Origin of the sequence: Nocardioides ginsengisoli (assembly GCF_039537225.1) — a bacterium.
In the GTDB taxonomy this organism is placed as follows: domain Bacteria; phylum Actinomycetota; class Actinomycetes; order Propionibacteriales; family Nocardioidaceae; genus Nocardioides; species Nocardioides ginsengisoli.
The window spans coordinates 199221-255445 of the sequence record NZ_BAABAC010000023.1; the positions used below are offsets into that span (position 1 = coordinate 199221).

General features: G+C 70.9%; 55 protein-coding genes (2 of these 55 cut by a window edge). 24 read left to right on the forward strand and 31 right to left on the reverse strand.

All coding sequences use genetic code 11. From position 1 onward, the window contains the following. Positions 1 to 437 carry the 5' portion of a phosphoenolpyruvate carboxykinase (GTP) gene (locus AB4880_RS12495; protein ID WP_367919536.1) on the reverse strand. The gene continues 1387 nt to the left of window position 1, outside the view, so only the first 437 of its 1824 coding nucleotides appear in the window; it begins with the start codon at positions 435 to 437; its stop codon lies off the left edge, out of view. 454 nt (positions 438 to 891) lie between these two features. Between AB4880_RS12495 and AB4880_RS12500 the strand changes: the two genes are divergently transcribed. Both AB4880_RS12500 and AB4880_RS12505 read left to right on the forward strand, forming a co-directional pair. Beyond that, a complete protein-coding gene (locus AB4880_RS12500; protein ID WP_367919537.1) occupies positions 892 to 1470 on the forward strand; it encodes a TMEM165/GDT1 family protein in 579 nt (192 codons plus the stop codon). A 170-nt stretch (positions 1471 to 1640) separates the two neighbouring features. Continuing rightward, positions 1641 to 1907, forward strand: a complete 267-nt coding sequence (locus AB4880_RS12505; protein WP_367919538.1) for a hypothetical protein — start codon at positions 1641 to 1643, stop codon at positions 1905 to 1907. Here the strand turns inward: AB4880_RS12505 and AB4880_RS12510 are convergent, their stop codons facing one another. Further along, positions 1908 to 2411, reverse strand: a complete 504-nt coding sequence (locus tag AB4880_RS12510) for an Lrp/AsnC family transcriptional regulator (RefSeq protein WP_367919539.1) — start codon at positions 2409 to 2411, stop codon at positions 1908 to 1910. Positions 2412 to 2530: 119 nt separating this feature from the next. On the opposite strand from AB4880_RS12510, the gene hppD reads away from it, so the two are divergent. Genes hppD through AB4880_RS12535 form a run of 5 tightly spaced genes read left to right on the forward strand, consistent with a single transcriptional unit; the run spans position 2531 to position 8166 of the window. After that, a complete protein-coding gene (gene hppD, locus AB4880_RS12515) occupies positions 2531 to 3736 on the forward strand; it encodes a 4-hydroxyphenylpyruvate dioxygenase (RefSeq protein WP_367919540.1) in 1206 nt (401 codons plus the stop codon). Next, positions 3736 to 4974 (forward strand): homogentisate 1,2-dioxygenase, encoded by a 1239-nt coding sequence (locus AB4880_RS12520; RefSeq protein ID WP_367919541.1) that lies wholly within the window; start codon positions 3736 to 3738, stop codon positions 4972 to 4974. Before hppD ends, AB4880_RS12520 begins: the two co-directional genes overlap by 1 nt. Further along, positions 4971 to 5786 (forward strand): hypothetical protein, encoded by an 816-nt coding sequence (locus tag AB4880_RS12525; protein WP_367919542.1) that lies wholly within the window; start codon positions 4971 to 4973, stop codon positions 5784 to 5786. The genes AB4880_RS12520 and AB4880_RS12525 overlap by 4 nt, the downstream gene beginning before the upstream one ends. Beyond that, positions 5783 to 6901, forward strand: a complete 1119-nt coding sequence (gene fahA, locus AB4880_RS12530; RefSeq protein ID WP_367919543.1) for a fumarylacetoacetase — start codon at positions 5783 to 5785, stop codon at positions 6899 to 6901. Before AB4880_RS12525 ends, fahA begins: the two co-directional genes overlap by 4 nt. Positions 6902 to 6927: 26 nt before the next feature. After that, on the forward strand, positions 6928 to 8166 hold the full coding sequence (locus AB4880_RS12535) for a Glu/Leu/Phe/Val dehydrogenase dimerization domain-containing protein (RefSeq protein WP_367919544.1): 1239 nt from the start codon (positions 6928 to 6930) through the stop codon (positions 8164 to 8166). Positions 8167 to 8238: 72 nt separating this feature from the next. On the opposite strand, the gene AB4880_RS12540 is transcribed toward AB4880_RS12535, so the two are convergent. Together AB4880_RS12540 and AB4880_RS12545 are read right to left on the reverse strand one after the other, a co-directional pair. Further along, positions 8239 to 9612, reverse strand: a complete 1374-nt coding sequence (locus AB4880_RS12540) for an MFS transporter (protein WP_367919545.1) — start codon at positions 9610 to 9612, stop codon at positions 8239 to 8241. Next, complete coding sequence (locus AB4880_RS12545) at positions 9609 to 10421, reverse strand: MaoC/PaaZ C-terminal domain-containing protein (protein ID WP_367919546.1); 813 nt, start codon at positions 10419 to 10421, stop codon at positions 9609 to 9611. Before AB4880_RS12545 ends, AB4880_RS12540 begins: the two co-directional genes overlap by 4 nt. A 55-nt stretch (positions 10422 to 10476) precedes the next feature. Between AB4880_RS12545 and AB4880_RS12550 the strand changes: the two genes are divergently transcribed. Continuing rightward, positions 10477 to 11379: an enoyl-CoA hydratase gene (locus AB4880_RS12550; RefSeq protein WP_367919547.1), complete on the forward strand. Its 903-nt coding sequence runs from the start codon at positions 10477 to 10479 to the stop codon at positions 11377 to 11379. A gap of 198 nt (positions 11380 to 11577) precedes the next feature. Next, on the forward strand, positions 11578 to 12168 hold the full coding sequence (locus AB4880_RS12555; RefSeq protein ID WP_367919548.1) for a dihydrofolate reductase family protein: 591 nt from the start codon (positions 11578 to 11580) through the stop codon (positions 12166 to 12168). Between the two features lie 6 nt (positions 12169 to 12174). Here AB4880_RS12555 and AB4880_RS12560 read toward each other — a convergent pair whose 3' ends face one another. The 3 genes from AB4880_RS12560 to AB4880_RS12570 are packed head-to-tail and all read right to left on the reverse strand — an operon-like array spanning position 12175 to position 14123. Beyond that, a complete protein-coding gene (locus AB4880_RS12560; RefSeq protein ID WP_367919549.1) occupies positions 12175 to 12732 on the reverse strand; it encodes a hotdog domain-containing protein in 558 nt (185 codons plus the stop codon). After that, complete coding sequence (locus AB4880_RS12565; RefSeq protein ID WP_367919550.1) at positions 12729 to 13349, reverse strand: gamma carbonic anhydrase family protein; 621 nt, start codon at positions 13347 to 13349, stop codon at positions 12729 to 12731. The genes AB4880_RS12560 and AB4880_RS12565 overlap by 4 nt, the downstream gene beginning before the upstream one ends. Positions 13350 to 13352: 3 nt before the next feature. Then, positions 13353 to 14123 (reverse strand): SDR family NAD(P)-dependent oxidoreductase, encoded by a 771-nt coding sequence (locus AB4880_RS12570; RefSeq protein ID WP_367919551.1) that lies wholly within the window; start codon positions 14121 to 14123, stop codon positions 13353 to 13355. 44 nt (positions 14124 to 14167) lie between these two features. On the opposite strand from AB4880_RS12570, the gene AB4880_RS12575 reads away from it, so the two are divergent. After that, a complete protein-coding gene (locus AB4880_RS12575; protein ID WP_367919552.1) occupies positions 14168 to 14611 on the forward strand; it encodes a VOC family protein in 444 nt (147 codons plus the stop codon). Here the strand turns inward: AB4880_RS12575 and AB4880_RS12580 are convergent. Both AB4880_RS12580 and AB4880_RS12585 read right to left on the reverse strand, forming a co-directional pair. Then, complete coding sequence (locus AB4880_RS12580; RefSeq protein ID WP_367919553.1) at positions 14602 to 15486, reverse strand: aldo/keto reductase; 885 nt, start codon at positions 15484 to 15486, stop codon at positions 14602 to 14604. The two genes, AB4880_RS12575 and AB4880_RS12580, sit on opposite strands and share 10 nt — an antisense overlap. Beyond that, complete coding sequence (locus AB4880_RS12585) at positions 15483 to 16196, reverse strand: SDR family NAD(P)-dependent oxidoreductase (protein ID WP_367919554.1); 714 nt, start codon at positions 16194 to 16196, stop codon at positions 15483 to 15485. The genes AB4880_RS12580 and AB4880_RS12585 overlap by 4 nt, the downstream gene beginning before the upstream one ends. Positions 16197 to 16442: 246 nt before the next feature. Here AB4880_RS12585 and AB4880_RS12590 point away from each other — a divergent pair, with 246 nt between their 5' ends. Both AB4880_RS12590 and AB4880_RS12595 read left to right on the forward strand, forming a co-directional pair. Then, the gene (locus AB4880_RS12590; protein WP_367919555.1) at positions 16443 to 17261 is read left to right on the forward strand and encodes a CoA transferase subunit A; all 819 of its coding nucleotides are present in this window, start codon (positions 16443 to 16445) and stop codon (positions 17259 to 17261) included. Beyond that, positions 17258 to 18016: a CoA-transferase subunit beta gene (locus AB4880_RS12595; RefSeq protein WP_367919556.1), complete on the forward strand. Its 759-nt coding sequence runs from the start codon at positions 17258 to 17260 to the stop codon at positions 18014 to 18016. Before AB4880_RS12590 ends, AB4880_RS12595 begins: the two co-directional genes overlap by 4 nt. Positions 18017 to 18045: 29 nt before the next feature. On the opposite strand, the gene AB4880_RS12600 is transcribed toward AB4880_RS12595, so the two are convergent. Beyond that, on the reverse strand, positions 18046 to 18678 hold the full coding sequence (locus tag AB4880_RS12600) for a TetR/AcrR family transcriptional regulator (protein WP_367919557.1): 633 nt from the start codon (positions 18676 to 18678) through the stop codon (positions 18046 to 18048). 119 nt (positions 18679 to 18797) lie between these two features. On the opposite strand from AB4880_RS12600, the gene AB4880_RS12605 reads away from it, so the two are divergent. Continuing rightward, on the forward strand, positions 18798 to 20354 hold the full coding sequence (locus AB4880_RS12605; protein WP_367919558.1) for a FadD3 family acyl-CoA ligase: 1557 nt from the start codon (positions 18798 to 18800) through the stop codon (positions 20352 to 20354). Positions 20355 to 20450: 96 nt separating this feature from the next. Here the strand turns inward: AB4880_RS12605 and AB4880_RS12610 are convergent, their stop codons facing one another. Next, entirely contained in the window at positions 20451 to 21668 is a 1218-nt protein-coding gene (locus tag AB4880_RS12610; protein ID WP_367919559.1) for an acetyl-CoA C-acetyltransferase, read from the reverse strand. 46 nt (positions 21669 to 21714) lie between these two features. Here AB4880_RS12610 and AB4880_RS12615 point away from each other — a divergent pair, with 46 nt between their 5' ends. From AB4880_RS12615 to AB4880_RS12625, 3 genes are read left to right on the forward strand one after another with little or no spacing between them, the layout of a single operon-like run. Continuing rightward, positions 21715 to 22197, forward strand: a complete 483-nt coding sequence (locus AB4880_RS12615; protein WP_367919560.1) for an acyl-CoA thioesterase — start codon at positions 21715 to 21717, stop codon at positions 22195 to 22197. Next, a complete protein-coding gene (locus AB4880_RS12620) occupies positions 22194 to 22937 on the forward strand; it encodes an SDR family NAD(P)-dependent oxidoreductase (protein WP_367919561.1) in 744 nt (247 codons plus the stop codon). Before AB4880_RS12615 ends, AB4880_RS12620 begins: the two co-directional genes overlap by 4 nt. Before the next feature lie 8 nt (positions 22938 to 22945). After that, positions 22946 to 23680: an SDR family NAD(P)-dependent oxidoreductase gene (locus AB4880_RS12625; protein ID WP_367919562.1), complete on the forward strand. Its 735-nt coding sequence runs from the start codon at positions 22946 to 22948 to the stop codon at positions 23678 to 23680. A gap of 32 nt (positions 23681 to 23712) precedes the next feature. Here the strand turns inward: AB4880_RS12625 and AB4880_RS12630 are convergent, their stop codons facing one another. Further along, on the reverse strand, positions 23713 to 24564 hold the full coding sequence (locus tag AB4880_RS12630) for an SDR family NAD(P)-dependent oxidoreductase (RefSeq protein WP_367919563.1): 852 nt from the start codon (positions 24562 to 24564) through the stop codon (positions 23713 to 23715). Next, the gene (locus AB4880_RS12635; RefSeq protein WP_367919564.1) at positions 24564 to 26042 is read right to left on the reverse strand and encodes a class I adenylate-forming enzyme family protein; all 1479 of its coding nucleotides are present in this window, start codon (positions 26040 to 26042) and stop codon (positions 24564 to 24566) included. Before AB4880_RS12635 ends, AB4880_RS12630 begins: the two co-directional genes overlap by 1 nt. A gap of 133 nt (positions 26043 to 26175) precedes the next feature. Here AB4880_RS12635 and AB4880_RS12640 point away from each other — a divergent pair, with 133 nt between their 5' ends. After that, entirely contained in the window at positions 26176 to 26832 is a 657-nt protein-coding gene (locus AB4880_RS12640; protein ID WP_367919565.1) for a helix-turn-helix transcriptional regulator, read from the forward strand. 8 nt (positions 26833 to 26840) lie between these two features. Then, the gene (locus AB4880_RS12645) at positions 26841 to 27623 is read left to right on the forward strand and encodes an IclR family transcriptional regulator (RefSeq protein ID WP_367919566.1); all 783 of its coding nucleotides are present in this window, start codon (positions 26841 to 26843) and stop codon (positions 27621 to 27623) included. Between the two features lie 72 nt (positions 27624 to 27695). On the opposite strand, the gene AB4880_RS12650 is transcribed toward AB4880_RS12645, so the two are convergent. The 6 genes from AB4880_RS12650 to AB4880_RS12675 all read right to left on the reverse strand — a co-directional run bounded on the left by AB4880_RS12650 (position 27696) and on the right by AB4880_RS12675 (position 35531). Further along, positions 27696 to 28445 (reverse strand): ABC transporter ATP-binding protein, encoded by a 750-nt coding sequence (locus AB4880_RS12650; RefSeq protein ID WP_367919567.1) that lies wholly within the window; start codon positions 28443 to 28445, stop codon positions 27696 to 27698. Then, positions 28442 to 30304, reverse strand: coding sequence for a branched-chain amino acid ABC transporter ATP-binding protein/permease (locus AB4880_RS12655; protein ID WP_367919568.1), 1863 nt, complete (start codon positions 30302 to 30304; stop codon positions 28442 to 28444). Before AB4880_RS12655 ends, AB4880_RS12650 begins: the two co-directional genes overlap by 4 nt. Positions 30305 to 30306: 2 nt before the next feature. Continuing rightward, positions 30307 to 31164, reverse strand: a complete 858-nt coding sequence (locus AB4880_RS12660) for a branched-chain amino acid ABC transporter permease (RefSeq protein WP_367919569.1) — start codon at positions 31162 to 31164, stop codon at positions 30307 to 30309. A gap of 76 nt (positions 31165 to 31240) precedes the next feature. Then, positions 31241 to 32431: an ABC transporter substrate-binding protein gene (locus AB4880_RS12665; protein WP_367919570.1), complete on the reverse strand. Its 1191-nt coding sequence runs from the start codon at positions 32429 to 32431 to the stop codon at positions 31241 to 31243. A gap of 344 nt (positions 32432 to 32775) precedes the next feature. Beyond that, complete coding sequence (locus AB4880_RS12670; protein WP_367919571.1) at positions 32776 to 34131, reverse strand: flavin monoamine oxidase family protein; 1356 nt, start codon at positions 34129 to 34131, stop codon at positions 32776 to 32778. Beyond that, a complete protein-coding gene (locus tag AB4880_RS12675; RefSeq protein WP_367919572.1) occupies positions 34128 to 35531 on the reverse strand; it encodes an APC family permease in 1404 nt (467 codons plus the stop codon). The genes AB4880_RS12670 and AB4880_RS12675 overlap by 4 nt, the downstream gene beginning before the upstream one ends. A 149-nt stretch (positions 35532 to 35680) precedes the next feature. Between AB4880_RS12675 and AB4880_RS12680 the strand changes: the two genes are divergently transcribed. After that, positions 35681 to 36268 carry a TetR/AcrR family transcriptional regulator gene (locus tag AB4880_RS12680; RefSeq protein ID WP_367919573.1) on the forward strand — a complete coding sequence of 196 codons (588 nt, stop codon included), beginning with the start codon at positions 35681 to 35683 and terminating at the stop codon, positions 36266 to 36268. 118 nt (positions 36269 to 36386) lie between these two features. After that, complete coding sequence (locus AB4880_RS12685; RefSeq protein ID WP_367919574.1) at positions 36387 to 36608, forward strand: hypothetical protein; 222 nt, start codon at positions 36387 to 36389, stop codon at positions 36606 to 36608. A gap of 190 nt (positions 36609 to 36798) precedes the next feature. Here the strand turns inward: AB4880_RS12685 and AB4880_RS12690 are convergent, their stop codons facing one another. Beyond that, a complete protein-coding gene (locus AB4880_RS12690) occupies positions 36799 to 40710 on the reverse strand; it encodes a hypothetical protein (protein ID WP_367919575.1) in 3912 nt (1303 codons plus the stop codon). Between the two features lie 156 nt (positions 40711 to 40866). Beyond that, complete coding sequence (locus AB4880_RS12695; RefSeq protein ID WP_367919576.1) at positions 40867 to 41427, reverse strand: hypothetical protein; 561 nt, start codon at positions 41425 to 41427, stop codon at positions 40867 to 40869. 159 nt (positions 41428 to 41586) lie between these two features. Here AB4880_RS12695 and AB4880_RS12700 point away from each other — a divergent pair, with 159 nt between their 5' ends. Next, complete coding sequence (locus AB4880_RS12700; protein ID WP_367919577.1) at positions 41587 to 41946, forward strand: alpha/beta fold hydrolase; 360 nt, start codon at positions 41587 to 41589, stop codon at positions 41944 to 41946. Positions 41947 to 42355: 409 nt separating this feature from the next. Here AB4880_RS12700 and AB4880_RS12705 read toward each other — a convergent pair whose 3' ends face one another. The 7 genes from AB4880_RS12705 to AB4880_RS12735 all read right to left on the reverse strand — a co-directional run bounded on the left by AB4880_RS12705 (position 42356) and on the right by AB4880_RS12735 (position 51193). Further along, positions 42356 to 43942, reverse strand: a complete 1587-nt coding sequence (locus AB4880_RS12705; RefSeq protein ID WP_367919578.1) for an ABC transporter substrate-binding protein — start codon at positions 43940 to 43942, stop codon at positions 42356 to 42358. An 80-nt stretch (positions 43943 to 44022) separates the two neighbouring features. After that, a complete protein-coding gene (locus AB4880_RS12710) occupies positions 44023 to 45561 on the reverse strand; it encodes an N-acyl-D-amino-acid deacylase family protein (RefSeq protein WP_367919579.1) in 1539 nt (512 codons plus the stop codon). Next, positions 45552 to 47066, reverse strand: coding sequence for a hypothetical protein (locus tag AB4880_RS12715; protein WP_367919580.1), 1515 nt, complete (start codon positions 47064 to 47066; stop codon positions 45552 to 45554). Before AB4880_RS12715 ends, AB4880_RS12710 begins: the two co-directional genes overlap by 10 nt. Beyond that, positions 47063 to 48586 carry an aldehyde dehydrogenase family protein gene (locus AB4880_RS12720; protein WP_367919581.1) on the reverse strand — a complete coding sequence of 508 codons (1524 nt, stop codon included), beginning with the start codon at positions 48584 to 48586 and terminating at the stop codon, positions 47063 to 47065. Before AB4880_RS12720 ends, AB4880_RS12715 begins: the two co-directional genes overlap by 4 nt. Then, positions 48583 to 49434, reverse strand: a complete 852-nt coding sequence (locus tag AB4880_RS12725; protein ID WP_367919582.1) for an SMP-30/gluconolactonase/LRE family protein — start codon at positions 49432 to 49434, stop codon at positions 48583 to 48585. Before AB4880_RS12725 ends, AB4880_RS12720 begins: the two co-directional genes overlap by 4 nt. A gap of 41 nt (positions 49435 to 49475) precedes the next feature. Further along, entirely contained in the window at positions 49476 to 50441 is a 966-nt protein-coding gene (locus AB4880_RS12730; protein ID WP_367919583.1) for a U32 family peptidase, read from the reverse strand. After that, entirely contained in the window at positions 50438 to 51193 is a 756-nt protein-coding gene (locus AB4880_RS12735; protein ID WP_367919584.1) for an SDR family NAD(P)-dependent oxidoreductase, read from the reverse strand. The genes AB4880_RS12730 and AB4880_RS12735 overlap by 4 nt, the downstream gene beginning before the upstream one ends. Before the next feature lie 216 nt (positions 51194 to 51409). Between AB4880_RS12735 and AB4880_RS12740 the strand changes: the two genes are divergently transcribed. From AB4880_RS12740 to AB4880_RS12750, 3 genes are read left to right on the forward strand one after another with little or no spacing between them, the layout of a single operon-like run. Continuing rightward, positions 51410 to 52582: an alanine racemase gene (locus AB4880_RS12740; RefSeq protein ID WP_367919585.1), complete on the forward strand. Its 1173-nt coding sequence runs from the start codon at positions 51410 to 51412 to the stop codon at positions 52580 to 52582. 10 nt (positions 52583 to 52592) lie between these two features. Next, positions 52593 to 53015, forward strand: a complete 423-nt coding sequence (locus tag AB4880_RS12745; protein WP_367919586.1) for a RidA family protein — start codon at positions 52593 to 52595, stop codon at positions 53013 to 53015. Beyond that, positions 53012 to 53758, forward strand: coding sequence for an SDR family NAD(P)-dependent oxidoreductase (locus tag AB4880_RS12750; RefSeq protein WP_367919587.1), 747 nt, complete (start codon positions 53012 to 53014; stop codon positions 53756 to 53758). The genes AB4880_RS12745 and AB4880_RS12750 overlap by 4 nt, the downstream gene beginning before the upstream one ends. 129 nt (positions 53759 to 53887) lie before the next feature. On the opposite strand, the gene AB4880_RS12755 is transcribed toward AB4880_RS12750, so the two are convergent. The 3 genes from AB4880_RS12755 to AB4880_RS12765 all read right to left on the reverse strand — a co-directional run. After that, a complete protein-coding gene (locus AB4880_RS12755; protein ID WP_367919588.1) occupies positions 53888 to 54691 on the reverse strand; it encodes a FadR/GntR family transcriptional regulator in 804 nt (267 codons plus the stop codon). 120 nt (positions 54692 to 54811) lie between these two features. Continuing rightward, a complete protein-coding gene (locus tag AB4880_RS12760; RefSeq protein WP_367919589.1) occupies positions 54812 to 55597 on the reverse strand; it encodes an ABC transporter ATP-binding protein in 786 nt (261 codons plus the stop codon). Then, positions 55590 to 56225, reverse strand: partial view of an ABC transporter ATP-binding protein gene (locus AB4880_RS12765; RefSeq protein ID WP_367919590.1) — the 3' portion only. 408 nt of this gene lie beyond the right edge of the window; only the last 636 of its 1044 coding nucleotides appear in the window; its start codon lies off the right edge, out of view; its stop codon occupies positions 55590 to 55592. Before AB4880_RS12765 ends, AB4880_RS12760 begins: the two co-directional genes overlap by 8 nt.

A 56225-nucleotide genomic window follows, 5' to 3' on the forward strand; every position in this document is an offset into this window, starting at 1 on the left:
TTGCGGTTGTCGGTCAGCTCGACGCCGGCGGCGAACTTCTCGACCGGCGAGCCCTTCGGCGACATGAGGTAGGGGATGACGTACATCGTCTTGCCCACCGAGGCGCCGGTCATCAGCTCGACGAGCTTCGGCTTCATCTCGGCGGCGGGCTTCCAGTTGTTGTAGATGCCCTTGTCGGCCTCGTTGGAGGTCGCAACGATGGTGCGCTCCTCGGCGCGCGCGGTGTCCTTGTAGTAGGACCGCGAGTAGTAGCGACCCTCGCCGGCGGGGAGGAGCTCGCCCGCGTCCAGTGCCTCCTGGATCAGTCGGGCGTCGTCGGCCGCGGACACGACCTCGATGCGCTCCGCACCCGTGATGTTGGCCCAGTGTGCGACGTACTCACGAACGTGGGGGTTGGTGAGACCCGCCTCGTCGAGCGTCCGCTCCACATCAACCATTTGCCTTCGCCAGCCTTTCGGTCCTTGTCAAGGTGTGGGCACGCTACCCCACAGCCCACCCGGTTTCTTCCGGGGTTCGAATCGTGCGATCCGGGGACACCGTCGTCCGCGTGACAGTCACCATGACACCCGTTTTGCGCTGACGCACATCGGCGCCGACCCCGTCCGTTCACCTGTCAGTACCCGGTTTCGCTTTTGATCGATCGAATCGGGAGACGAACCCCGGCCGCCCCCGCCGATTCGGCCGGTCGCGGGGACGCCACGTACAGTGCTGACCGAAGGGGAGTAGTCCTCAACGGACGCGTCGACACACTGGCCATCGGCCCGGCGCGTCAGGCCACGCGAGTGGCGGACGAGACCTTCGACCAGATCCACGACCGTTTTTTGGACGTGCTGGTCGAAGGCGTCCATCTGCGATGGGGCTCCTCCGGCCGGCGCCGGAGAGGGACCACCGATGTACGCCTTCCTGCTCAGCACCGCCGTCATCTTCATCGCGGAGCTCGGCGACAAGAGCCAGCTCATGGCGATGACCTTCGCCACGCGCTACCGCGCCCGCGACGTCATCATCGGCCTGACCGCCGCCACCGCCGTCGTCCACCTGGCCTCGGTCGGGATCGGCTATCTGATCGGCGACGCCTTCTCGTCGTACCGGGGCACGATCGAGGTCGTCGCCGGCATCGCCTTCCTCGGCTTCGCCGCCTGGACCCTGCGCGGCGACGAGCTCACCGAGGACGACACCGCCAAGGCCAACGCCGCCACCGGCCGCGCCATCCTCGTCGTCGCCGTCTTCTTCTTCCTCGCCGAGCTCGGCGACAAGACCATGCTCGCCACCATCACCCTGGCCACCCAGGAGGGCTGGTTCGGCACCTGGCTCGGCTCCACCGTCGGCATGGTCGCCGCCGACGCGCTCGCCATCGCCCTCGGCGCGATCGTCGGGCGCCAGCTGCCCGAGAAGGTCGTCAAGTACGGCGCCGCGAGCCTCTTCGCGATCTTCGGCGCCCTGCTCATCGCGGGCGGCGCCGGCTGGCTCTGACGTCGGCGCGGGCCCGCCGACGTCGTTGAAACTTTTACTCCGGAACCGGATGACAACCGGCTGAGGCCCATGCCAAGATGGCGTTCGCCGCCGCAGGTGACCCGAGACGCCTGCGGCGGCTTCCAGTTTTTTGGGCCCCTCCGACGGCGCTCGGCCGCTAGCCTCGTGCCATGGGGGAGACCGAGAACGACGACCGCCCGGGGTCGCCCGAGACGCTGCGTGAGCTGTACGACGTGGTGCCGGCGACCGAGGACTACGACGCCCCGCCCACACCGGGCCAGGCCCAGGGCATGGTCGAGCACCTGCTCGACGGTGAGGTCGTCGACGACGACCCGGACCAGCTCGAAGACGAGGCCGAGGACGAATCCGACGACGAGCCCGACGACGAGGCCGAGGACGAATCCGACGACGAGCCCGACGACGAGCCCGAGGCCTGATCAGCCCTTCCGGTACGCCGGTGCCCGCCGGCTCGGCGCCGTCTCGCCGCTCGCCAGCAGCGGCAGCACCCGCGGCGGCACCAGCACCGAGAGCACCATCACGCTCGTCGAGCGGACCACCGACGACGACTGGTCGATGCGCACCAGCGTCGCCTGCAGCTCGGGGTGCGAGCGGGTCGCGACCCGGCACAGCACGTCGAACGAGCCGGTGGTGACATAGGCCTCCAGCACCTGCGGGATCGCCTCGAGGTCGCGGGAGACCTCGTCGAGCGCGCCCTGCGCGATCTCGAGGGTCACATAGGCCTGGACCTCGAAGCCGGCCGCGGCGACGTCGAGCGTCGGGTCCCAGTCGGCGATGACGCCGGCCTCGGCCATCCGCCGCAGCCGGCTCTGCACGGTGGCCCGGGCGACCTGGGTCAGGCGGGACAGCTCGAGGTCGCCGGCGCGCGGGTGCTCGGTCAGCGCGGTGAGCAGGGCGATGTCGATCTGGTCCAGGGTCAGCACGGGCCCAAACTAGTCAATCTGCCTATCTCCAACCAAGAGGAGCCGACAGAAGCAACCACTCTGCCTACCTCGAGATGAGCAGGTTGTGCGGCCCCCGGCCGACCTGTTGTGCTCCTCACATGTCCCTCCAGGAGACCCTGACCAACGAGGAGCGGCTCGCCGAGCTCGACCTCGACACGCTCAAGCAGCTCGTCGGCCTCGTCGAGTACGACGACCACGCCGACCCCTTCCCCGTGACCGGCTGGGATGCCGCCGTCTGGGTCGTCGGCAACGCCACCCAGTCCGCCCACTTCTTCATCTCGGCGTTCGGCATGGAGCTCGTCGCCTACGCCGGCCCCGAGACCGGCAACCGCGACCACGTCGCCTTCGTGCTCAAGAGCGGCGCGGTCCGCTTCGTCATCAAGGGCGGCGTCGACCCCCGCAGCAGCCTGCTCGACCACCACCGCAAGCACGGCGACGGCATCGTCGACATCGCGCTCGAGGTCCCCGACGTCGACAAGTGCATCGCCCACGCCCGCTCGGTCGGCGCCACCGTCGTCGAGGAGCCCCACGACATCACCGACGAGCACGGCACCGTCCGGCTCGCCGCCATCGCGACGTACGGCGACACCCGCCACACGCTCGTCGACCGCAGCAAGTACGACGGCCCCTACCTCCCCGGATACGTCGCCCGCACGTCCGGCTTCCAGAAGCGCGAGGGCGCCCCGAAGCGCCTCTTCCAGGCGCTCGACCACATCGTCGGCAACGTCGAGCTCGGCAAGATGGACGACTGGGTCGAGTTCTACCGCAAGGTCATGGGCTTCACGAACATGGCCGAGTTCATCGGCGACGACATCGCCACCGACTACTCCGCGCTCATGTCCAAGGTCGTCGCCAACGGCAACCACCGGGTGAAGTTCCCGCTCAACGAGCCGGCCATCGCGAAGAAGAAGTCGCAGATCGACGAGTACCTCGAGTTCTACGACGGCCCCGGCGCCCAGCACCTGGCGCTGGCCACCAACGACATCCTGCGCACCGTCGACCAGCTGCGCGCCGAGGGCATCGAGTTCCTCAACACGCCGGACTCCTACTACGAGGACCCCGAGCTGCGCGCCCGCATCGGCGAGGTCCGCGTCCCGGTCGAGGAGCTGCAGAAGCGCGGCATCCTCGTCGACCGCGACGAGGACGGCTATCTGCTGCAGATCTTCACCAAGCCGCTCGGCGACCGTCCGACGGTCTTCTTCGAGTTCATCGAGCGGCACGGCTCGCTCGGCTTCGGCAAGGGCAACTTCAAGGCGCTCTTCGAGGCGATCGAGCGCGAGCAGGAGCGGCGAGGCAACTTCTGATGGCGCACTACCAGCGGATCGGGAACGTGCCGCACAAGCGGCACACCCAGCACCGCTCCCCCGACGGAGCGCTCTACTTCGAGGAGCTCATGGGCGAGGAGGGCTTCTCGTCCGACTCCTCGCTGCTCTACCACCGGCACATCCCGTCGGCGGTCGTCGAGGCGCGGGTGTGGGAGCTGCCCGACCAGTCCACCACGCCCAACCACCCGCTGATCCCCCGCCACCTCAAGCTGCACGACCTGTTCGGCGAGCAGGCGGACGGCGGCTGGCAGGAGGTCGACGCGGTGACCGGACGGCGGCTGGTGCTCGGCAACGCCGACGTCCGGATCTCGTACGCCGTGTGCGGTGCGCCGTCGCCCTACTATCGCAACGGCATCGGAGACGAGTGCGTCTACGTCGAGTCGGGCACCGCGGTCGTCGAGACCGTGTTCGGCACGCTCGAGGTCGGTCAGGGCGACTACGTCATCCTGCCGCGGGCGACCACCCACCGGTGGGTGCCGACCGGCCGCGAGCCGCTGCGGCTCTACGCGATCGAGGCCAACAGCCACATCACGCCGCCGAAACGCTACCTGTCGCGCTACGGGCAGCTGCTCGAGCACGCGCCCTACTGCGAGCGCGACCTGCGCACGCCGTCCGAGGTGCTGCTCGCCGCGCCCGATGGTGACGACGTCGACGGACCGACCGAGGTCTACGTCAAGCACCGCGGCCCGGGCGCGGGTGGCCTCGCCGGCTCGATCCACGTGCTGCCGCACCACCCGTTCGACGTGGTCGGCTGGGACGGCTGCCTCTACCCGTACGTCTTCAACATCGCCGACTTCGAGCCGATCACCGGCCGCGTGCACCAGCCGCCGCCGGTGCACCAGGTCTTCGAGGGCAACAACTTCGTGATCTGCAACTTCGTGCCCCGCAAGGTCGACTACCACCCGCTGTCGATCCCGGTGCCCTACTACCACTCGAACGTCGACTCCGACGAGGTCATGTTCTACGTCGCCGGCGACTACGAGGCCCGCAAGGGATCGGGCATCGCCGAGGGCTCGATCAGCCTCCACCCCGGCGGCCACCCCCACGGCCCGCAGCCCGGCGCCTACGAGAAGTCGATCGGCGTGGAGTACTTCGACGAGCTCGCCGTCATGGTCGACACCTTCCGGCCGCTCGAGCTCGGCGAGGGCGGCATCGCGGTCGACGACGGCGTCTACGTGACCTCGTGGGTCCGCAACGAGAGCGAGGGGCAGTCGTGACCTTCGCCCTGCTGCTGGACGACGCCGCGATCTTCCCGCCGGGCAACCTGCCGCTCGACGAGGCGGTGGCCGCGCACCACGCCCACCTCCGGGCGCCGTACGCCGGGCTGGTCGGTCCGCTGGTCGTCTCGGCCGCCGCACTGCCCGGACTGGCCGGGCTGCCCGGACTGCCCGGGCTGGCCGGGCTGGCCGGGCTGGCCGGCGCCGGCCCGATCGAGATCGCCGTCGTGGCGCCGGACGCGGAGGCGGCCGCGGCCGCCCTCGCCGGCGCTCCGGACGGTGCTCCCGGGGGTGTCCGCGTGGTCGCGCTCGAGGTCACCGACGGCACCGATCTCCGGACCGTCCTCGGCGACCCGGCCGGCGTGACGGTGTTCGTCGAGGTCCCCCGCGACGAGCGGCGCGACGCGGTCATCGCCGAGCTGGTCGGCACGCCGTACCGCGCCAAGCTGCGCACCGGCGGCGTCCGCGCCGACCTCTATCCCGACGAGGCCGAACTGGCCGCCGCGGTCGTCGCCCTCACCCGGGCCGGCGTGCCGTTCAAGGCCACCGCCGGGCTGCACCACGCGCTGCGCAACACCGACCCCGACACCGGGTTCGAGCAGCACGGCTTCCTCAACCTCCTGGCCGCGACCGATGCCGCCGAGCGCGGCGCGGACGTCGACGAGGTCGCCGCGATCCTCGCCGTCCGCGACCACCGGCAGCTGCCGGCACTCCCGACCGGCGCGCTGCTCGGCTCGATCGGCACCTGCTCCATCACCGACCCCGTCGACGAGCTGTCCGCTCTCGGCCTGCTCCCGGAAGGCGTTCGATGAACGAGCTGTTCGGCCTGACCAACCTGCCGTACGGCGTCTACTCCGTCGACGGCTCGACGCCCCGCGTCGCGACCCGCTACGGCGACCACGTCGTCGACCTGGCGACGCTGCTCGGGGACGACACCTTCGACGCCCCGACGCTCAACCCGTTCATGGCGCAGGGCAAGGCGCGCTGGGACGAGGTCCGCACGGCGATCGTCGCGGCCCTGAGCGACGGCCTGCCGACCGAGGGCGTGCACCCGGTCGCGGACGTCGTCCTGCACCTGCCGTTCGAGGTCGCCGACTACGTCGACTTCTACGCCTCGGAGCACCACGCCTCCAACCTGGGCCGGCTGTTCCGCCCCGACAACCCCGACCCGCTGCTGCCCAACTGGCGGCACCTGCCGGTCAGCTACACCGGCCGGGCGTCGTCGGTCGTCGTCTCCGGCACCGACATCGTGCGCCCGTGCGGGCAGCGCAAGCCGGTCGACGCGGACGTCCCGGTGTTCGGCCCTTCGGTGCGGCTCGACATCGAGGCCGAGCTCGGCTTCGTGGTGGGCGTCGGCAACGCGATGGGGACGCCGATCGCGGTCGAGGACGCCGAGCAGCACCTGTTCGGCGCCATCCTGTTCAACGACTGGTCAGCCCGTGACATCCAGGCCTGGGAGTACGTGCCGCTCGGCCCGCACCTGGGCAAGTCGTTCGCATCGACCATCTCGCCCTGGGTGGTGCCGATGGCCGCGCTGGAGGCGGCACGCGTCGACACCCCGACCCAGGACCCGGCGGTGCTGCCCTACCTCGCGCTCGAGCGGCCGTGGGGGCTGGACATCGACCTGGAGGTGGAGTGGAACGGCGAGGTCGTCAGCCGCCCGCCGTACGCCTCGATGTACTGGTCCCCCGCCCAGATGCTCGCCCACCTCACCGTCAACGGCGCCCCGACCCGTACCGGCGACCTCTTCGCCTCGGGCACCATCTCCGGCCCCGAGCCGGACCAGGTCGGCTCGTTCATCGAGCGCGGCCAGGGCTTCCTCGAGGACGACGACGTGGTCGTCCTCCGCGCCACCGCCCCCGGGGCGAACGACACCCGCATCGGCTTCGGCGAGGCCCGCGGCCGGATCACGAAGGCACGCTCATGACTCTCACCACGACCCAAGGAACCGACATGAAGAACCTCCTCGAGCGCTTCGAGGCCAAGGCCCCCGAGATCGTCTTCGAGTGGCACGACGCCGAGACCGAGGCCAAGGGCTGGGTGGTCATCAACTCGCTGCGCGGCGGTGCCGCCGGCGGCGGCACGCGGATGCGCGCGGGCCTCGACCGCAACGAGGTCGAGTCGCTGGCGAAGACGATGGAGGTGAAGTTCACCGTCTCCGGTCCCGCCATCGGCGGCGCCAAGTCGGGCATCGACTTCGACCCGTCCGACCCGCGTCGCGAGGGCGTCCTGGAGCGCTGGTTCAAGGCGGTCTCGCCGCTGCTGAAGACCTACTACGGCACCGGCGGCGACCTCAACGTCGACGAGCTGCACGACGTCATCCCGCTGACCGAGCGCTTCGGCCTGTGGCACCCGCAGCAGGGCATCGTCAGCGGCCACTTCGCTGCCGACGAGCGCGAGCTGGTGCAACGCGTCGGCATGCTGCGCCTCGGCGTCTCGAAGGTCGTCGAGGACCCGCGGTTCACCCCCGAGCGCGACCGCAAGTACACGATCGCCGACCTGGTCACCGGCTGGGGCGTCGCCGAGTCCGTCGTCCACTACTACGGCACCTACGGCGCCGCGCAGGGCCAGGACCTCGCCGGCAAGCGCGTGATCGTCCAGGGCTGGGGCAATGTCGGCTCGGCTGCGGCGTACTACCTCGCGCAGGCGGGCGCCTCGATCGTCGGCATCATCGACCGCAACGGCGGCCTGATGAAGCCCGAGGGCTTCACCGCCGAGGAGGTGCACGAGCTCTTCGTCACCAAGGAGGGCAACGCGCTGCGCTCCGAGGGCCTGATCCCGTTCGCCGAGCTGGACGAGCAGGTCTGGGACATGGGCGCCGAGATCTTCCTGCCCTGCGCCGCCTCGCGCCTGGTCACCGTCGAGCACGTCAAGCGGCTCATCTCCGGCGGCCTCGAGCTGATCTCGGCCGGCGCCAACGTCCCGTTCGCGGACCCGGAGATCTTCTACGGCCCGACCTACGAGTTCGCCGACCAGCACGTCGCGGTGATCCCGGACTTCATCGCCAACTGCGGCATGGCGCGCACCTTCACCCTGCTCATGGAGGGCATCAGCGAGGTCTCCGACGACGTCATCCTCGGTGACGTCTCGCGCACCATCCGCACCGCGCTGGAGAAGTGCCACGCGCGCTCCCCGCACCCGACCTCGGTGGCGGCGACGGCGTTCGAGATCGCGCTCGACCAGCTGGTCTGACCCGGGTCGGGTGGGTGAGCGTGACGCATAGGTCACGCTCACCCACCCGACTGCGTCGCGGCCGCACCACGGCTACAGCGACCTCGGCAGGCGGACGGCGAGCACGCCGCCGGCGGCCGCGGCCACGGCTCCCCACCCGTAGGCGAGCGCATAGCCCAGGGCGCTGCCGGCCGACGCCGCCAGCAGCGCGCCGATCACGGCGCTCGACACCGACGCGCCGATCATCCGCATCAGCGTGTTGAGGCCGTTGGCCGCGCCGACCGCCTCCGGCGCGGTGAGCCGGACGACGAGGAACGGCAGGGTCGCGAAGGACATGCCGATCCCGACGCCGATCAGCAGCGAGGCGACGACGACCGCCGGGGGCCAGCGGACGGCCGCGGCGGAGGCGGCATAGCCGGCGGAGCTGCAGAACAGGCCGACCGCGAGCGCCCGGCGCGCGCCGCTGCGGGCGACCAGCCACGAGCCGAGCGGGGCGGCGAGCATCATCGCGAGGCCGGCGGGTACCAGGCACAGCCCGGCGACGAGGACCGACACCGCCGCGCCGTCGACCGGGTGCTGCAGCAGCACCGGCAGGACCAGCACGTGGGTGAACATCGCGACGCCGGCCAGCACGGAGGCGAGCTGGACGAGGGCCATCCGCGGCTCGATGGCGGAGTCGAGGTCGACGAGCGGGTCCGTCGTACGACGCTCCCAGCGCCACCAGCCGACCAGGACGACGAGTCCGCCGAGCGCGCTGCCGCGCGTCGCCGCACTCGCCCACCCCCATCGGCTGCCGTTGGTGACCGCGAGGAGGGTGGTCGTCAGGCCGATCGACAGCAGCACGCAGCCGACGCCGTCGAAGCGCGCCCGAGGCCGCTCGGTGGCGGCGGCGGCCGGCACCACGACGACGACCGCGACGGTGACGAGCGCGGTCAGCGCGGCGGCGAACCAGAAGACGACGGTCCAGTCGGCGACCGCCGCGATCAGTCCGGAGATCGCGACCCCGCCCGCCGTACCGATGCCCATCGTGGCGCTGATCAGCGCCGCCCCCCGCTGGAGGCGGATGCCGGACGCCACCTCCGCGAGCACACTGATGCCGAGCGGGATCACCGCGCTCGACGTCCCCTGCAGGGCGCGGCCGGCGAGCATCAGCGGGTACAGGCCGCCGCTCGCGCACAGCACGCTGCCGACGGTCGTCGCGACCAGGCAGCCGACGAGGACCCGCTTGCGGCCGATCAGGTCGGCCAGCCGGCCGCTCACCGGCGTCGCGACGGCGGCCGCGACCAGGCAGATGGTCATCGCCCACGACGCCGCCTCGCCACTGACGTCCAGCCGCGCGGGCAGGTCGCCGAGCAGCGGGATGAGCAGCGCCTGGGACAGGATGCCGGCCAGCCCGGCCGCCGCGAGTACGACGACGACCGGACGCAGCCGGAGCCGCGCCGGCGCCGCCGTACTCGCCGCCGTCACGCGAACAGCGCCCGGGCGCCGTCGATCGCCGCGCCGCGCTCGGTGTCGACGCGGAAGGAGCCGTCGGCCCACACGGGGACCTGCAGCGACTCCCCGGGGAAGACGGTGCTGCTGAACCGGCCCTCGAGCAGGGTCAGGTCGGCCGCCGACGCGTCCTGCACCTCGGCGGTCGCGAGGACGGCGGCCGAGAGCGTGGCGAGGCCGTGCAGGATCGGGCGCGGCTGGCCGATCCGCTCCGCGGCGACCGGGTCGATGTGGATGTGGTGGCGGTCGCCGGTGAGCCGGTAGAGCGCCGCGGCGTTGGCGGCGACGTCCAGGCCGACGGTAGCGATCGGGTCGCCCTCGGGGCCCGCCGCGCGGCCGGGGCCGCGCTCGCCGCCGAAGCCGCCGCGGCCCGGAGCGAAGATCGACCAGGTGGCGCGGACGTAGGCGCACTCGACGACAACCTCGAAGACGGCGGCCGCGCCCTTGTCCCACACGTTGCCGACGCGCGCCGACATGAGCGTCGTACCGGTGGCGGGCATGCGGTCGAGGACCTCCAGCTTCTGCGAGCCGTGCAGTGCGGTGCCGACGTCCCAGGCGCCGGCGGAGCCGAGGACGTCGGGCGCCCACTGCGCCAGCGTCAGCGCGAAGGTCGGCAGCACCTGCAGGTCGCGCTCGAAGACCAGGTCGAGCTGGTCGGCGCGGGCGCCGACTGCGAGCGCGAAGAGGATCGCGTCACGCTCGTCCCAGCTCACCTCGCGCTCGCCGAGGGGCCGTCCGGCCCAGTCCGCGGTGTCGGTCACATCCAGTTCGGGTCGGGTCGTCATCCTGCTAGGCTACCAAGCAAACGCTAGGTTTGTACGACGACCCACGGGGAGCACCATGAGCACCGAGACCACCCAGACGGAGCCCGTCGAGCCCCTGGAGCCACTGGAGCCCGTGGTGACCTACGACGTCCGCGACGGCGTCGCCTACGTGACGCTCAACCGCCCGGAGTACGCCAACGCGCAGAACTCCAAGGTCACCTACGCCCTCGACCAGGCGTTCACCGACGCCGTCAACGACGACGCGGTCAAGGTGATCGTGCTCGGCGGCAACGGCAAGCACTTCTGCGGCGGCCACGACATCGGCACGCCCGGGCGCGACATCCACGAGTCCTTCGAGCGCAAGGCCGTCATCTGGTGGGACCACATCGGCGCCCAGGGCGTCGACGCGCGCTTCGCCCGCGAGTCGGAGGTCTACCTCGGGATGTGCCGCCGGTGGCGCGAGATCCCCAAGCCGGTCATCGCGAAGGTCCAGGGCGCCTGCATCGCCGGCGGCCTGATGCTCGCCTGGGTCTGCGACTTCATCATCGCCTCCGAGGACGCCTTCTTCCAAGACCCGGTCGTCAAGATGGGCATCCCCGGTGTCGAGTACTTCGCGCACCCGTGGGTGATGAACCCCCGCGCCGCCAAGGAGTTCCTCTACACCGGGGGCCGCTTCGACGCCCGCCGCGCCCACGACCTCGGCATGGTCAACCACGTCGTCCCCCGCGCCGAGCTCGACGTCGCCGTCGACGAGATGGCCCACCGGATCGCCGCCATGCCCCGCCTCGGCCTCGCCCTCACCAAGAAGGCGATCAACCAGGCCGAGGACCTGATGGGCCAGCGCGCCGGCATGGACTCCGTCTTCGGGCTCCACCACGCCGCTCACTCCCACAACGCCGAGGTCACCGTCGACTCGCTCGCCGGGCTGGACGCCGCCGCCATGGCGGAGTCGAACAAGCGCGACGCCGGCGAGCTCTGACCCACGCGACCGCCCGCCGGCCCGCATGTAACTCGGTGTTCGTAGATCCACCACAGGGTCATGACCGGTCATGACCCTGTGGTGGCTGACGTTGCGCCCTCGTGGGTGACCGAACACCGAGTTACATGAGCGCCCGCCCACGCCTACCCACGCTCCCGGCGCCGATGAGTCCGGCGCCGGGGCCCGGTCAGTAGTCGCATGACCGCGACCTACACCTTCGACATCTTCACCAGCCTCGACGGCAACGCGTCCTACGGGCCGCCGGGCGACTGGGGCGGCTACTGGGGCAAGCACGGCCCCGAGTTCCTCGAGCACCGCCGAGCGGCCTACGACGGCGAACAGCGGATGGCCTTCGGCGCCCACACCTTCGGGCTGTTCCTGCAGATGCTGCCGCCCGACCCGGCCGAGCGCGACGCCTGGATGAACCGGATGATCGCGTGCCCCACGACGATCGTCTCGTCGCGCCTGCACGGCCCGTTCGACTGGCCCGACGCGACCGTCGTCAGCGGCGACGGGGTCGAGATCGTGCGGCGGATGAAGGAGGAGTCGGACGTGCCGATCCGCTCGCACGGCAGTCTCACCCTCAACCGCGCCCTCCTGGCCGCCGGGCTCGTCGACCGGATCCAGATCACCGTCTTCCCGGTGATCTCCGCGCAGACGGGCGACACCCCGGTCTTCGCCGGCGCGGGCGACTACGACCTCGAGCTGCTGGAGACCCGCACCCTCGACGGTCGCACGCAGGAGCTGGTCTACCGCCCCACCCTGCGCACCTGGCCGACCGAGATGTGATGGTCGTCAGCGGAGCTCGATGAAGAGCCCGCGCGCCTCGACGGTCTTCACCTCCCCGCACCACAGCGCGCCGACGGTCTCGACCTTGCGGCCGATGCGGCCGACGATCTCGCCGGTGATCCGCAGCGGCGCGTCGAGGGCCGTCGCGGCGCGGTAGTCGAGGGTGAGCGAGGCGGTCACGGCGGGGACGCCGTGATGTTGGACCAGGCTCGACAGGACGACGTCGAGGAGCAGCGCGCCGACGCCGCCGTGCAGCTTGCCCGGCGGACCGGCGTACGGCGTGCCGAGGCCCGCCGGCATCTCGGCCAGCGCGCGGCCGTCCTCGAACACCATCGACAGGCCCGGCAGCGCCGGGTTGTCGAGGTGCCAGCTGTAGTCGCGGGCACCCACCGCCTCGTCGTACGGCGTGCGCGGGACGTCGTCCAGCCGCCGCTCGCGCAGCGTCCCGGTGAGCGCCCGCACGGCCGCAGCAGCGCGCTCCATCACCGGCTCGGCGACGTCCGTGACGGCCATCGCGGCGGCGAGCTCGCGCACCGCGACGGCCAGGCTGCGGCGGTGGCTCACCGCGCCTCCCGCTCCGCCCGCACCTCGTGGAGCGGACGGCTCACCGACGCGTCGGTGCTGACCCGCGGCCGGTCCGCCTCCTCGGCACTCAGGGGCGTCACCGGCCGCATCGTGGCGAGCGAGCGCTCGGCCAGCTGACGGTAGACGCCGGGGCCGTTGGCCTTCCAGGCGAGCTGCGCGTCATCGAGCTCGCGTACGACGCGCGCCGGGCTGCCGATCACCAGCGACCGGGCCGGCGCGGAGAACCCCGCCGCGACCACGCTGCCCGCGCCGACGAGGGAGTCCTCGCCGATCCGGGCACCGTCCATCACGACCGAGTTCATGCCGACCAGCACCCGCGGCTCGAGCACGCAGCCGTGCAGGATCGCGCCGTGACCGACGTGGCTGCCCTCGCCGAGGACGCAGTCGGCGCCCGGGTAGACGTGGACGGTGCAGGAGTCCTGCACGTTCGAGCCGGCCTCGATCCGGATCCGGCCGAAGTCGCCGCGCAGGCTGGCCGACGGGCCGATGTAGCAGCCGGGCCCGATGATCACATCGCCGATGACGTCGGCCGACGGGTGCACGTACGACGTGGGGTCGCAGACCGGCACCACGCCGTCGATCTCGTAGAAGGGCACGGCTCAGGCCTTCATTCCGCCGTCGACGACGAAGTCCTGGCCGGTGCAGTAGCTCGCCGCGTCGCTGAGCAGGAAGGCCACCATCGCGCTGATCTCGTGCGGCCGCGCGGCACGCGGCACGGGCAGCGTCGCGACGACGCCGCCGCCCTGGCGCGAGGCTTCGGACAGCATCGCGGTGTCGGCCGCGCCGGGCAGGACGCAGTTGACCCGGATCCCGCGCTCGCCGCCCAGGTCGTGGGCCGCGGCCCGGCTGACGCCGCGCAGCGCGAACTTCGAGGCGCCGTAGGCGCTGGAGCCCGGCCACGCCGCGAGGCCGGCGACGGAGGCGATGTTGACGATCGAGCTGCCCGGCGGCATGTGCGGCGCGAGCGCCTGCATCCCGTGGACCGCGCCCATGACGTTGACCTGGAAGTGGCCCTCGAACATCTCGACCGAGGTCTGCAGGAAGTGCGCGTACTCGCAGCGGCCGGCGTTGTTGACCAGGCCGTCGACGCGGCCGTACCGCTCGACGACCGTCGCGGTCAGCGCGGCCCACGCCTGCGCGGAGGTCACGTCGAGCGCGGCCGACGCGTGCTGCTCTCCCAGCTCGGCCGCGAGCTCGGCGACGCCCTCGGCCGCCAGGTCGGTCAGGACGACGGTCGCGCCGGCGGTGGCCAGGGTGCGCGCGTGCGCGGCGCCGAGGCCGCGGCTGGCACCCGTCACGACGACGACCTTGTCGCTCAGGTCGACCAGGGGGTGGGGGGCGGCGTCCATCTTGTTCTCCTCGGTAGTCATCTTGAGGCTTTCATCTTAACCAAGCGCTTGCTAGGTTAGGCGACATGACGTCGATCCACCACGTGGGCATCACGGTCAGCGACATGGCACGCTCCCTCGCGTTCTACGAGGACCTCCTCGGCGGCGAGCGGCTCGGCCCCTACGAGCGCAGCGGACCGCGCATCGACGCGGTCACCGGCTACCCGGGCGTCGTCGTGCGCCAGGCGTTCGTCCGCGCCCAGGAGGGGACCACGGTCGTCGAGCTGCTCCAGTACGACGGCGGCTCGGACGTCGTCCTCGACCCCGACAACGGCAACGTCGGCGCCGCGCACGTCGCGATCACGGTGACCGACCTCGACAGGACGCTCGAGCGGCTGCGCGCCCGCGGCACGACCGTCCTGTCGGAGCCGATCGTGGCGAGCGAGCCGATGGCCGGCCATCGGGTCGTGTACGTGCTCGACCCCGACCGGGTCCGCGTCGAGCTGGTCGAGCCGCCCGCTCACGACTGATCCACCCCGGCGAGGTGCGCGAGCTCGTCCGCGGTCAGGACGAGCGTCGCCGCCTGCACCGAGTCGAGCACCGACTCGGGACGGCTGGCGCCCGGGATCGGGACGATCCACGGCGAGCGCGCCAGCTGCCACGCGAGCGCGACCTGCTGGGCGCTCACCCCGCGCGCCGCGGCGACCTCGGCGAAGGGCGCGAAGGACGACCCGAACGCCTTCGCCTCCCGCATCCCGCCGAACGGCCCCCACGACAGGAAGGTCAGCCCGAGCTCGGCGCACAGGTCGATCTCGGCCTCGCTGCCGCGAGCGGCCGGCGAGTACTCGTTCTGCACCGACACCAGCGCCGGCCCGATGATCTCCGCGGCGAGCCGGATCTGCTCGACGGTGGCGTTCGACAGCCCGATCCGCGCGGCGATGCCGTCGTCGACCAGGCTGCGCAGCGCCTCCAGGGACGCACGGTACGGACGGCGCGGGTCGGGCCGGTGGTGCTGGTAGAGCGGCAGGACGTCGAGCCCGAGCCGCTCGCGCGAGGCCTCCGCGGCCGCGCGCAGGTGCTCGCGGCTGCCGTCGATCCACCAGGTCAGGCCGTCGCGCGTGTGACCGCCCTTGGTCGCGATCACGACGTCGTCCAGCGAGCCGCCCCAGGAGCCGAGCGCCTTCGCCAGCGCGAGCTCGTTGACGCCATACCCGCCCGGGGTGTCGAACCCCGTCGGCCCGTAGACGTCGGCGGTGTCGAAGAAGGTGACCCCGGCCTCGAGCGCCGCGTGCACCGCGCGCGTCCCGCGCTCGACGTCGCTGTCCGGCGTCTGGGTCAGCGTCATCGCGCCGAACCCGATCGCGGAGATCTCCAGGTCCCCCAGCCGGCGCTGCGGCAGGCTCACTTGCCGACCGCCGTCCAGCCGCCGTCGACGGGGACGCAGACCCCGGTCGTGTACGACGCGTCGAGCAGCAGGTGCACGATCTCGCGGGCCATCTCGACGGGCGTGCACAGGCGACCGAGCGGGGTCCGTTCCTCGACCGGGCCGACGTCGTAGCCCTTGTCGATCATGCCCTGCACCATCGGCGTCAGCGTGTGCCCGGGCGCGACCGCGTTGACCCGGACGCCGAGCCCGGCCCACTCGACGGCGAGGTTCTCGGTGAGCTGACGGACGGCAGCCTTGGCGACGCCGTAGTCGGACTGGTTGGCCCAGCCGCGGTAGGCCGTCGTCGAGGCCAGGTTGACGATCGAGCCGCCCTCGCCGACGTCGCGCAGCCGGCGCACGACCGCGGTGGCCGTGAGCAGCGTGCCGAGCACGTGGACGTCGAGCACCCGCCGTACGGCGTCGGGCTCGAGGTCGAGCGCCGGGACGAAGGCGCCGCGGATGCCGTGGCTGGTCACCAGGTGCCGGATCACGCCCTGCGCGGCCTCGGCGTCCCGGACCGCGGCGGCGACCGCGTCGGCGTCGGTCACGTCGAGCGCGGTGTGCCGGACGTCGTCGCGTCCCGGAGGCGCGAGGTCCCAGACCGTGACCGCGTGGTCGCGCCCGCGGAGCAGCTCGACCACCGCCGCACCGATCCCGCTCGAACCGCCCGTCACCACGACGTGGGCCATCAGATCCTCCTTGATCGAACCAAGCGTTTGCTTGGTCAAGGCAAGCACCGACGCCCGGCGTCCGCAAGGGTGCTGCCGCCCAGCGGCACCGCGCGACCGGCGCGCCGCCCGGCGTACGCCGACAGCCTGCCGCCACCGGACGTCCTCGCGGGGCGGGTGGTCCACCCAGTGGCACCGCGACCGGGGCCGGGGTAGAGTCCCCACGTCACCAAGCAAGCGCTAGGTTTCGAAGTTCGGAGGACTGCAGTGACGGACAAGACCATGCAGCTGGCCGACGTGGGGAGCCACGTCCGCTCGGGCATGACCATCGGCATCGGCGGATGGGGCTCGCGGCGCAAGCCGATGGCCCTGGTCCGCGAGCTGCTGCGCAGCGACGCGACGGACCTGACGGTCGTCACGTTCGGCGGCCCCGACGTGGGCCTGCTCTGCGCGGCCGGGAAGGTGAAGCGGCTCGTCTACGGGTTCGTGTCGCTCGACAGCATCCCGCTCGACCCGCACTTCCGCGCCGCGCGCGAGGCGGGCACCGTCGACACGACCGAGTACGACGAGGGCATGTTCGTCGCCGCCCTGCGCGCGGGCGCGAGCCGGCTGAGCTTCCTGCCCACGCGGGCGGGCCTGGCCTCCGACGTGCTCACCATGAACCCGGAGCTGAAGACCGTCGCGTCGCCGTACGACGACGAGGTCTACGTCGCCGTCCCCGGCGTCCGGATGGACCTGGCACTGATCCACCTCAACCGCGCCGACGCGGCGGGCAACGGCCAGTACCTGGGCCCGGACCCCTACTTCGACGACCTCTTCGCGATGGCCGCCGACCGGACCATCATGAGCGTCGAGCAGATCGTCCCGACCGCCGAGCTGACCGCCACCGCGGCGCCGCAGTCGCTGCTCGTGAGCCGGATGTACGTGTCCGGCGTCGTCGAGGCGCCGAAGGGCGCCCACTTCACCAGCTGCGAGCCGGACTACGGCCGCGACGAGGCCTTCCAGCGTGAGTACGCCGAGGCCGCCCGCGACCCGGAGGCCTGGGCCGCGTTCGAGAAGCGCTACCTCGAGGAGGACGCCCGATGAGTGACATCACCCGCGCCGAGGTCTGCGTCGTCGCCTGCGCCGAGGCGTGGCGCGGATCCGGCGAGATCCTGGCGCACGCGGTCGGCATCGTGCCGAGCATCAGCGCCCGGCTGGCCAAGCTGACCTTCGAGCCCGACCTGGTGCTCACCGACGGCGAGTGCTTCCTGATGAGCGAGCCGCCGCCGCTGGGCCGCAACGCCGCCGCCGGCGGGACGATCGAGTCGTGGGCGCCGTTCCGACGGGTCTTCGACATCCTCGCCACCGGCCGCCGGCACAGCATGATGGGCGCCAGCCAGGTCGACCGCTACGGCAACCAGAACATCTCTTCGATCGGCGACTGGCGCAAGCCGACCCGGCAGCTGATCGGCGTCCGCGGCGCGCCCGGCAACACGGTCAACCACCGCACGGACTACTGGGTGAGCAACCACAGCGCCCGGGTGTTCGTCGAGTCAGTCGACGTCGTCTCCGGCGTCGGCAACGACCGCGCGCGGGCGCACGAGGGCAGCGCACTGCGCTTCCACGACCTCGGCATCGTGGTGAGCGACCTCGCCGTCCTCGACTACGACGCCGAGGGCCGGCTCAAGGTCCGCTCGCTGCACCCGGGCGTCACCGCCGACGAGGTCGTCGCGCAGACCGGCTTCGCGATCGACGTCAGCGGCGCGGAGACGACCCGGCTGCCCACGGACGAGGAGCTCGAGCTGATCCGGACGGTCATCGACCCGTCGGGCCTGCGCGACAAGGAGGTACGGCGCTGAGCGCGTCGTACCTCCCCGGCGGGCCTGCGTCAGGTGAGCAGGCCGCCGTGCAGCATCTCGAGGTACTGCTCGGCCAGCGCGCGGTGCTGCAGGCGCCCGCGCGGGTTGTACCAGCGCACGGTCGACCAGATCGCGTCGCGGATGAAGCGGTACGTCGTACCGGGGTCGAGGTCGGCGCGGAAGTCGCCGGCCTTGGCCCCGGCCTTGAGCACGCCGAGCCAGACCTTCTCGACGTCGAGGCTGGACTTCGTCACGAAGGCGAACTCCGGCGTCGTGGTCAGCAGGGCCGACTCGTTCTGGTAGAGCGCGACCGCGAACGGCACCCGGTGGATGGTCTCGAACGAGTTGAAGATCAGCCCGTCGAGCGCCGCACGGGGGCTGGACTCGGCCTCGGCGATGTCGGTGATCTCCTGCAGGAGGTTGCCCATGAACTCCCGGAGGATCTCGGTGAGCATCGCCTCCTTGGAGTCGAAGTGGTGATAGAGGCTGCCCGACAGGATGCCCGCCTCGTCGGCGATGTCACGCACCGTCGTCTGGGAGTAGCCGCGGGTCGCGAACATCTCCGCTGCGATCGCCAGCAGCTGGGCCCGCCTCGCGGAACCGCCGCCGTTCGCTCGCCGACGACCGCCGCGCGCCGTAGCCTCGTTGTTGCTGCTCGCCATGACCTGATCCTTTCCCACCGGCGGCACCGGGCCGCCTCCGCCCTCCGAACGCTCGCTCCGGCAGGTGCGGACAGGGCTACAGTACCTAACAAGCACTTGTTCACGAGGAGTCTCGCCTGATGGCAGCACGGACCATTCCCGCTCTCCTGGCCCAGGGGGCCGCCACCCACGGCAGCCACCCGGCCGTCGTCGACGGTGACACCACTCTCTCCTATGAGGGTCTGCGCGACCTCGCGGTGGCCGTCGCCCGCTCCTACCGCGCGCTCGGCGTCGAGCCCGGCGACCGGGTCGCGATCTGGGCGCCGAACCGGTACGAGTTCATCGTGGCGATGCTCGGTGCGCAGTACATCGGCGCGTCCGTCGTACCGCTCAACACGCGCTATCGCGGCCAGGAGGCCCACGTCATCCTGGACCGCTCGCGCGCCGTCGTCCTGGTGCTCTGCGACAGCTTCCTGAGCACCGACTACTCGACGATGCTGGCCGAGGCCGACGGCGAGCTCCCCCACCTGCGCACCAAGGTCGACATGGCGTCGGCCGGGCGCCCGGGCACGCTCGGCTGGGACGACTTCCTCGCCCTGGGCGAGCAGACCCCGCTCGACGAGGTCGAGAAGCTCGCCGGCGAGGTCACCCCCGACACGGTCTGCGACATGCTCTTCACGTCGGGCACGACCGGCATCCCCAAGGGCGTGATGAGCACCCACGCGCAGACGATCGGCGTGGCCGACGTCTGGGCGGACGGCGCGTCGCTGACCGCGGCCGACCGCTACGCGATCGTCAACCCGTTCTTCCACGGCTTCGGCTACAAGGCGGGCGTGATCACGTCGCTGACCGCCGGCACGACGATCTACCCGGTCGTCACCTTCGACCCGGTCGCGCTCATGCAGCTCGTCCAGGACGAGCGGATCACCGTCCTCCCGGGCGCGCCGACCATCTTCATCACGCTCATCAACCACCCCCGGCGCACCGACTTCGACCTGTCGTCGCTGCGCTTCGCGATCGCCGGCGCGACGTCCGTGCCGGAGACCCTGTTCGAGCAGATGCTCGACATCCTCGGCTTCGACCAGGTCGCCCAGGCCTACGGCCTCACCGAGTGCGTCGTCGCCACGGTCTCCCGCCGCAACGAGGACCCGCGCCACATCGCCGAGACCACCGGCCCCGGCGTCCCCGGCATCGAGGTGCGGGTGGTCGCCGGCGACGGCACCGACGCTCCGGTCGGCTCGGACGGCGAGGTCTGGCTGCGCGGCGCCAACGTGATGCTCGGCTACTTCGAGGACCCGGACGCCACCGCCGCCGCCATCGACCCCGACGGGTGGTTCCACACCGGCGACATCGGCCGCCTCGACGAGCACGGCTGCCTGAAGATCACCGACCGGATCAAGGACATGTTCATCGTCGGCGGCTTCAACGTCTACCCCGCCGAGGTCGAGAACGTCCTCGCCGCCCACCCCGCCGTCATGGAGTGCGCCGTCATCGGCGTCCCGGACGAGCGGATGGGCTCGGTCGGCGCCGCGCACGTCGTCCTGCGCCCGGGCACCACGGCCTCGCCGGAGGAGCTGATCGCCTGGGTGCGCGCCCGGCTCGCGAACTTCAAGGTGCCGCGCGACGTCGTCCTGGAGGAGTCGCTGCCGCGCAACGCGAGCGGCAAGGTGCTGAAGACCGACCTGCGCCGCGGCTGAGCCGACCCGGCACAAAAGTGCGCGAAAAATGCGCTGACCCGGCAGAAACTTCTGCCGGGTCAGCGCAATTTGTGAGCACTTTTGTGCCGGGTCGGCTCAGGACAGGCGCTCGAGCACGAGCGACATCCCCTGCCCGCCCGCCGCACACATCGTCTCCACACCGATCTCCAGGTCCTTCTCCTGAAGGGCGTGGATGAGCGTCGTCGCCATCCGCGCACCGGTCGAGCCGAACGGGTGACCGAGGGCGATCGCGCCGCCGTTGACGTTGACCCGGTCGAGCGAGACACCGAGCTGGTCGACGCACGGAAGCACCTGCGCGGCGAAGGCCTCGTTCATCTCGACGAGGTCGACGTCGGCCACGCCCATGCCCGCGCGCGAGAGCGCCTGGCGGGTGGCCTCGACGGGGCCGAGGCCCATGATCTCGGGCGAGAGGGCGGAGACGCCGGTGGACACGATCCGCGCCAGCGGCTGGAGGCCCAGCTCCCGCGCCCGCACGTCGCTCATCACGACGACCGCTGCGGCGCCGTCGTTGAGCGGGCAGCAGTTGGCGGCGGTGACGGTGCCGGTGGGCCGGAAGACCGGGTCCATCGCGGCGACCTTCTCCAGGGTGACGCCGCGGCGCGGGCCGTCGTCGGTCGCGACGACGGTGCCGTCGGGGAGGGTGACCGGGGTGATGTCCTTCTCCCAGAAGCCGCGGTCGGCGGCGGCCTCGGCGAGGTTCTGCGAGCGGACGGCGTACTCGTCCTGGCGCGCACGCGAGACGCCGCACAGGTCGGCGACGTTCTCGGCGGTCTCGCCCATCGCGATGTAGATGTCGGGCAGCTCACCGGACTCGCGCGGGTCGACCCACGGCTTGCCGGCGGCGGCGCGGGCGGCGCCGCGCTCGGCGGCCTCGGCGTACGCCGGGTCCTTGGTGTCGGGCATGCCGTCGGCCTTGCCGAGGGCGAAGCGGGAGACGGTCTCGACGCCGGCGGCGACGAAGGCGTGTCCCTCGCCGGCGCGGATGGCGTGCATCGACATCCGGATCGCCTGGAGCGACGACGCGCAGTAGCGGTGGACGGTCGCGCCCGGCAGGCCGTCGTAGCCCAGCTGGAGCGCGGTCATCCGGCCGATGTTGTAGCCCTGCTCCCCGGCGGGCTGGGCGCAGCCCATGATCAGGTCGTCGAGCTCGCGCGGGTCGAGCTCGGGTACGGCGTCGAGGGCGGCGCGCACCATCTGGGCGGCGAGGTGGTCGGGGCGCATGTCCTTGAGCGAGCCCTTGTAGGCACGGCCGATGGGAGAGCGGGCGACGGAGACGATGACGGCTTCAGGCACGGGTTCATCCTAGGCGAGGAACCAAGCAAGTGCTAGGTTAAATGGCATGGCGAGTGACACACGCGTCGCGGACGGCGGGACCGGCCCGGCGCTCCATTCGACGACCTTCCGGCTCAGCTATGCCGACACCGACCCGGCCGGGATCCTCTACTACGGCGCATGGTTCCCCTGGATGGAACGCATGCAGAGCGAGTGGTTCTGGCTCAACGACCTGCGTCAGGACCAGCTCAAGGCGCGCTACGGCTTCTGGACGGTTACCGCGCACACCGCCTGCGACTACCTGCAGGCCGTCGGCCTGTTCGACGAGATCCGGATCGAGCTGCGGCTCGGCGAGGTCGGGCGGCGCTCGTTCGAGATGCTGCACCGGATGGTCCGCACCAGCGACGGCGAGGTCGTCGCCCGCGCGCGCATCAAGATCGTCGCCGTCTCCCCCGAGCAGACCTCGGTGGGCATCCCCGACCTGCTTCGCCACCACCTCGACGCCTGGGCGCAGGGCGCCCGGCTCACCCCCACGGAGGCCCTCTCATGAGCTACGGAACCACCCTCGTCACCGGCGCGACCGGCGGACTCGGCGCGGAGATCTGCCGCCGCCTCGCCAAGGACGGCGCCGAGCTGCTCCTGCTGCACCGCCGTACGGCGCCCGACACGCTGGTCGCCGAGCTCGGCGACAGCGTCCGCGGCGCCGCGGCCTGCGACCTGGCGGACGCCGCGAGCGTCGCGGCCGCGGTCGCCGAGCTCGAGGCAGCACACGGCCGGATCCGCACCGTCGTCCACGCGGCCGGTCCGCACGTCCCGATGGTCCACCTCTCCCGCGTCACCCCGGAGCAGTTCGCGACCCAGATCGACCAGGACGTCGTGGCCTTCTTCAACCTCGCCCACGCCGTCCTCCCGTCGCTGCGCGCGACCGAGGGCTCGCTGACCGCGGTCACCACCGCGGCGACGGTCCGCTACCCGGTCCGCGACGGCCTCTCCTCCTCCCCCAAGGCCGCGGTCGAGGCGCTCGCGCGCGGGCTCGCCGCCGAGGAGGGCCGCTACGGCGTCCGGGTCAACTGCGTCGGCCCCGGCATGCTCACCGACGGCATGGCCGAACGGCTGATCTCCAACGGCGACCTCGACGACCGCGCGCTCGACGTGGCACGCGCCAACATCCCCCTGCGCACGTTCGGCACGGCGGTCGACATCGCCGAGGCCGTCGCCTTCCTCGCCAGTGACCGGGCCGGCTTCATCACCGGCCAGAAGCTGGACGTCGACGGCGGCTACGGAGTCTGAGGAGCGTCATGAGCAACGACCCGATCACTCTCGGCTTCACCCCCGGTGACGCCGTCATCGTCACCGGCGCGGGCAGCGGCATCGGCCGCGCGGTCGCGCTCGGCGCGCTCGACGCGGGCCTGCGCGTCAGCGCCTGGGACCTGCGCCCCGACGGCCTCACCGAGCTCGCCGGCCGGGGCATCCACACCGCGGTCTGCGACGTCGCCGACGCTCCCGCCCGCGCGGCCGCGCTCGCCGTGACGACGGACGCGCTCGGCGGCGTACCGCGCTATCTGGTCAACAACGCCGGCCCGTCCTCCCAGGTCCCCCTCGACTTCGAGGAGGCGGTCCGGATCAGCGTCGGCAGCGTCCGCGGGCTCACCCAGGACTGGCTCGACGCCGGTACGCCGCCCGACGCCGCGATGGTCGTCACCGCGTCCGTCGCGGGCAACAAGGTCGGCACCGAGAGCGACTGGTACTCCGCGTCGAAGGCCGCGGTGATGGGCTACGTCCGCCACCTCGCCGCCCACCACGCCGACCGGATCCGCGCCAACGGCATCGGCCCCGGCATGACCGACACGCCCCGCCTCACCGGCTTCGCCGAGTCCGAGATGGGTCACCGGATCCTCGGCCGGGTGCCGCTCAAGCGGATGGGTCGGCCCGACGAGATGGCCTGGCCGATCCTGTTCCTGCTGTCGCCGCTGGCGTCGTACGTCAACGGCGTCTTCCTGCCGGTCGACGGCGGCTGGACCGTCACGCAGTAGCGCGCGGCCCGCCGCCGGCTCACCGCCCCGACTCAGGCGGTGAGCCAGCCCGGCCGCGCCGGGAGCCGCAGGTCGAGCAGGGTCCGCGCCCGCTCCTCGAAGAGCTGCGCGGTCCGCTCGGGGTCGGTGAAGCACCAGAACTCCCCGCGGGCGACCGCGCCGAGCAGCAGGGCCGCGGCGCGCTCGGGCGCCATTCCCTGCTCCTGGATGGACTCCGCCATCCGCTCGAAGGTGGCGCGGGCGTCGGCGTGGACCGGCTCCCCGGCCCGCCGTACGTCGTCGAAGATCCGCGTGCGGACCCAGTTCGGCAGCAGTGCCGACACCTGCACCGGCGTCTCCGCGGCCTTGAGCTCGAGATCGAGGCACTGGGCCAGGGCGAGAGCGGCGTGCTTGCTGGCGACGTACGCCGACTGGTACGGCAACGAGGTCACGGCGCCGGTCGACGCGACGATCGCCAGCACACCCGGACGCTCCTGGTCGGCCATCCGCGGGACGGCGGAGCGCGCGCAGTGGAAGGCGCCGTCGGTGTTGACCGCCATCACCTTGCGCCACTGCGCGGGCGTCATGTCGCAGACCCGGTCGCCGGACTCGATGCCGGCGTTGCTGACGACGAGGTCGACGTCGCCGTGCCGCGCCCACAGGGCGGCGAAGAGCGCGTCGACCTGGTCGCCGTCCGCGACGTCGAGGTGATGCGCCTCGGCGCTGCCGCCGGCCGCGACGCACGCGCTGGCGACGGCGGTGGCCCGCTCGCGGTCGACGTCGGTGACGACGACGTGGACGCCGTGGGCGGCGAGGTGCTCGACCATCGCCTCGCCGAGACCCGCACCCGCTCCGGTCACCAGGGCGACGCCGCCTCCGAACCGGTCGGCCACCACTGCGCTCATCATGCCTCCTGGACGTGCTCCTGATCGGTCAGGTGCTCGGCCAGCAGCCCGCGCACGGCGGCGCGGGAGAGCTTGCCCGTGGTGGTGTGCGGCAGCGCGTCCACCCAGACCACGGTCCTGGGCACCTCGTACCCCGTCAGTACAGCCCGCGCGTCCGCCAGCACCGCGGCCTCGTTCCGCCCAGCGGCATCGACCCCGTCGGCCGGGACGACGACCGCGACCAGTCGATGTCCGCTGCGCGGGTCCGGCACGCCCACCACCGCCGCGCGCGCGACGAGCGGCGAGCGCTCGAGCGCGAGCTCGACGCGGACCGGGTCGACGTTGAACCCCGACACCACGAGCTGGTCGTCGACCCGCCCGGTCACGCAGAGCGAGCCGTCGGGGTGGAGATGTCCCTCGTCGCCGGTGACGAACCAGCCGTCGTCCCCCACCGGTACGGCGACGTGGTATCCGCGTGTCAGCACCCGCCCTCGCGTCCCCGGCGGCACCGGCCGCCCGACCGCGTCGAGCACCGCCACCTCGACGCCGGGCAGGACGGTCATCGGGACGTGCGCGCCGTCGCTGGCCTGCGCGATATTCGGGCAGAGCGCGACGGTGCCGCACGTCTGGGTGAGCCCGTAGCCCGCCGAGACCCGCGGGATCCCGACCTCCGCCGCCAGCGGCAGCAGCGCGCTCGGCCGGATCTCGGTCGCCCCGGTCATGAACAGCCGCACCTGCGGCCCCAGCGACTCCCCGGCCCGTACGGCGGCCGCCAGGTCGTGCAGCAGGGCCGGCGGCCCGGCCACGATCGTCGCGGCCGACTCCCGCACCAGCCCGGCCAGCGCGTCGCGGTCGCGATCGGGGACCAGCCGCAGCGACGCGCCGCTGAGCAGTGCCAGCACCAGCAGTCCGTTGAACCCGAACGAGTGGGCCAGCGGCACGATGCCCAGCAGCCGGTCGCCGCTCGCCATGTCGAGCAGCCCGGCCACGTCGTCGTACATCCGGATGAGGACGGCGTGCTCCATCGCCACCCACTGCCGGTGGCCCGCCGTCCCCGACGTCGCCAGCACCACCGCGACTGCCGACGCCGCAGGGTTCGCCCGCCGAGGTGGCAGGGTGCCTGCGTCGAGGTCGCCGGGCTGCACCGCCGAGAGCGCGAGCTCGCCGGCAGCCGGATGCTCGGCGACGACCGCCCGCGCCCCCACCCGGACGGCGTACTCCTGACGCGCGGCCGCCGGTTCCTCACTGCCCAGCGGCGCCAGGGCCGCCCCCAGCAGGTGGACGGCGCCCGCCGTGACGACCCACTCGACCGTGTTGCGCCCCTGCAGGACGACGACGTCGCCCGCGCCGACACCGGCTGTGGCGAGGCGCTCCGCGGCGCCGTCGGCGAGCCGCAGCAGCTCGCCCCAGGACACCCGGCGGGTGCCGTCGTCGGCGGCGAGATCGTCGGCCTGCGTGCGGGCGCGGTCGAACCAGAGGTCGGCGAGGGTCGCGGGCACGTGCCCAGCCTGCCCGTCGCTCGTTGTCAGGTCATCATCCTGACCACACTGTGGCCTACCAAGCGCATGTTTGGTGACCAATATATGCCGGTTAGGCATAGTTCTATCCGTTAGTACACGGTAGAATCCCCTCGTGCCAGCCAAGGGACCCGACGTGCCGTCGGACGACGCCATCCCCTCCCTGCCCCCCACCGGGTGGGCGGTGCTCGGCCTGCTCTCCTTCGGCGAGGAGCTCTCCGGCTACGACCTCAAGCGCTGGGCCGACTGGAGCCTGCGCTTCTTCTACTGGTCCCCGTCCTTCTCCCAGATCTACAGCGAGCTGCGGCGGCTCGAGAGCAACGGCCTCGCCGCCTCCCGCATCGAGACCCGCGACGACGTCCGCGGCAAGCGGATGTACCACATCACCGACGAGGGTCAGCGTGCCCTCGCGGCCTGGACCGCCACCGAGCACGTCGACCCCGTCGTCCTCAAGCACGGCGTGATGCTGCGGCTCTGGCTGGGCCACGTGTCCGAGCCCGAGCACCTGCGCGCCATCCTCACCGAGCACCGCGACCAGTCCGAGCGGATGCGCGTGCGCGCCGAGGTCGACCGCGAGGGTGCCAGCGTCGAGCCCGGCTGGGCCTACACCGAGCTGGTGCTGCGCTGGGCCGAGCGCTACTACGCCGACGAACGCGACCGCGCCGAGCTGATGCTGTCCGAGCTCGACGAGACGACGCGCCTGTTCCAGACCTCGCCCGCGGCCGACTCCGCACGTCGTACGGCGGAGGAGCTGCGGCAACACCGCGCCTGAGGAACCCGATGACCCAGGCACCAGAGCGACCCTCCCGACCCGGCGTACTCGAGCGCGCCACGATGATCCTCGACGCCTTCGAGGACGCGCCCGGGCCGCTCGGCCTCGACGAGATCGCCGAGATCACCGAGCTGCCGCGCACCACCGTCTTCCGGCTGCTCAGCACGCTCAAGGAGCTCGGCTGGGTCCACCACGACCGGCGCGGCTACGCGCCCGGCCGGCGGCTGACCCCCCACGGCGGCGACTCCGAGCACCTCGACATCCGCGCCGCCGCGTCGGTCGCGCTCAACGAGCTGCAGCTCGCCACCGACGCCGTCGTCCACCTCTCGGTGCTCGACGGGCCGATCGTCCACTACCTCGACAAGGTGGGCGGCGCCCGCGCCACCACCATCCCCTCCCGCGTCGGCGGCCGGATCATCGCCACCGACTCGGTGAGCGGCCTGGCCATGCTGGCGGTGCTCACCCCCGAGAAGGTCGACGCGCTCGTCGGCCACCTCGACCGGACGCCGGGCGGGCTCGAGTCCGTGCACCACGAGCTGGCCGCCGTACGGCGTCGCAAGGGGATCGCGATCCTCGACGGCCTCCCCGGCACCGGCATCAGCTCGATGGCGACCGCCGTACCGGGGCCGCGCGGGCAGCGTCCGCTGGCCGCGATCTCCGTCGTACGGCGGGGACACCTGCCGCTGCCGGTCGTCGGGCCGCTGCTCCTCGCCGCCGCGCGCACGACGAGCCGCACGCTCTACCCGGACTGGGCGCCTCCGAAGCGCACCACCGCCCTCCGGTTGGCCTGAAACGCGTCGTACCGGACGAACTGGTCGTGTTTTCGCCCGTTGGGCGACCAGAACGTCCGGTACGACGGTGGATCAGGAAGCGACCGACTTGCCGAAGTAGGCGTCCTGCAGGAGCGTCATGTCGCTGACCTCGCTGGCCGGCGACGAGAGCATGGTGCGGCCCATGTCGAGCACGGTCACGTGGTCGGCGATCGCGAACGACGCCTCGACGGCCTGCTCGACCAGCAGGATCCCGATGCCGGTCTCCTTGAGTTGGTGCACCCGCTCCATCACCTCGTTGACGATGACCGGCGCGAGACCGCCGGACGGCTCGTCGAGCATGAGCAGGCTCGGCTGCGACATCAGCGCCTGGCCGATGGCGAGCATCTGCTGCTGGCCGCCGGACATGCTGGACGCCGGCAGCGCGCGCTTCTCGGCGAGGATCGGGAAGAGCTCGTAGATCCGCTCGACCTCCTGCCGCAGCTCGGCCCGCTTGAGCTTGCGCGGGTAGCCGCCGAGCAGCAGGTTCTGCTCGATCGTCTGGGAGTGGAAGACGCGCTTGCCCTCCTGGACGTAGGCGATCCCCTGCCGGACCCGCTGGTGCGCGGGCACCTTGGCGAGCGACTCGCCGCGGTAGGTCACCTCGCCGGCGACGATCTTGTTGAGACCGCTGATCGCGCGGATCGTGGTGGTCTTGCCCGCGCCGTTGCGGCCGAGCAGGACCGTGATCTCGCCCGCCCGTACGTCGAACGACACGTCCCACACGACCCGCAGGTCGCCGTAGCCGGTGCCGAGGCCGCGGACCTCGAGCAGCGGGGCCTCGGTCATCGCGTGCTTGCTCATCGCTCGGCTCCCTCGGGGGTGTGCGGGGCGACGTCCGCCAGGACGACGTGCGGCGCCTCCGGGGCGTCCGGGTCGATGCCGAGGTACTCGCTCATCACCCGCTCGTTGTTCTGGATCTCCTCCGGCGTGCCCTTGGCCATCAGCTCGCCGTGGGCCAGCGCGACGATCTCGTCGGCCAGCGAGAGGACGAGCTGGAAGTTGTGCTCGACCAGGACGACGGTGCCACCGGCGTCGCGCACCCGGCGGATGACCTCGGCCAGGCGCTCGACCTCGTCCTCGTCGAGACCGGACGCGGTCTCGTCGAGCAGCAGCACGCCCGGGTTGCTGATCAGGCAGCGCGCCACCTCGAGCAGCCGGCGCTGGCCCAGCGGGAGGGCCGTCGCCTCGGCGTTCTCAAGATGCCGGATGCCCACCAGGTCGAGCACGCGGTCGGCCTCGGCCAGGTCGCCCTTGCGGACCTTGCGGTAGCGCGGCAGGCGGAGCACGGCCTCGAGGACGGTGGCGCGGTGGCCGGCGTACCGACCTGCCATGACGGCCTCGCGGACGGTGATGCCCTCGGGGATGTTGGGCGTCTGGAAGGTGCGCGCGACGCCCGTACGGGCGACGGCGTCCGGGCCCATCCGCTGCAGCTGCTTGTCGTCGAGGGCGATGACGCCCGCGTCGGTGCGGTAGAAGCCGCAGATCATGTTGAGCAGCGTGGTCTTGCCCGACCCGTTGGGGCCGATCAGCGCGGTGACCCGGCCCGGCGAGGCGACCAGGTCGACGCCCTTGAGCGCCTGGTTGCCGCCGAACGCCTTGGCGACGCCCTCGACCCTCAGCACCTTGCCGGGTACGGCGGGCACGTCCTCCGCCGCGGCCGCGTCGGCCGGCGCCGAGGCGCTCACCGCCGGGTCCTCGCCGACGGCCTTGCGCCACAGCGAGCGGGCCAGGCCGGTGAGGCCACCGGTCAGCAGCACGCCGCCGATGATGAGGAAGGCGCCGGTGACGACAAGCGAGTACTTCTGGAACTCGGTCGACTGGTTGAGGCCGAACTGCAGCACGAACGCGCCGAACACGGCGCCGTAGACACTCGCGGAGCCGCCGAGCACGGAGGCGGCGAGGATCGTGGTGGCGACGCTGAACGAGAACGCCTCTGGCGAGATGTAGAGGTCGAGGCTCGCGAAGAGCGCGCCCGCGAGACCGGCCGGGACCGCGCCGAGGGCGTAGGCCAGCAGCTTCATCCGGAACACGTTGATGCCCATCGAGGCCGCGAGGACCGGGCTCTTCTTCAGCACCCGCAGGGCCGTGCCGTGCCGGGAGACGGCGATATTGCGCATCACCGCGAACCACGCGACGGTCACGATCGCGATGACCATGAAGTAGTCGTCGGGCGAGAGCAGCTTGCCGAACAGTGTCGGCGAGAGGATGCCGGAGAGGCCGTTGCGGCCGCCGGTGTCGTCGCGGAAGATCGCGAGGACGTCGGGCAGCAGCAGCACCAGGAAGAAGGACGTCATCGCCAGCGACCAGCTGCCGAGCCGGAGCCCGGGGATGCCGGTGACCAGGCCGACGAGCAGTGCCGCGAAGCCGGCGGCGACGAGCTGCAGCAGGATGTCGGTGTGGCCGCGCTGCGACAGCATGCCGGCGGTGTAGGCGCCGGCGGCGTACATCGCCACCTGGCCGAGCGCGAGCTCACCGGCGAAGCCGAGACTCAGGTTGAGGCCGCTGACGAGCAGCGACAGGATCATCGCCAGCTGGAGCTGGCGGACGATGGAGTACTCCAGGTTGAAGTGCGGGACCAGGATCAGCAGGATCCCCAGCGCGAGCGGGACGATCCAGAGCGGACCGCCGGACAGGCGGCGCGCGAGCGGCAGGTTCGCCATGGTCAGACCACCCTTTCCTTCGTGCGGACGAACAGGCCGGCGGGACGCACCATCAGGATCGTGATCAGGATCAGGAAGACCGCGAGGTTGGCGTACTCACCGCCCAGGTAGCGCGAGGCGTAGGCCTCGGCCAGGCCGACGAGGGTGCCGCCGACGAGGGTGCCCGGCATCGAGCCGAAGCCGCCGATGGCCAGGACGACGAAGCCCTTGAGCGCGAGCGCCGCGCCGAGCGTCGAGACCGCGAAGGTCTTCGAGCCGACGAAGAGGCCGACGAAGCCGGCCAGTGCGCCCGCGGCGACGAAGGCCATGAACGCGAGCCGTCGTACGTTCACACCGCGCAGCAGCGCGGCCTCGCGATCCTCGGCCATGCCGAGCAGCGCCAGGCCGGTGAGCGAGCGGCGGCTGTAGATGCCGAGCCCGACGACGAGGAGCACCGCGATCGCGATGAGGAAGAGCTCGACCGGGTAGGCGCGGCCACCGAAGAGGGTGATCGCGCTGTCGCCCGCGAAGAACGGGACGGTGAGCGGCTGGCTGCCCCAGGTGAGCTGGGCGGCGCCGTCGAGCAGGATCGAGGCACCGAGCGTGGTGACCAGGATGTTGTGCATGTCGCCGACGGGACGGATCGCGATCCGCTCCTCGATCGCGGCGATGATCGCGACCACGGCGGACGCGATCACCAGCACGAGCACGGTCGGCAGGTGCCACTTCACCAGGCCGGTGTACGCCACGAAGGCGCCGACCATGGTCAGCTGCGCGTGGGCGAAGTTGAAGGTCTTCGAGGAGATGAAGACGATGTTGTAGCCGATGGCCACGATCGCGTAGATCGCGCCCAGGGACAGGCCACCCCAGATCAGAGTCACGATGCTTCCTCGGGTCGTCGAACGAAGGAAAGGCCGGCGGGGTGGGCACAGACCACCCCGCCGGCTTCCGATGGACTTACTGGAACTGGCCGTCCTTGAGGGGGCCCGGGGCGATGAACGCGAACTCGTCGGCCGACGGGTTGGCGGCGTGCGAGTCGGCGGTGAACCGGTAGGTGTCGATGATCGCGGTGGTCGCGCCCTCGAGGACCGACGAGTCGATGAGGGCCTCGGCCAGCTTCTTCGGGTCGGTCGACTTGGCCTTCTCGGCGGCGGCCTGGACGAGGGCCAGGGCGTCGTTGTTGTAGGCCACGATCAGGGTCGCCTTGATCGGGTCGATCGCCTTCATGCGGGTGACCAGGTCGTTGACGTCGGTCGCGGCGTCGTCGTGCGCGGTGCTCTTGTACACCTGCATGACGAGGTTCTTCACCGACGGCGTGCCGAGCACACCGGACGGCGGCGGGGTGGAGATCAGGCCGGTCGCGGCGACGGAGGTGTTGCCGATGATCGGGATGTCCCAGCCGAGCTTCTCGACGCCCTTGAGGACGTAGCCGAGCGGGGCGCCGTACGCGTCGAGGACGAGCGCGTCGGGGCTCTTGGAGCGGATCGCCTCGAGCTGCGCGGTCATGTCGAGCGCGGCGACGTCGTACTCCTCGTTGGCGACGACGTCGACGCCGGCGGCCGTGAAGGTCTTCTCGGCGGCGGCGCCGTAGACCTCACCGTAGGAGCTCGAGCCGTGCAGGATGCCGACCTTCTTGTAGCCCTTCTCGGCGAAGTACGGCGGGAACGCGTCGAGCTGGTTCTGCGCGCTGGCCGAGAGGTCGAAGTTGAGCGGGAACGCCTTCGGGTCCGCGGAGGTCGCGGTCGGGCCGATGTTGAAGGAGAGGATGTTGTTCTGCTTCAGGATCGGCAGGGTGGCGTCGGCGACGGTCGACGGGCCGGAGTTGAGCACCAGGTCGGGCTTCTCCTTGGCGATCGCCTCGCGCAGCTTGGTGACGGCCGTGGTCGGGTCGGCCTGGTCGTCGACGACCTTGATGGTGACCTTCTTGCCGTCGATGCCGCCGTTCTTGTTGACGAGGTCGACGCCGGCCTTCGCGGACAGGACCGAGGTGGAGGCGTTGTCGGCCAGGACGCCCTCGGCCGAGATCCCACCGAGCACCAGCACGTGGTACTCGCTGTCGCTGCCGCTCGCGTCCTCGCTCGCGCAGCCGGCCGCGACCATGGCGAGCGCGGCGAGACCGCCGACCACCTTGAACAGACGTGTCTTCATCTCAGTTCCTTCTGATGACTGTCAGCAAACCAAGCGCTTGCTAGTTCGACGCTAGATGACGTGCGTCACATCGGTCAAGCAAGCGCTTGATTGTTTGACGTGACACGTGACCCCGATCCGCGACTCCGAGACGGCACGGCCCGATCAGTTCCCCGACCGGGCGGGCGTAGGGAGGAGCCCGAGCGACTCCGCTATGACCTTCCGGGTTATTTCGAGTAGTCATACTACGAGGGAAACCAAGCGAATGCTAGGTCTGGGTGCAGCGCCCCGAAAAACCACGAGTCGTGTGCCTGAGAACCCGGATATCCGGGTTCTCAGGCACACGACTCCGACGACGGCAGGCCTCAGCCGGCGGCGAGGATCCCCACGGCGATCTCCGAGCCGACGCGCACCGCGCCGTCGACGTGCTGGAAGCCCAGCCCGGCGACGTCGCTGCTGCCGAACTCGATCGGCCCGACCGGCGCGCGCAGCACCCGGCCCCAGCGGGTCAGGCCGCCGAGGTCGAAGCTGGTGCCGTAGGCGCCGCCGGTGAGCTCCTGGTGCTGCCAGTCGCTCTCGACGTACGCGATCGGGTGGCGGGCCTGGTCGCCGTAGTAGGCGGCGAGCGAGTCGAGGATCCGCTCGCGGCGCTCGGCGTCGGACAGCCGGCCGACCCGGTCGGCGTTGACGTCGGAGACGAAGCCGACGAGGACGCCGCGCGACTCCCCCGCGGGCGTGTTGTCGTAGGCCTCGTGCACCAGCTGATAGGGGCCGAAGGCGGTGCCGTCGAGGCCGTCCTCGCGCCAGAACGGCGTCGGGTACATCGCCTGCACCTTGATCACCAGCCCGAACGACTGGTGCTCGCGGGCGATCCGGTGCTCCGCCGGCAGCTCGGGCGTGAAACGGACCCGCCGCACCACCGTCGGGGGTACGGCGAGCACGACCCGCCGGGCGGCGTACTGCTCGTCGGCGGTGTGCACGACCGCGCCGCCGTCGGTCCAGTCGACACGGGTCACGTCCTGGCCCAGGCGGAGCCGGTCGCCGAGCCGATCGGCCAGCGCGAGCGGCACCGACTGCAGGCCGCCCTCGACCCGGCGGTCGAGGATGAAGTCGGCGTCGACCAGATTGCTGAACGAGCCGGCGCTGGCGGCCATCAGCGCCGCCTGCAGCACCGAGAAGGAGTGCGCCGGCTTCGTCAGCATCGCCGGACCGAGGTAGAGCGCGATGTTGTCGCAGGCCTCGGCGTCGTCGCACTGCTCCTCGAGCCATGCGCGCAGCGACGTGCGGTCGAGACGCTCGGCGTCAGGGTGGTCCCAGGGCGCGGCCGGGTCGAGCTCGTGGGCGAGCTCGTCGAGCTTCTTGGTGAGCTCGGTGATCGCGGCCTGCGTCGCCTCGGCGAGCGGCAGGTCGTCGGCGAACCGGCGCCGGACGCCGGCGCGGTCGACGTACAGCGAGTCGCCGTCGCGATAGCGCGGGTAGGTGGTCAGGCCGAGCTCGCCGAGGATCGCGATGAGCGCATCCTGGTCGGGCGAGACCCACTGGCCACCGATCTCGAAGGGCGCGGGCGCGCCCGCCGCGTCGAGGACGTCGGTGCGCAGCCGGCCGCCGACCCGCTCGCGGGCCTCCAGGACCAGCACGTCCTGGCCGGCCTGGGCGAGCCGCCAGGCCGCAGTCAGGCCGGTCACGCCGGCGCCGATCACGATCACGTCATGGGTGGTCATCGAAGAGCCTCCTCGAGGTCGTCGGTGGGGTCGATCACGATGAAGCGCTCGTCGGGCCGGCGCTTGAGGTAGCCGACGTAGTAGACGAACGCGGCGAGCAGGATGGCGCCGGTGATGGTGAGGTCGGTGCGCGAGGCGCCGACCAGCGCGTAGCCGACGGCGATGATCACCAGCAGCGGCGGCAGCGGCCACAGCGGCATCCGCCAGCCGGGAGCGGTCTTCATCCGGCGCACCTTGAGCGCGGCGAACGCCAGGGCGACGTACATCGCCGAGATGACGACGGACGTGATGCCGAGCAGGGCCTCGATGTCGACGGCGTAGGCCAGGATCGCGCCGGGGATGCCGATCAGGAGGGTGGCGACCCACGGGCAGCCGTAGCGCGGGTGCAGCGCGGTGAGCACGCGGTTGACGGCCGGCGGCCAGGCCCGGTCGCGGGCGGAGGCGTAGACGACGCGGCTGTTCTGCAGGACCATCACGATCGCCGCGTTGAGGATCGCGATCGCGATGCCGACGTTGACCGCGATCGCGGTGGCGTCGCCGCCCCAGGCGCGGACGAACTCGGAGAAGTCGCCGGTGGCGAGGGCACCGAGGTCGTTCACGGCGAGCACGGTGGTGATGGTCGGGACCAGGATCACGATGCCGCCGAGGCCGAGCGACCAGAACACGATCCGGGCGACATTGCGGCGCGGGTCGACGACCTCCTCGGCGAGGTAGGCCGCCGTACCGAAGCCGCTGACGACGAAGATGCCGACCGTCAGGCCCGACACGAGCAGCGCGCCGGTGAACGGCTCGATGCTGCCGCCGCCGAAGACGTGGGGGCTGATCAGCTCGCCCGGGCCGCGCTGGACGTGGGCCGCGCCGAGCAGCGCGACGACGGCCGCGGCGACGACCTCGAGCAGCAGGAAGATGCCGGTGACCAGGGCGTTGGCGCGGACGTCGAGCAGCGCGATCCCGGTCGCGACGAGCATGACGACGGCGCCGGTCATCGCCCGGTCGAGGTGGACGATGTCGACGAGGTAGTCCGCCGTACCGAGGGCGATGACGGGCGGGATCACCCACAGCAGCACGCCGGACAGCGCGAAGGTCAGCCACCCCGCACCCTTGCCGAGCGTGTGCGCGACCATCGCGTACTCGCCGCCGGCGCTCGCCATCCGGGTGCCGAGCTCGGCGTAGCAGGCGCCGACCGCGATCGAGATCAGGATGCCCGCCGCGATCGTGATGACGACGCCGCTCCCCTGGGTCGCGAACATCTCGGGAACGATGATGAACAGGCTCGACGCGGGCGTGATGCAGGAGAGCACCAGCAGGACGGCGCCTGCCGGGCCGAGCACGCGCAGCAGTCCCCCGCTGCCGTGCTCCTGCCCCTGCGGGGCAGCCTCCTGCGCGTTGCGCGCGCTCATCGTGTCGATCATCCGGGTCCCCCTCGCGGTGCGTGCGGCGCAGTTTGAACGCCGTACAAATCTTTGAACGACATTCAAAGTGACGCATGTCACCGCTAGAGTCAAGACCTCCGCCGAAGAAATTCACCGCACAGGAGAGACTCACCCCCGTGGCAGCAGGACGCACCCGATCGAACCGGCGACTCGACCGACCCCGCGAGCAGGTGCTCGCGACCACGCTCGAGATGATCGCCAGCGAGGGCCTGAGCAAGGTCACGATCGCCTCGCTCGCTGCGCGCCTCGAGACCAGCGGCGGCCACCTTCTCTACTACTTCGGCACCCGCAACGGACTGCTGCTGGAGACCCTGCGCTGGAGCGAGGCGAAGTACACCGAGCAGCGCGCGCCCCTCGTCGACGACCCCGGCGGCGACCTCGGCACCGTGCTCGCCTTCGCCGAGATCTTCCTGCCCGTCGACGAACGCGACCCGCGCTGGCTGCTCTGGCTCGAGCTGTGGGCCCGCGCGCCCTACGACGCCGAGCTGGCCGCCGCCCAGCGCGAGCTCGACGACGGCTGGCACCACGACCTGGTCACGGTGCTGCGTCGCTGCCTGCCGTCGGTGACAGATCCCGAAGGCGTCTCGGAGCAGCTGCGCGCGATGTGGGACGGCTTCGCGATCCAGATCGTCAACGGGGGCGGCACGGCGCTGCGCAAGATCGCCGTCGAGCGGCACACGCGGGCGGTGCTGGAGCGGGCCTGAGCCGGCTCCGGGGCGGCTCGGGGCGGCGTCGAGCCGTCATGTAACTCGGTGTCCGTGGATGCACCACGGGGTCGTTACCGGTCATGACTCCGTGGCAGTTGACGGAGCACCGTGGTGGATGCACGAACACCGAGTTACAACGGCGCGCACGACCACCCGGCAGGACAGCCGACTCGAGTGCGACAGGGCGTTCTCGCTTGAGCACAGCAGCGCGGGACTGGCGAAGCTGCACGCCGACGTCGAGGCGAGCGACCTCGACCCGGTCGCCGATCAGCTGCCGGAGCTGCGCCCCCCTTCCCAGGGCGTCAACTACTCCTGTCTCGTCGGCGCGCGCGGCTAGCTGGACATCGTGGCGGCCAGCAGCAGGAAGAGGATCACCAGCAGCCCGGCGCTCACCAGCGCCCCACTGAAGACCGCCAGGCCGACCTCGGGCCTCCACCGCCGGCGGACGACGAGCGCCGCGAGGTTCAGGACCGAGCTCGCGCCGAAGCACGCGAGCTCGGTCCTGCCCAGACCCGTTCGGCCACCTACTACCTGATCCGCACCTTGACCGTCTGCGCCACCGGCGCATAGCCCGGCCGCGTGTAGGTGACGCGCGCCCGCACCACCTTGCCGCGGTAGGACTTGGCCAGCTTGAGCGACGTCGCGGTCGCCCGCGAGATCGGCTTCTTGCCGAGCAGCCACTGCACCTTCACGGTCACGCCCGCCGGAGCCGCCGGTACGACGACCTTCAGCCGCTTGCCCACCTTGGCCTTGCCCTTCAGGGCCGGCTTGCCGGTGACGGCGAACGTGCCGAGGGCGACCGGGGCGGTCCGCTCCGTCTGCGCCCAGGCGAAGGCGGAGTCCGGGACGAGCGCGCCGACGAGGACCTCGATCCGCTTGTGCAGCAGCGCGGGCGTGAGGGTGAGCCGAGTGCCGGTGACGTTCGTCAGCTCCTTGCCGTCGGCGTACCAGTGGTACTGGAAGGTCGTCGGCGTCGGCGTCCAGCTGCCCGGGTCGACGGTCAGGGTCGAGCCGACCTTCACCTTGCCGGACAGCGTCGGCGGGGCCGTGTTGACCGGCGCGGCCGCCGCGGCGGCGGCGACGTCGAGCGGGACCGAGGTGGCCACGCCGTCGGAGTACCCGGTCTTCGCGGCCGTCACCTCGACGGTCAGCTTCTTGCCCGCAGTCCCCTGGGGGATGACCAGGGTGCGGCCGGTGCCGACCGGGTCGGTGGAGCCGGAGACGAGCCAGCGGTAGGTGTAGCCGTCGGGCTTGGGGCCCCACGTGCCGTCGCTCGCCTGCACGGTCTGCCCCTCGACCAGCGCGCCGGTGACCTTCGGCGGGACCGTGTTGGTGAGGACGCCGGGCGCGACCGTGATCGGGCCGAGGGTCCGCACCGCGTTGGCGTAGCCGCCCTTCCAGACCGTCACCTCGACGGTCAGCTTCGTGCCCGCGAGCCCGGCCGGGACGGTCATGTCCTGCTGGCTCCAGAACCCGGTGGACGAGCCTTCGACGAACCAGGCGTAGGTGATGATGTCCGGGGTCGGCGACCAGGTGCCGTCCTGGACGCTCAGCGTCTTGCCGACCTGCGCCGTGCCGCCGAAGGACGGAGCCACGGTGGCGGTCAGCTCGCCGAGCGCGACGGTGTCCGTCGGGGCCGAGTACGCCGTGCTGTCGCCGTAGCCGGCCGCCTTCGCGGTGATCTCGACGAACAGCTTCTTCCCGGCCACGCCCGGCGGGATGACGAGCTGCTTGCCCGTGCCGATCGGGTCGACCCGGTCGCTGCGGAACCAGCGGTAGGTGAAGGCGTCCGGCGTCGCCGACCAGGTGCCCTCGACCGCCTCGACGGTGGCGCCCACCTGGAGGTTGCCGGTGATCGTCGGCCGCGCCGTGTTGGCGTTGCCACCCGCGGCGACGGCCGCGGACGGCAGCGAGGTGGCGACGCCGTCGGCGTAGCCGGCCTTGGTCGCCGTCACCTCGACGGTGAGCTCCTTGCCGAGGGCGCCGGCCGGGACGACGAGGTCCTTGCCGGTGCCGATCGGGGTCGCCGTACCGGCCTGGAACCAGCGGTAGGTGAAGGCGTCCGGCGTCGCCGACCACACGCCCTCGAACGCGTGGACGGTGCTGCCCACGGTCAGCGCGCCCGACATGGTCGGCTCCGTCGTGACCGTCAGATCGCCCGGCGCGACCGGGACGGTGGCCGCGGACGACGCGACCGCGTCGGCCCAGCCCGCCTTGGTCGCCGTCACCTCGACGGTGAGCTCCTTGCCGAGGGCGCCGGCCGGGACGACGAGGTCCTTGCCGGTGCCGATCGGGGTCGCCGTGCCGGCCTGGAACCAGCGGTAGGTGAAGGCGTCCGGCGTCGCCGACCAGGTGCCGGGGTCGACCGAGATCTTCTCGCCGACGCGCGGGTCGGCGTCCGTGATGGACGGCGCCGCCTCGTTCGCCAGGCTCAGCCCGAGGACCGCGTCGACATGCGGCCGGTCCGCGCCCGCGACGGCGATCGTGTCGGCACCCTCGAGGGTGCGGCTGTCGTCGTAGTACTCGTCGGTGAAGGCGCCCTCGTCGCTGGAGAAGCCGACCCGGAAGCTGCCGTCCGGCACCAGGACGGCGTAGTGGCCGTCATCGTCGGAGTAGTTGCCGTTCACCGGCTCCCAGCCGTCGCCGCCGTCGGCGTAGACGAGGACCTCGGCGTCCGCGAGGGGCGCGTGCGCCTCGTCGGTGAGCGTGCCCGAGATCAGGGATCCCCTGGACAGCGCCGCGTCGATGCCCGACGTCGTGGCGTCCGGACCGGTGATCGTGACGTCGGCGGCGTCCTCGATCGTCGCGGCGTCGTCGTAGAACTCGCCGAGGTAGCGGCAGTCCGCGCCGCCGCAGAACTGGAAGAAGCCGATCCGGTGCTTGCCCGGGGCAGCGCGCAGCAGGTAGGTGCCGTCCGCCGCGGTGTGGGCGAAGGCGACCGGGTTCCAGTCGGTGTAGGTCTCGCCGTCGGCCTGGTAGGTCACCGGGTCGAACGCGACGGCCATGATGTCCTCGAGCGGCGCGCCGCCGGCCTCGGCGGTGACGGCGCCGGTGATGGCGCCGTTCTTCGCCAGGGTGCCGTTGCGGCCCGAGTAGGTGGCGGATCCGGCGACCACGACGTCGTCGGCGGTCTCGAGGTCGGCCGTCTCCTCCCAGTACTCGGTCTGGTAGAGGTCCTCGCAGGTCTCGTCACAGCCGTCGTCGAACGAGACCCGGTAGGTGCCCGGCGGGACATACAGCTGGTACTCGCCCGCCGCGTTGGCGGAGGCGTAGGACACCTGGTCCCAGTAGGTGTAGGTCTCGCCGTCGTACTCCTCAGTGACCTGCTGCAGCGCGGACACGTCGGCGTGGGCGATCGCCGCGCCGCCGTCCTCGGCGGTGACGGTGCCGGTGATCTTGGCGTTGCGCGCGAGCACCGCGCTGATGTTGGCGACGGTGCCGCTGCTGGGCACGGTCACGTCGTCAGCGGTCTCGACCGTGAGCTTGTCGTTCCAGAACTCCCGCCGGTAGATCGCCTGGCAGGGGCCGTCGTCGTTGCAGGCGTTGTCGAACCCGAAGCGGTAGGTGCCGGGCGCCAGGTAGATCTCGTAGTTGCCGTTCGTGTCGGCGGAGGCGCCGTAGTTCCAGTCCCAGTAGGAGTCGTCGCCGTCGTGGACCAGCTGGTAGGCCATCACCTGCGCGCCGCCGATGGCCGCATTCGTGCCCTGAGCCGTGACCTTGCCGGTGACCTTGCCGGTGACCTTGGCGTTGGCGACCATCTTCACGCTGATGCCGGTGCGACCGGCGGCGGTCACCACCACGTCGGTGCCGGCCTCGATGGTCGCCGCGTTGGCGTAGTAGACCTCGCGCCACCGGTTGTCGTCGGTGGAGAAGCCGACCCGATAGGTGCCCGGCGCGGCGTACGCGGAGTAGGTGCCGTTGGTGCCCGTCGAGGCGTAGCCGACGCAGTTCCACCAGGTCTCGCCCTCGTAGGTGACCTGCTGGTAGAGGCACACGTTGACGTTCGCGATGCCCAGGTTGAGCGCACCCTGACCGGCCTTGCCCTTCACCGTGGCGTTCTGCTGCATGGCGAGGTCGATGTCGCTCGCCGGCGGCACGACCGCGGCCGCGTTGACCTCGTCGGTGCCGCCGAAGAAGGCCGCGGCGTACTGGTTGTCGTCGCTGTAGACGCCGACGTGGTAGGTCCCGGCGGGCAGGTCGAAGGCGTAGGTGCCGCCGGTGCCGCTGGTCACCTCGTCGCACCAGTACCAGTCGCCGTCCTCATTGCAGAAGGCGACGACGGTCATGCCGGCGAGCGGCGTCCCCGTGCCGGCGGCGGTGATCTTGCCGCTGATCGCGCCCGCCGCGGCATGCGCGGACGGCGCGGTCGCCGTGGTCAGCGCGACCAGGCCGGCGAGAGCGAGGGCGGTGGTGAGCACCGCGGTGAGCAGACGGACCATCGGTCCACGGACGTGCGCAAGCATCGAGTCGACTCCCCATAAGTCGTTTCGCCGCATGACTGGGGGCATACGGCTGATCGGCGGAGGCTAACCAGTCGCGGCCGCGCTTGTCCGGAGATTCGCAGAAATTGTCAACCGTGCCCGGCGGGCGGGCGCCTACCAGCCGCGCAGCCGCGGGACGACGCCGCGGCAGTCGATGCTCGCGCTGGTGATCCGCTCGACGCGCCAGCGCCCGGCGCTCGACGTCACGTGGAAGGTCATGCCGACGACCTCGCGCGAGCGGGTACGTCGTACCGACCGCGACTGCTGGGTCCACCCCGAGACCATGGCGCACGCGTCGACCTCGCGATGCGTGGCGTCGACCGGCCGCACCCCCACGGGCGCCACCGGCAGCGGCCCCGGGAAATACCGGCCCCACTCCGAGCCCGCGTGCCGCTCCATCCACTCCTTGACCGCCGGCGTCGACGGGTCGGCGGCGCCCGCGAACCCGTGGTCACCCGCGTTGACCGCCCGCGCGTAGGCCGCGGCCCACGCCTCGACCGCCTTGGCCTGCGGGCTGGCGAGCACCTTCGCGGCGACGGTGGGCGGGGGCGTCCGCGGCGCGACGGTCGGCGTCGTCGGCGCGTCCTCGGCCCGCGGGTCGGCATCCGAGGAGCAGGCGGCGGCGAGCAGGAGGACCGCCGTGAGGACGGCGGCGACCGGGCGGGACGGGAGCATGATGCGCATTATGGGCACACCACCCGGCGCCGGACCCGGCCATCCGGGATTTCCCCGACGACGCCGGAACTTCGACGTACGCGATCTACGTCGTTCGTCCCATGCCCCACTCCCCCGACCCGGCGGAGCATGGGGGGACCGACCCGGAAGGATCCCGCGATGACCACTCCGCGCCCCACCCCCGCCGAGAGCGTCGGCTTCAGCCTGGTCGTCCTGGCCCCGACCGGTCGCCTCCGCGAGTGCCGGCGCGCGATCGAGGACGCGACCCGGCGCGGCGGCGCCGTCTTCACCCACGAGCTCCCCGCCGCCACCGGCCTGATCACCGAGACCCTCGCCGAGGCCGCGGGCCTGATCGCCGACGCCGTCGGCCACGCGATCCGGCTGCACCCGGACGCGCCCGTCGTCCTGGTCGGTCACGGCGACGCCGGCGCCGCGGTGACCACCTTCGCCGAGCTCTCTCCCGAGGGGCTCGCGGGCGTCGTCGTCACCGGCGAGAAACGAAGAAGCCCCGGTCGATGACCGGGGCTTCTTGTCGTGCGCGCCTGTAGGAATTCGAACCCCAAACCTTCTGATCCGCGGTCAGACGGCACTCCCGCGTGCAGGTGTCACGCGCAGATCGGGGCGTTTCAACGCCGATGGCCGTCCTTCGACGTAGCCGCGTGTCCCCAAGGTGTCCCCAAGTAGTCCCCAAGGAGTCCAGCCCCGAAAGGTTGACGGTCACCAGGCGCCAAGGACCGCGGAGCGCGGAGCGCGGAGCAGGGTGGTTCAACTCCGGCCGGCAGTCCACGTGTTACCCAGACTCATACCGACAGGCCAGCGAACCCGAAGATCACTGCTGGACCAATCGGAACCGACGGCCACGCCGGCGGCTCAGCCCATGGGGCGCGGTGTCCCTGGGGACGTCACGAGGTGACCCGACGGTGCTGCCCTACGCGCCGGGCCCGGCGCTTTCGGTGCCGACTTGGTAGACACCGTTCGGGGTGAAAGACATGATCCGCGGGGAGATGTTGGAGGCCCACACGTTTGCTTGATCGACGAGGGGCACATACGGAAGGTCTTGGTCGAAGGTTGAGTTGATCTTCTCCAGCAAGCTTGCTCGCTCGGACTTACCGGACGTCGCGGCTAGTTGGGCGACGAGGCGGTTCATCTCGGCCGAGTCGTAGTACGAGAACAGGGAGTTGATTCCGCCCGCCTTCGTGAGGCCGTAGTTCAGCATGATGAGCTCGGGCGAGTTCACGACGTCGTAGAGGCTGCCGACCTCCATCTGGTAGTTGCCATTCTGCTCGTTGGCGTTACCGGTCGCCTGATCGACCGTCTGGATGGAGACGTCGATACCGACCTCGGCGAGATTGCGCTGTATGACGGTCGCGATGGAGTCGAAGGGGACCCGGCCAGCTCGTTGCATGATGGTGAGCTTGCACCCCTGCTCGCACTCGGTCCCCTTCAGGAGGTCACGCGCCTTGGCCACGTCTCGTTCGACGGACACGTCCGGGTCATGGCCTTCCATGACGGTGGGCAGGAAGCTCGCCAAGGGCTTGTTCTGTCCCAGGTAGGCGATCTGGTTGATCGCTTCGCGGTCGACCGCCGTCGAGATCGCCCTCCGTACGTTGACTTCGCGCAGGGGGCCGCTGTTGTTGTTCATGAAGATGTAGACGGCGCCGTACTGTCCGGTGGCGTAAGCCTGTGCCGGCCTCTTGACCTGGCTCGCGAGATTCGGCGGCAACTCGTGCGCGATGTTGAGCTGCCCGGTCGCCAGCTGGAGCTGCCGGGTGCTCGGGTCGACGACGACATCGAATTCGACTGTCTCGACCACGGGCTTGAGCTCGGGGATGTAGTACGGGTTGCGCTCGAAGGTAGACCCGTCGGAGGAGTGCTCGGCGAGTCGGTAGGGCCCGGATGAGACCGGCTGGGTGAAGAAGCCGGGCGTGTTGATCTTGTCGGCAGGAAAGATGCCGAGAGGTCCTTCGGTCAAGGCCAGGAGGAAGCTGGTGGTGGGCTCGGCGAGCGTGAAGCGGACGGCATCGGCGCCGTCGGCTTCGACCTTCTTCAGGGTGGAGATGAGTCCGGCGTTGGCGTTGGCCGTGTCCGTGAGTGCACGCTGGAAGGAGGCGACGACGTCATTGCCGGTGATGGCGGTGCCGTCGGAGAACCGCAGTCCCTTCCGCAGGGTGCACACGTAGACCAGGCCGGCGGAGGAGGCTTCGCAGCTCTCTGCCAGGCCCGGTTGGATTCCCTTGGACGTCGACCGCAGCAATGTCCCGGACACGAGGGCGAGCGACATGACGTCGACATCCTGGACGGCTCGGTCCGGGTCGATGGTGGTGAGGGCTGCACTCATGCCGACTCTGACGGTGCCGGGAATCTTGCCGGGGAGCTCACCCGAGACGTCTGCCTCGGAATGTCCCCGCGGCGCGGCGCTGTCATGGGCGCTGCACCCCGAGACCAGCGCAAGGCAGAGGATCAGGCCGCCAACGAGAGTCGTGCCCGGGCGGAAGAGCCTGGATCGGTGGTTCATTCTTCTTCTCCTGCTAGTCAGGTCGTGGACGCACGGACGCTCTGATGTGGAGCAGCGGAGGGCCCGGGCTTCGGGCGTGGTCAGCGAAGGCGTCGAAGCGCTCGGCCCGGAGTCGCGCCAGTCACCTGGCCGTCGACAAGGGCCGGAACTCCGTTGACGACGACGTGTCGAGCTCCGGCGGCAAGATCCGTAGGGTCGTCGTACGTGGCGCGGTCGGCGACGTCTTCGGGTTGCATGACGACGACGTCGGCGGCAAGCCCGGGCCGCAGCTCTCCACGATCAGACAGGCCGAATCGTCGGGCAGGCGCGGCAGCGAGATGGTGGGCGACGTCGCTCCAGTCCCACCGGCGAGCGTCGTGGACCATCATCTTGATCGTTCTGGCGAACGCGCCCCAGCCGCGTGGGTGGGGCGAGCCACCGATGTAGATACCGTCTGAGCCGGCCATGTAGCCCGGGTGGCTGGACAAGGCGATCAACTCGTCCGCAGTTCGGCCGTTGGGTCCGATGGCGCTGGCGTCGAGGTCGGTCTCGAGCAGGAGATCGCACACGGTGAGTCCGATCGTGGACTGACGGCGGTAGGCCGCCCTCTCCAGCGTGAGTCCTTCGTAGGCGGCGAGCGCCGGCGATCCGAGGTGGGCCAGCCTCAGGTGTCGGAGCCGGCCGCCGTCCTGCCTCGCCCAGTCGTCAATGCGCCGGCGCGCATCAGGGCTGCTCAATCGAGTGAGGATGTCTCGGCGGTCCCCTTCTTGCGCCCACTCGGGGAGTCCGAACATCGTCAGCACGGAGAAGCCGGCGTCGTAGGGATAGGCGTCGTAGGTGAGGTCGAGGCCGGCCTGGCGCGCGTCGTCGAACCGGGCCAACACGCCCGGTGGAGCCAGCAGGTGGGAGATGTGGAACGCGGCCTTCGATGCGGCCGCGAGGTCGACCATCTCCTCCAACGCCGTGGCGGCCTGGTCGCCATAGCCGCGCATGTGCGTCACGTGAGGGACGTCGGCAGCGGCGGCTTCGAGGCTGACGGCCAGGAGTTCCTCGCGGTCGGCGAGTCGGCTGGGCACGTAGTGCAGACCTGTGGATACGCCGACCGCGCCCTCCTCCAGAGCCTCGGCGACGTGACCTCTGATGCGGGCCCGCTCCTCAGCCGTCGCTGGGGTCGTGCGGGAGCCGAGGACCATGTGGCGGGCGTTTCCATGAGGCACGAGAGCAGCGACATTCAACGTCGACCTCTGGTCCACTGCGTCCAGATACTCCGCGACGGTCCACCGCCGCTCGAAGTCGGCCGGCCCGTTGATCGGGGCGAAGTACCGTCCGATCTCCGAGACGGTCTCAGGCCCTCCAAGGAAGTGAGAGGTTCCGTCCTGGCCGACGATCGCGGTGGTGACGCCTTGCCTGAGCGTCGGCTCGTGGGTGCCACCCTCCGCCAACCAGCCGTCGAGGTGGATGTGCGTGTCGATGAAGCCTGGGAGGACGACGGCGTCCGTCGCATCGAGTCGCCGCCTGGTCTCGACATGGGAGAAGCTCCCGACAGCAACGATGCGGCCTTCATCGACCAGTACGTCGGCTCGCTGAGGCCGTTGGGTCCCGCCGTCAGCGACGGTTCCTCCGAAGATGCCTAGCTCCACGCGGTGGGCCTTCCTGTGAGATCGTCCGAGCGGACTTGACCCGGCGACGGAGACCGGGGGTGCGCGTCTCCGCAGCGCGCGGCGGCATCGGCTTGGGTCTGCTGTGCAGCGGCGACGGCCTCTTGGATCAACAGATCAGCGGTGCCGGGGTCGAACGGCGCCGGCTGTCCGAAGTGTCGAGGTGCCAACCATGGTTCGTAGCCGCCCCACGCGAACTCCTCGCGTGTAGGGACGTAGCCGACCATGTGGTTGGTGTAGCCGAGCACGATCAGGTCGCCGCTCACGCGCCGCTTGATCTCCGCCCCGATCTCGGCGAATGGTTCGCAGGGCAGTGTGACCACCGTCAGCGGACCGACCGTGAGTGCACCGATGGGTGCGAGGACGCGGTCCGTGGCCGTGCCGTCGGTCAACGATTGTTCGACCCGCGTGGCCCACTCCAGGTGCAGCCAGACGCTGTTCCACTCGGTCCGGGGCCGTTTGCGCGCCTGGAGGTCGGCCAGTCTCTCCTCCAGTCCTCGCCTGACTTCGCCGGCCTCGGCAAGCGTGGGAAGCACTTGGAGTTTCAGTTCGACGTCTCGTTGGGCCACGGCGATGGCTTGGCCCGCACCAGGTACGAGCTCGCTTCGCCAGAGCGCCATCGGTGATGCGCTTTGCATCACCGTCCCCCGATGGGTGACCTCCCAGGGTTGTGCGTCGTCGAAGACACCGAGGGCTCGGCGCGCCATCTGCTTGCCGAACGTGATCTCGGGTCCCGGCTCGGCGAAGAGTCCTTCGAGTGGGAAGACGTTCCCAGCGCATCCCTGAAGGAAGAGGCATTCGCCCCCGGTGGACGCGCGAACCTCGCGACGCATCGGCGCGACGAAGTCAGCGCAGGCGAGGTTGAGGTCTGGGCCGAGGACGACGGGATGGCAGCCATAGGAGATGAGGGTCGCCAGCGTTGTGCCGGAGTCGGTCTCGATACGGACGACATCGAGCGAGGTGTCGCGGAAGCCGTCGGGATTCCACCCCATGATCGTGCCTCCGTCATCCGTGCGCTGACGCCGGTTCACCCCACCGTCGAAGCTGGTGCGGCGGTGACCGAGGCGCACGGGCACGAGCCCTCGCGCCGCCTGCGCGGCTGCCGCCTCCACTCCCTCGAGCACGGCACGTGCGTAGTGCATCTCAGCCGGTGTCGGTTCGGCTGTCGACCCGCCGGTCTTGATGTGTCCTGGCAGCGGCGGGGCCGCGTGCGTGTGGCTGGCATTGATGAACACTGCGTCGGCCCCGGCACCCGCTGCCTCGGCGATGCGTTCGCGCATGTGGTCGGCGAAGGGCCGGACGATGCTGCCGGTGTCGATGGAGACGATCACGGCTCGTGAATGTCCGTCGTCGAGGACGAGGACACCGGCCTCCAGCGCCTGGTTGTTGCCCTCGTTGGCCTGGTGGCGCCGCAGGAAGCCGACGAGGTCGACTCCAACGGGGGCACGGAGGTCGACGCTGGCGGCACCCGCTCTCAGCGCGTTCACCGCAGTCTCCCCGGAGAGTCGTCCAGACCGCCCGCCCTCGCTTCGGTGGGCCGGAGGCGAAGGTCGCTCGGTAGCAGCTCGTCGGGTACGCCTTGGTAGGCAACGGGACGCATGAATCTCTCGTAGGCGGCCAAGCCGACCGACGTGGATGCCGGATGGTTCGTAGCCGGGAAGGGGCCACCGTGCTGCTGTGCCGGGCTGACCGACACACCAGTCGGAACACCGTTGTAGACCAAGCGACCGCACTGCTCTTCCAGCACCGGCCACACCGTGGCGACCCACTCGTCGGATGGTGACGAGGCGTGCAACGTCCCGGTCAGCGATCCCCCGATGGCACGCAGACACTCGATCGTCTGCTCGGCATCCCGGACGGACACCAAGCAGGTGACGGGACCGAAGAACTCGGCACGGAGTCTGGAGTCTGTAACGAACTCCGCTGCCGAGCACGTGATCAACGTGGCGGGGAAGCCAAGCCCCCTCCCACGATCGGCCTGCTCGACGCTGATCGAGGACTGGCGTTTCAACGCCTCGATCTCGGCGTCGAGTCGCGCGACCAGCGACGCGGTCAGCATCGGATGCGGCGCCGCCGAGGCGAAGGCATTCACCAGCGCCGCCCTGAGCGAATCGGCGTCGCCCTCAGGAACCAGGATGACTCCCGGCCGAGTGCAGAACTGACCCCACCCGCTCAGCACCGAGTCCGCGAGCTGCTGCGCGCGTGTGCAGGGGTCGGCCCGCAGCGATTCCGGCGTCATCACGACAGGGTTCAGGCTGCCCATCTCGGCATAGACCGGAATCGGGCGCGGACGGGCAGCGGCAACCGCGGCCAGGGCCATGCCACCCTGGAACGAGCCGGTGAACCCGACCGCGTCGACCCGGTCATCAGCTACGAGCGCTTGGGAGAGCTCCAGAGAGCCGCCGACCATGGATGAGTGGGCGCCATCGGGAAGGCCGCTCTCGCGGAGGGCTGAGCGCACCACGTCGGCCACCAGCGCCGAGGTGCCGGGATGCCCGGGGTGGCCCTTGACGACGACCGGGCACCTCGCGGCGAGAGCCGAGACGACGTCCCCGCCGGCGACCCCGAACGCCAGTGGGAAGTTGCTTGCCCCGAAGACCGCCACCGTACCGAGCGGTTGCAGCAGCCGGCGTAGGTCGGGCGCCGAGTAGGTGGTGCCGCCTTCGTCGAAGGTGGGGGCGCGGTATGCGGACGATTCGACGAGTTCAGCGAACGCCGCGGCTTGGACTCTGGTGCGGTCGAGTTCGAAGTTGCACCGCGCCAGGCCGAGGGCGGTCTCTTCATCCATGACGCGAGTGATCACGTCACGGCTCGCATCGAGGTGCTCGGCGATGGAGCGGAGAAGGGTGGCGACCTGACGGCGCGGGGCATCACGAAGCGCCGCCCGCGCATCGGCTGCCGCATCCAACGCGCGATCGAGCTCGGTCTGGTCCCACGCCCGATGCGGATGCGGCAGCGTCGCGCCTGTGGCCGGGTTGATTGCGTAGAAGGTGGACTGCACGTTCATGCTCCGAACAGGTGGGGGCGGCGTCCCTCGACGGGCAGGGCATGTCGCAGAACGTGCCCGGCCCACGGCTGCGCGGCGCTCTCGTGCGCTGTCATGTCGAAGGCGCCAGTCGTCAGGTACAGGGTGTCGAGACCCGGCCCGCCGAAGGCGGGGCAGGTCGGTTGGCTGACCGGCGTCGGGATGACCTCGCACGGGGCGCCGGCCGGGTCGTAGCGCAGAACCGCGCTGCCGCCCCACATCGCGACCCAGACGTGACCGGCGCGGTCGACGGCCAGGCCGTCGAGCACGCCGGGCAAGCCGGGGTTTCGCGCGAAGACTCGCTGCTTGCTCAGCTCGCCCGTCGCGACGTCGTAGTCGAAGACCCAGATGTGCGGCTCTCCGGAGTCGATGAAGTACAACTGGTCGCCCTGGAGGCTCCACCCGATGCCGTTCGCCTCGTCCAGCTTGCTCAGCAGGCGCCGGTAACGGCCGTCGGGCTCGACGCTGTACAGCTCGCCCAGACCCGGCACGTCTCCGCCGGTCGTTCCTACCAGGAACCGCCCCGCGGGGTCACAAGCGCCGTCGTTGAACCGGACCCCTGGCCTCAGTGGGATGTCGGCAAGCTGTCGCGTTTCCCCGGAAGGTTCCACGAGGACGACACCCTCGGATCCGGCGACGACGAGCCCTCCGTTCGCGCGCAGTGCCGCGCAGCCGATCGGGCCGGCGTCCCTCGTCTGGTAAAGCTTCGTCGGGTCCTCGATGCCGGGGCGGGCCGCCCACACCTTGCCGGCCAAGCAGTCCACCCAGACCAACCGCTGTGTCGCGTCGTCCCAGAGCGGATGTTCGCCGATCCGGTGGCGAGTCGGCACCGCGACTCGCCACCTCTCGGTAGCGCTGTCTGCCACCACGATCACCCGCGAGCGACAAGCTCGGCGACGGGAACGGCCAAACCGGACGCCCCGGGGGCCGACTGGGTCAGGTGGGCGCTGCTCCGTTCGAGCCACTCCAACGAGATCTGTGCTCGACGGACCTTCTCCCGCGCGGTGACCTCGGCGGTTGCCTGCAGATGCTGTCCCGACGGGTAGAGCCCCGCCGCGTTGCGGAGACCGAACTTCACGTAGAGGGGTGCCGCGACCTCGACGAGCTCGGCCACCTGCTCTCCACGCACGACGCCTCCCATCGCGTCAGGAGCCTCGACGTAGAGGTCCAACGGGAGGCTGGTGGCCTCGCGGAGCTCACTGAGCTCCCAGACCGACATGTCGGTGGGCAGGTTCAGCGTGTCGGCCCCCAGGTCCTCCAGCACGCGGGCCGTCGCCGCGTTCGACGGGGCCAGCATCACCGAGACCTTCAGGACGGTGTCCGGCGCGATGTCGCCGGCGATGCGTGCGTTCGACAGCAGCTGAAGGAGTCCGAGGTCAGCGATGAGGAAGGAACGGATTCCCGCCTCGCTGGCCCGGACCACGTCCTCGACGGCGTACCGGAGCTGACGGCTGCCACGAATGGCTCCGGCGAGCAGCCCAGCGTCAGCGGACCGGGACATGGCTCCGATGCCCCACTCCTCGCGGGGGCCGATGAACAGGCAGACCTCGAGCCCGTTCTCGTTCCCCAGGAGGGCCATGTCCCTGAGCTCCTGCACCGAGTGCAGCATGGCCCCGCTGCCCTGCGAGACACGATTGACGGTCACCTCGCGAGCACGCGCCTCATCCAGCACGGCCGCCAGGACGTCGGGACCTTCGACCGAGGGGATCTCGATGCGGTAGTCCGCGCCGTCCGGGAACCGGAGACGACTGGGCGGAGGGAGCATGTCCAGCGGGACGTGCAGTCGGCGTAGCTGGTCTCCGCCGAGCTGCGCCGGTCGCGCCGCGTGCTCGGTCACGAAGCGTCCTGGTGCACCGGGTTGAGGTCGGACTCGCCGCGCAGGCTGATGCCGCCGTCGACCGAGATCAGCTGTCCGGTGATCCAACGAGCTCCCGGCTGGAGCAGCAGCGCCACAGCGTCCGCGATGTCCTCGGGGTGCCCGATGCGGCCCAGAGGGGTACGGCGGACGATCTCGTTGAGCTCGGCCGGGTCCTGCAGCGCCTCGTGGGTCATGGGGGTATCGGTCTCGCCCGGGGCCACGACGTTCACCCGGATCTGGTGCTCGCCGAGCTCGGATGCACTCGTGCGGCCGAGCATCAACACCGCAGCCTTGGAGGCGCAGTACGGGCCGATGGTCCGGGCCGGCCAGAACGCGTTGTTCGAGGCGATGAGGACGGCGGCGCCGCCACCGCCCGCCGCGATCCGGTTGCGGCTGAACGCACGAAGGGCACGCACCGTCCCCATGAAGTTGATGTCGAGTACCGACTGCCAGTCCTCGTCCGTGGAATCGACCAGCGCCTCCCCGGCACAGATCCCGGCCGAGGTCACCAGGGCCGTCGCGTCCGGCGACTCGTTCACCCAGGCGGCGACCGCTCGGTCGTCGCGTACGTCGAGCTGGGTGCCCTGCACCCCGAGTCGGTCGGCGACCTCCTTGACTCGATCGCTCAGGTCCGCGATCCGGACCGTCCAACCGTCCCGGACCAGGGAGGCAGCGATGCCCTCACCGATGCCCGACGCTGCTCCCGTCACGAGCGCTACTCCATGGACCACTACGAGCTCCTTCAACAGATGATGCATTGCCATACGGTCAGACACTGATACTATCTGTTGCTGACCAGCCAAGCAAGAAGAAATGAGAAGACGGCCATGGAGCCACCAACCGGACCGTTGTACGCCGACAGTGCCTCGTCGGATTCCGGCACGAGCGCCGCGGTCCTCTCGGGTAGCGAGTCCCGGCGCGCGACCTCGCCGAGTCCGACGAAGTCCATGAACGCGGACCTGACCACCGGCCACCCGTTCGTGAGTGCCTTCTCCTGGCCACTCGCCGTGGTGCGCATGGAGGCGGTGCAGGCCAACGCTGCGCTGATGCGCGCGTTCTGCGATCGTCACGGCCTGTCACTGGCTCCCCACATCAAGACGACGATGTCGCCACAGCTGACCGCGATTCAGCAGGAAGCCGGCGCGTGGGCGCTCACGGTCGCCACCGCGAGCCAGCTTCGAACCGCCATGAGCTGGGGGGCCAAGCGGTTCGTGATCGCGAACGAGCTGGTTGACCCGCGCACCATCTCGTGGCTCTGCCGCGCGCTGCGCGCGGATCCCAAGCTGGACGTGGTGTGCTACGTCGACTCCGTGCGTGGCGCCATGGAACTGGCCCGCGGCCTGGCGGATCAGCGGCACCGTGTCTCGGTGCTGATCGAGGTCGGTCACCCCGGCGGTCGCGCCGGAGTCCGCACCGAGTCCGACGCCATCGAGCTCGGTCGCACCGTGCGCGCCCTCGGTCTCGTGCTGGCCGGCGTGTCTGCCTACGAAGGCTCGCTGGTAGCCGACCGGACACCGAACGCACTATCGGCGGTGCGTGCCTTCGTGCGAGCGCTGGGCGATGTCCTCCGAGGACTGCACGAAGACGGGTCGATCCAGTCGCAGGAAGCGATCATCAGCTGTGGCGGCAGCGCCTACTTCGACGTCGTCGGCGAAGAGCTGGCGCGGGTTCAGCTCGATCGACGCTCGGTCCGACGCGTTCTTCGCAGCGGGTGCTACCTCCTGCACGACCACGGCTTCTACGCGGAGAACACGCCGGTCCCCCAGCTCCGAGGAAGCGTCGAGGTGTGGTCACAGGTCATCTCTCATCCGGAGCCGGACCTGCTCATCCTCGATGCGGGACGGCGCGACGTCGGGTTCGACCTGGGCCTGCCCGTCGTGCTGGGCATCGTCAGCGCAGAGGCGGGCCACCCCGATCCGCGGCCCAGGTGGACCGTGACGGACCTGAACGATCAGCACGCCTACGTCCGGCTTCCCACTCCGGCGACAGCCGGAGCATTCGTGGGCACCGTCGTGGCGCTCGGCGTGTCCCACCCCTGCACGACCCTGGACAAGTGGCAGCGGCTCGCCGTGCTCGACCGTCGAGGGCTCATCACCGACTACCTCACCACCCACTTCTAGAAGGAGCACCATGTCCATCTCCATCATCAGCACTCCCGACGCTCCGGCACCGTCGGGCGCCTACAGCCAGGCCGTCGTCGCGAACGGGCTCGTCTACACCGGAGGCATGGCGCCGATCGACATGGCCAGCGGCGAGCTGGTCACCGGCGATGCGGCCGCCGAGACCCGACTCGTCATGGAGAACCTCGCCGTCGTCCTCAAGGCCGCGGGCTCCTCGCTGGACCATGTCATGAAGGCGACCGTCCACCTGCACGAGCTGGATCGCGACTGGGCGACATTCGACGCTGCCTTCAAGGAGTTCTTCCCGAAGGGTGCTCCGGCGCGGACGACTGTCGGCTCGAAGCTCGGGGGCTTCCTGGTCGAGATCGACCTGGTCGCCGTCGCGCCCGGCGATGACGGCGACCTTGCTCGCGTCAGCGACTCGCAGCGATGACGGCGGCCGCAACCTCGGCCAGCCGCCGGCCTCGGACCGCGCTCGTCACGGGCGCGGCCGGGGGCATCGGGTCGGCGATCGTCGATGACCTCAAGGCCCGAGGCGACGTCGTCGTCGGCGTCGACCGCCACTCCGCTCCGAGAACGCGGGCAGACCACTTCGAGATCGCCGACCTCGCAGCCGATGCAGAAGGCCTCGCCGCTCGCCTGCTGGATGCTCACGAACGGTTCGACATCCTCGTCAACTGCGCCGGCATCGGCTACGACCGCCCGGCCGTGGAGCTGACCGGTGCCGACCTCCGCGCCGTCCTCGACATCAACACCGTCGCACCGGCGGTCCTGGCTGCCCGGCTGGCGCCGGCGATGTTGGCTGCCGGTTACGGGCGGATCGTCAACATCTCGTCCATCCATGGGCGCGCCGGTCACCCGGGACAATCCGCCTACGACGCGTCGAAGGCGGCCCTGGACAACATCACCCGGTCACAGGCCTCGGAGTGGACCGAGCACGGCGTGCTGGTCAACGCCGTGGCTCCTGGGTTCGTTCGGACCGCTCTGTGCACGGATGAGCACCTCAGCCAGGACTGGTTCCAAGAGGGCTTCTTGAAGTTCGGCCGGCTCCCTGCGAAGCGAGCCGCAGAACCGGCGGAGATCGCGACCATCGTCGAGTACCTGACCTCCGAGAGGAACACCTACATCAGCGGCCAGGTCATCTACGCCGACGGCGGGCTCTACGCGAGATTCTGAGACCACCGAGCCCGGGGGCTGCTGCGAACACGCGCAGCAGCCCCTTCGCTTTCCCTGACGGGGCCGCGACAAAAGGTCGCCGACCGACGGGGTGGCCCGGCGACCGGTACCGGCCGCCCGTGGTCGCGCCTACGTGCTCGCCGAGGTTCCTGCAGCCTCTTCCGAGTCCGGCCATCTGCGATCGATGCTGTCCTGCTCCTGCACAGGGAGGGCTCGCCTGATCGTCGTGTCGACGGTGTGCCGCATGTGCTCGCGCAGCACCGACTCGACCTTCACCTGGTCCCGCGTCGCCAGGATCTTCGCGATCTCGAGATGCTCCTGCCACACCCGGATCGCATCAGGGACCGTCATGGCATCGATCGCCCAGGTGGGCGCGAGCTCCCGCCGGATGTCGGTGACCAGATGGACGAGCACCTGGTTCCCGGAGCCTTCGGCGATCAGCCGGTGGAAGTGCAGGTCATCGGCCACTGCCTGCGGACTGGACGGGTTGAGGGTCCCGTTTTCGTAGCTGTCGAGACATGCCCTCGCATGTCGCTCCAGTTGCTCGAAGTGCTCATCATCGGCCCGCTCGGCGCACAGCTTCGCTGCCGCCACCTCGAGGGCCATCCTCGTCTCCATCAGGTCGTTCGCCAGACCCGCGGCGAGCTGCTCACGCGCGATCGCCTGCTTGACCAGGTCCTCGAGGAACCGCCACTCGCTGAGTGGAGCCACGAGGGTCCGCTTGCCGTGACGGACGGTGACGAGGCCGGCGGTGGCCAGAGCCTGCAGCGCCTCGCGTGCGACGGTACGACTCACGCCGTAGGACGAGGCGAGATCCTCGGCCGACGGCACGACAGCGTTCTCGGGAAGGCGCCGCGCGACGATGTCGCGGGCGAGTTCGCGGGCGAGCTGCTCGTGGAGACGGGTGGAATCGAGTGCTGCGCGCTTGGTCATGAACTCTCCGATCCTGGCCGGGTCCCCGAGGGCCCGCAGGTGTGATGATCAACAGATCCTATCTGACCGGGCTCGCGCGCGGACCCTCGGCGTGGCCGGCCCGGCCGTCGGTCGCCGTCCCTATGCCCAGTCGGCGACCTGGCCCGGGATGCTCTCGACGAGCGTTCGGGTGTACGGGTGCCGAGGCTGCCGCAACATGGCTGCCGTGCTGCCATGTTCCACGACCGCCCCGCCGCTCATCACCATCGCCTCCGAGGTCATGTAGCGGATCACCGACAGGTCGTGGCTGATCAGGAGCATCGACATCCCCATCCCCTCTTGAAGCTCGAGGAGCAGGTTGAGGATCTGGGCTTGGACCGACACGTCGAGGCTGGACGTCGGCTCATCCGCGACGAGGAGTCGCGGCTCGCACGCAAGCGCCCTGGCGACGCCGACCCGCTGGCACTGCCCACCGCTCAGACGCTCGGCGCGGGCATCGATAGCAGTCCGGGGCAGGCCGACGCGGTCCAGCAGGCGGCGGGCCTCATCGAGCGCGTCGCGCCGTGACGATCCCTTCCACCGCCGGAACGAGTCAGCAACGGTCTCTGCCGCGGTGAGCTTCGGGTTGAGGGAGGCGTAGGGGTCCTGGAAGACCATCTGGACGCAACTGCGCAGGGGGTCGCGGGACGACCGGTCGCCCCACCGACGACCGTCGACCAGGACGTCTCCCTCGCGGGGGCGGAGCAGTCCCAGCACGACCTTGGCCAGCGTCGACTTCCCACATCCCGACTCGCCCACCAGCCCGACGATCTGGCCAGGCTCGATCGACAGTGACACGTCCCGAATCGTGTCCGGGGCCGTGCCGTAGCCGGCCCGCAGCCCGCGGACCTCCAGCACCGGGGCGCGTGCAGAGCTGCCATCAGGCATGACGGCTCCTCCCTTCTCCGCTGGCGTGTACGCACCGGAGCAGATGCCCGTCGTCCTCGGCGCGAAGATCGATGCTGCCGGCCGTGCAGGCGTCGACTCGCAGCTCGCACCGCGGCGCGAAACGGCAGCCGACGTCCCATGTGCCGGGCGCCGGGGGGCGCCCCGGAAGCCCCAGGAGTCGCGCCCCTGCGCCCGCGGCAGAAGCGGAGCTCGGCCGCGCCGCGAGCAAGGCCCTCGTGTAGGGATGCGAAGGTCGCGCGAAGACCTCCTTGACCGGCCCGGACTCCATGGCCTGGCCGGCGTACATCACCAGAACGCTGTCGCAGACCTCTTGGACGACCCCCAGGTCGTGGGTCACCAGAAGCAGCGCCATGCCCTCGGCGTCGCACAGCTCGACCAGCAGTGTCAGCAGTCGACGCTGGACGGTCACGTCAAGAGCGGTCGTAGGCTCGTCGGCGACCAACAGCTGAGGCCGGCCGGCGATACCCAGCGCGATCATGACGCGCTGACGCATACCGCCGGAGAGCTGATGCGGGTATGCCCGCAACACTCGTTCCACGTCGCGAAGCTCGACCGCAGCGAGCAGCTCGCGAACCCGGGCATCGACGTCCCGCCTGGGACAACCGAG

Coding starts and splice junctions, on each gene's coding strand:
- AB4880_RS12750 (WP_367919587.1), top strand. CDS start 53,012: ATGACGGCGGCCGCAACCTCGGCCAGCCGCCGGCCTCGGACCGCGCTC.
- AB4880_RS12575 (WP_367919552.1), top strand. CDS start 14,168: ATGACGTCGATCCACCACGTGGGCATCACGGTCAGCGACATGGCACGC.
- AB4880_RS12615 (WP_367919560.1), top strand. CDS start 21,715: ATGGCGAGTGACACACGCGTCGCGGACGGCGGGACCGGCCCGGCGCTC.
- AB4880_RS12555 (WP_367919548.1), top strand. CDS start 11,578: ATGACCGCGACCTACACCTTCGACATCTTCACCAGCCTCGACGGCAAC.
- AB4880_RS12535 (WP_367919544.1), top strand. CDS start 6,928: ATGAAGAACCTCCTCGAGCGCTTCGAGGCCAAGGCCCCCGAGATCGTC.
- AB4880_RS12625 (WP_367919562.1), top strand. CDS start 22,946: ATGAGCAACGACCCGATCACTCTCGGCTTCACCCCCGGTGACGCCGTC.
- AB4880_RS12700 (WP_367919577.1), top strand. CDS start 41,587: ATGACCACTCCGCGCCCCACCCCCGCCGAGAGCGTCGGCTTCAGCCTG.
- AB4880_RS12675 (WP_367919572.1), bottom strand. CDS start 35,531: ATGAGCGCGCGCAACGCGCAGGAGGCTGCCCCGCAGGGGCAGGAGCAC.
- AB4880_RS12585 (WP_367919554.1), bottom strand. CDS start 16,196: ATGGCCCACGTCGTGGTGACGGGCGGTTCGAGCGGGATCGGTGCGGCG.
- AB4880_RS12500 (WP_367919537.1), top strand. CDS start 892: ATGTACGCCTTCCTGCTCAGCACCGCCGTCATCTTCATCGCGGAGCTC.
- AB4880_RS12755 (WP_367919588.1), bottom strand. CDS start 54,691: ATGACCAAGCGCGCAGCACTCGATTCCACCCGTCTCCACGAGCAGCTC.
- AB4880_RS12685 (WP_367919574.1), top strand. CDS start 36,387: ATGCACGAACACCGAGTTACAACGGCGCGCACGACCACCCGGCAGGAC.
- AB4880_RS12650 (WP_367919567.1), bottom strand. CDS start 28,445: ATGAGCAAGCACGCGATGACCGAGGCCCCGCTGCTCGAGGTCCGCGGC.
- AB4880_RS12720 (WP_367919581.1), bottom strand. CDS start 48,586: ATGAACGTGCAGTCCACCTTCTACGCAATCAACCCGGCCACAGGCGCG.
- AB4880_RS12655 (WP_367919568.1), bottom strand. CDS start 30,304: ATGGCGAACCTGCCGCTCGCGCGCCGCCTGTCCGGCGGTCCGCTCTGG.
- AB4880_RS12695 (WP_367919576.1), bottom strand. CDS start 41,427: ATGCTCCCGTCCCGCCCGGTCGCCGCCGTCCTCACGGCGGTCCTCCTG.
- AB4880_RS12505 (WP_367919538.1), top strand. CDS start 1,641: ATGGGGGAGACCGAGAACGACGACCGCCCGGGGTCGCCCGAGACGCTG.
- AB4880_RS12745 (WP_367919586.1), top strand. CDS start 52,593: ATGTCCATCTCCATCATCAGCACTCCCGACGCTCCGGCACCGTCGGGC.
- AB4880_RS12670 (WP_367919571.1), bottom strand. CDS start 34,131: ATGACCACCCATGACGTGATCGTGATCGGCGCCGGCGTGACCGGCCTG.
- AB4880_RS12760 (WP_367919589.1), bottom strand. CDS start 55,597: ATGCCTGATGGCAGCTCTGCACGCGCCCCGGTGCTGGAGGTCCGCGGG.
- AB4880_RS12665 (WP_367919570.1), bottom strand. CDS start 32,431: ATGAAGACACGTCTGTTCAAGGTGGTCGGCGGTCTCGCCGCGCTCGCC.
- AB4880_RS12630 (WP_367919563.1), bottom strand. CDS start 24,564: ATGAGCGCAGTGGTGGCCGACCGGTTCGGAGGCGGCGTCGCCCTGGTG.
- AB4880_RS12740 (WP_367919585.1), top strand. CDS start 51,410: ATGAACGCGGACCTGACCACCGGCCACCCGTTCGTGAGTGCCTTCTCC.
- hppD (WP_367919540.1), top strand. CDS start 2,531: ATGTCCCTCCAGGAGACCCTGACCAACGAGGAGCGGCTCGCCGAGCTC.
- AB4880_RS12605 (WP_367919558.1), top strand. CDS start 18,798: ATGGCAGCACGGACCATTCCCGCTCTCCTGGCCCAGGGGGCCGCCACC.
- AB4880_RS12520 (WP_367919541.1), top strand. CDS start 3,736: ATGGCGCACTACCAGCGGATCGGGAACGTGCCGCACAAGCGGCACACC.
- AB4880_RS12645 (WP_367919566.1), top strand. CDS start 26,841: ATGACCCAGGCACCAGAGCGACCCTCCCGACCCGGCGTACTCGAGCGC.
- AB4880_RS12705 (WP_367919578.1), bottom strand. CDS start 43,942: ATGAACCACCGATCCAGGCTCTTCCGCCCGGGCACGACTCTCGTTGGC.
- AB4880_RS12600 (WP_367919557.1), bottom strand. CDS start 18,678: ATGGCGAGCAGCAACAACGAGGCTACGGCGCGCGGCGGTCGTCGGCGA.
- AB4880_RS12550 (WP_367919547.1), top strand. CDS start 10,477: ATGAGCACCGAGACCACCCAGACGGAGCCCGTCGAGCCCCTGGAGCCA.
- AB4880_RS12545 (WP_367919546.1), bottom strand. CDS start 10,421: ATGACGACCCGACCCGAACTGGATGTGACCGACACCGCGGACTGGGCC.
- AB4880_RS12595 (WP_367919556.1), top strand. CDS start 17,258: ATGAGTGACATCACCCGCGCCGAGGTCTGCGTCGTCGCCTGCGCCGAG.
- AB4880_RS12690 (WP_367919575.1), bottom strand. CDS start 40,710: ATGGTCCGTCTGCTCACCGCGGTGCTCACCACCGCCCTCGCTCTCGCC.
- AB4880_RS12620 (WP_367919561.1), top strand. CDS start 22,194: ATGAGCTACGGAACCACCCTCGTCACCGGCGCGACCGGCGGACTCGGC.
- fahA (WP_367919543.1), top strand. CDS start 5,783: ATGAACGAGCTGTTCGGCCTGACCAACCTGCCGTACGGCGTCTACTCC.
- AB4880_RS12570 (WP_367919551.1), bottom strand. CDS start 14,123: ATGACTACCGAGGAGAACAAGATGGACGCCGCCCCCCACCCCCTGGTC.